Origin of the sequence: Micromonospora sp. SL4-19 (assembly GCF_047921475.1) — a bacterium.
Classification (GTDB): Bacteria; Actinomycetota; Actinomycetes; order Mycobacteriales; family Micromonosporaceae; genus Micromonospora.
In genome coordinates this window covers 1-55686 of record NZ_JBLROB010000024.1, presented here as the reverse complement: position 1 = coordinate 55686, position 55686 = coordinate 1, and the positions used below count along the sequence as shown (strand labels likewise).

54 protein-coding genes, 1 tRNA gene and 2 pseudogenes (1 of these 57 only partly in view) are annotated in these 55686 nt (G+C 72.1%); 37 read left to right on the top strand and 20 right to left on the bottom strand.

The genetic code is table 11. The annotated features are described in order from the left end of the window. Positions 1–745, bottom strand: the 5' portion of a protein-coding gene (locus ACNAVT_RS23760; RefSeq protein ID WP_416299362.1) for an RDD family protein. The gene continues 227 nt to the left of window position 1, outside the view; the window shows 745 of its 972 coding nt (coding positions 1–745); it begins with the start codon at positions 743–745; the stop codon falls past the left edge of the window. A gap of 241 nt (positions 746–986) precedes the next feature. Here ACNAVT_RS23760 and ACNAVT_RS23755 point away from each other — a divergent pair, with 241 nt between their 5' ends. Continuing rightward, complete coding sequence (locus tag ACNAVT_RS23755) at positions 987–2189, top strand: RNA-guided endonuclease InsQ/TnpB family protein (protein ID WP_416299401.1); 1203 nt, start codon at positions 987–989, stop codon at positions 2187–2189. A gap of 74 nt (positions 2190–2263) precedes the next feature. Here ACNAVT_RS23755 and hppD read toward each other — a convergent pair whose 3' ends face one another. Next, complete coding sequence (hppD, locus tag ACNAVT_RS23750; RefSeq protein WP_416299361.1) at positions 2264–3469, bottom strand: 4-hydroxyphenylpyruvate dioxygenase; 1206 nt, start codon at positions 3467–3469, stop codon at positions 2264–2266. Positions 3470–3609: 140 nt separating this feature from the next. On the opposite strand from hppD, the gene ACNAVT_RS23745 reads away from it, so the two are divergent. The 3 genes from ACNAVT_RS23745 to ACNAVT_RS23735 all read left to right on the top strand — a co-directional run bounded on the left by ACNAVT_RS23745 (position 3610) and on the right by ACNAVT_RS23735 (position 7375). Then, positions 3610–4107: an Lrp/AsnC family transcriptional regulator gene (locus ACNAVT_RS23745; protein ID WP_416299360.1), complete on the top strand. Its 498-nt coding sequence runs from the start codon at positions 3610–3612 to the stop codon at positions 4105–4107. Positions 4108–4257: 150 nt separating this feature from the next. Then, positions 4258–5640: a PQQ-binding-like beta-propeller repeat protein gene (locus tag ACNAVT_RS23740; protein WP_416299400.1), complete on the top strand. Its 1383-nt coding sequence runs from the start codon at positions 4258–4260 to the stop codon at positions 5638–5640. A 67-nt stretch (positions 5641–5707) separates the two neighbouring features. Further along, positions 5708–7375, top strand: coding sequence for a fumarate hydratase (locus ACNAVT_RS23735; RefSeq protein WP_416299359.1), 1668 nt, complete (start codon positions 5708–5710; stop codon positions 7373–7375). Positions 7376–7426: 51 nt separating this feature from the next. Here the strand turns inward: ACNAVT_RS23735 and ACNAVT_RS23730 are convergent, their stop codons facing one another. After that, the gene (locus ACNAVT_RS23730; RefSeq protein WP_416299358.1) at positions 7427–8950 is read right to left on the bottom strand and encodes a hypothetical protein; all 1524 of its coding nucleotides are present in this window, start codon (positions 8948–8950) and stop codon (positions 7427–7429) included. A 157-nt stretch (positions 8951–9107) separates the two neighbouring features. Here ACNAVT_RS23730 and ACNAVT_RS23725 point away from each other — a divergent pair, with 157 nt between their 5' ends. Together ACNAVT_RS23725 and ACNAVT_RS23720 are read left to right on the top strand one after the other, a co-directional pair. After that, positions 9108–10517: a class II fumarate hydratase gene (locus ACNAVT_RS23725; protein WP_416299357.1), complete on the top strand. Its 1410-nt coding sequence runs from the start codon at positions 9108–9110 to the stop codon at positions 10515–10517. 47 nt (positions 10518–10564) lie between these two features. After that, the gene (locus ACNAVT_RS23720; RefSeq protein WP_416299356.1) at positions 10565–11161 is read left to right on the top strand and encodes a GNAT family N-acetyltransferase; all 597 of its coding nucleotides are present in this window, start codon (positions 10565–10567) and stop codon (positions 11159–11161) included. Here the strand turns inward: ACNAVT_RS23720 and ACNAVT_RS23715 are convergent. Continuing rightward, entirely contained in the window at positions 11128–11673 is a 546-nt protein-coding gene (locus ACNAVT_RS23715; RefSeq protein WP_416299399.1) for a CGNR zinc finger domain-containing protein, read from the bottom strand. The two genes, ACNAVT_RS23720 and ACNAVT_RS23715, sit on opposite strands and share 34 nt — an antisense overlap. A gap of 86 nt (positions 11674–11759) precedes the next feature. Here ACNAVT_RS23715 and ACNAVT_RS23710 point away from each other — a divergent pair, with 86 nt between their 5' ends. Further along, a complete protein-coding gene (locus ACNAVT_RS23710; RefSeq protein ID WP_416299355.1) occupies positions 11760–12722 on the top strand; it encodes an EamA family transporter in 963 nt (320 codons plus the stop codon). A 39-nt stretch (positions 12723–12761) separates the two neighbouring features. Here the strand turns inward: ACNAVT_RS23710 and ACNAVT_RS23705 are convergent, their stop codons facing one another. Both ACNAVT_RS23705 and ACNAVT_RS23700 read right to left on the bottom strand, forming a co-directional pair. Then, a complete protein-coding gene (locus ACNAVT_RS23705) occupies positions 12762–13865 on the bottom strand; it encodes a hypothetical protein (protein ID WP_416299354.1) in 1104 nt (367 codons plus the stop codon). Between the two features lie 157 nt (positions 13866–14022). Then, entirely contained in the window at positions 14023–14670 is a 648-nt protein-coding gene (locus ACNAVT_RS23700) for an IclR family transcriptional regulator (RefSeq protein WP_416299353.1), read from the bottom strand. 63 nt (positions 14671–14733) lie between these two features. On the opposite strand from ACNAVT_RS23700, the gene cysS reads away from it, so the two are divergent. Both cysS and rlmB read left to right on the top strand, forming a co-directional pair. Continuing rightward, complete coding sequence (cysS, locus tag ACNAVT_RS23695; RefSeq protein WP_416299352.1) at positions 14734–16149, top strand: cysteine--tRNA ligase; 1416 nt, start codon at positions 14734–14736, stop codon at positions 16147–16149. After that, positions 16149–17267, top strand: a complete 1119-nt coding sequence (rlmB, locus tag ACNAVT_RS23690) for a 23S rRNA (guanosine(2251)-2'-O)-methyltransferase RlmB (protein WP_416299351.1) — start codon at positions 16149–16151, stop codon at positions 17265–17267. The genes cysS and rlmB overlap by 1 nt, the downstream gene beginning before the upstream one ends. 63 nt (positions 17268–17330) lie before the next feature. Here rlmB and ACNAVT_RS23685 read toward each other — a convergent pair whose 3' ends face one another. Continuing rightward, complete coding sequence (locus ACNAVT_RS23685) at positions 17331–18422, bottom strand: ABC transporter ATP-binding protein (protein WP_416299350.1); 1092 nt, start codon at positions 18420–18422, stop codon at positions 17331–17333. Between the two features lie 363 nt (positions 18423–18785). Between ACNAVT_RS23685 and ACNAVT_RS23680 the strand changes: the two genes are divergently transcribed. Continuing rightward, a tRNA-Thr gene (locus ACNAVT_RS23680) sits at positions 18786–18862 on the top strand. Between the two features lie 405 nt (positions 18863–19267). Here the strand turns inward: ACNAVT_RS23680 and ACNAVT_RS23675 are convergent. Beyond that, on the bottom strand, positions 19268–21169 hold the full coding sequence (locus ACNAVT_RS23675; RefSeq protein WP_416299349.1) for a hypothetical protein: 1902 nt from the start codon (positions 21167–21169) through the stop codon (positions 19268–19270). Between the two features lie 705 nt (positions 21170–21874). On the opposite strand from ACNAVT_RS23675, the gene ACNAVT_RS23670 reads away from it, so the two are divergent. Continuing rightward, positions 21875–22039 (top strand): hypothetical protein, encoded by a 165-nt coding sequence (locus tag ACNAVT_RS23670; RefSeq protein WP_416299348.1) that lies wholly within the window; start codon positions 21875–21877, stop codon positions 22037–22039. A 735-nt stretch (positions 22040–22774) separates the two neighbouring features. On the opposite strand, the gene ACNAVT_RS23665 is transcribed toward ACNAVT_RS23670, so the two are convergent. Continuing rightward, complete coding sequence (locus tag ACNAVT_RS23665) at positions 22775–23317, bottom strand: hypothetical protein (RefSeq protein ID WP_416299347.1); 543 nt, start codon at positions 23315–23317, stop codon at positions 22775–22777. 393 nt (positions 23318–23710) lie between these two features. On the opposite strand from ACNAVT_RS23665, the gene ACNAVT_RS23660 reads away from it, so the two are divergent. Beyond that, positions 23711–24094, top strand: a complete 384-nt coding sequence (locus ACNAVT_RS23660; RefSeq protein ID WP_416299346.1) for a VOC family protein — start codon at positions 23711–23713, stop codon at positions 24092–24094. A 68-nt stretch (positions 24095–24162) separates the two neighbouring features. Here ACNAVT_RS23660 and ACNAVT_RS23655 read toward each other — a convergent pair whose 3' ends face one another. Beyond that, positions 24163–24381, bottom strand: a complete 219-nt coding sequence (locus ACNAVT_RS23655) for a hypothetical protein (protein WP_416299345.1) — start codon at positions 24379–24381, stop codon at positions 24163–24165. A gap of 112 nt (positions 24382–24493) precedes the next feature. Between ACNAVT_RS23655 and ACNAVT_RS23650 the strand changes: the two genes are divergently transcribed. Further along, positions 24494–24961 carry a MarR family winged helix-turn-helix transcriptional regulator gene (locus tag ACNAVT_RS23650; protein WP_416299398.1) on the top strand — a complete coding sequence of 156 codons (468 nt, stop codon included), beginning with the start codon at positions 24494–24496 and terminating at the stop codon, positions 24959–24961. A 57-nt stretch (positions 24962–25018) separates the two neighbouring features. On the opposite strand, the gene ACNAVT_RS23645 is transcribed toward ACNAVT_RS23650, so the two are convergent. Further along, the gene (locus ACNAVT_RS23645; protein ID WP_416299344.1) at positions 25019–25483 is read right to left on the bottom strand and encodes a carboxymuconolactone decarboxylase family protein; all 465 of its coding nucleotides are present in this window, start codon (positions 25481–25483) and stop codon (positions 25019–25021) included. Positions 25484–25631: 148 nt separating this feature from the next. Here ACNAVT_RS23645 and ACNAVT_RS23640 point away from each other — a divergent pair, with 148 nt between their 5' ends. The 4 genes from ACNAVT_RS23640 (at position 25632) to ACNAVT_RS23625 (ending at position 28055) form a co-directional block, all read left to right on the top strand. Next, positions 25632–26501 (top strand): sigma-70 family RNA polymerase sigma factor, encoded by an 870-nt coding sequence (locus ACNAVT_RS23640; protein WP_416299343.1) that lies wholly within the window; start codon positions 25632–25634, stop codon positions 26499–26501. Then, on the top strand, positions 26498–26899 hold the full coding sequence (locus tag ACNAVT_RS23635) for a helix-turn-helix domain-containing protein (RefSeq protein ID WP_416299342.1): 402 nt from the start codon (positions 26498–26500) through the stop codon (positions 26897–26899). The genes ACNAVT_RS23640 and ACNAVT_RS23635 overlap by 4 nt, the downstream gene beginning before the upstream one ends. A 61-nt stretch (positions 26900–26960) precedes the next feature. Beyond that, the gene (locus tag ACNAVT_RS23630; RefSeq protein WP_416299341.1) at positions 26961–27380 is read left to right on the top strand and encodes a VOC family protein; all 420 of its coding nucleotides are present in this window, start codon (positions 26961–26963) and stop codon (positions 27378–27380) included. A gap of 12 nt (positions 27381–27392) precedes the next feature. Beyond that, positions 27393–28055 (top strand): DUF998 domain-containing protein, encoded by a 663-nt coding sequence (locus tag ACNAVT_RS23625; RefSeq protein ID WP_416299340.1) that lies wholly within the window; start codon positions 27393–27395, stop codon positions 28053–28055. A gap of 100 nt (positions 28056–28155) precedes the next feature. Here ACNAVT_RS23625 and ACNAVT_RS23620 read toward each other — a convergent pair whose 3' ends face one another. Then, positions 28156–28689 carry a hypothetical protein gene (locus tag ACNAVT_RS23620; protein ID WP_416299339.1) on the bottom strand — a complete coding sequence of 178 codons (534 nt, stop codon included), beginning with the start codon at positions 28687–28689 and terminating at the stop codon, positions 28156–28158. A gap of 170 nt (positions 28690–28859) precedes the next feature. Between ACNAVT_RS23620 and ACNAVT_RS23615 the strand changes: the two genes are divergently transcribed. Further along, complete coding sequence (locus ACNAVT_RS23615) at positions 28860–31265, top strand: M4 family metallopeptidase (protein WP_416299338.1); 2406 nt, start codon at positions 28860–28862, stop codon at positions 31263–31265. 98 nt (positions 31266–31363) lie between these two features. After that, positions 31364–32131, top strand: a complete 768-nt coding sequence (locus ACNAVT_RS23610; protein ID WP_416299337.1) for an enoyl-CoA hydratase/isomerase family protein — start codon at positions 31364–31366, stop codon at positions 32129–32131. A 122-nt stretch (positions 32132–32253) separates the two neighbouring features. Here ACNAVT_RS23610 and ACNAVT_RS23605 read toward each other — a convergent pair whose 3' ends face one another. The 3 genes from ACNAVT_RS23605 to ACNAVT_RS23595 form a co-directional block, all read right to left on the bottom strand. Continuing rightward, positions 32254–32697: an HNH endonuclease gene (locus ACNAVT_RS23605; protein ID WP_416299336.1), complete on the bottom strand. Its 444-nt coding sequence runs from the start codon at positions 32695–32697 to the stop codon at positions 32254–32256. 260 nt (positions 32698–32957) lie between these two features. Beyond that, entirely contained in the window at positions 32958–34481 is a 1524-nt protein-coding gene (locus tag ACNAVT_RS23600; protein ID WP_416299335.1) for an FAD-dependent oxidoreductase, read from the bottom strand. A 16-nt stretch (positions 34482–34497) separates the two neighbouring features. Beyond that, complete coding sequence (locus ACNAVT_RS23595) at positions 34498–34977, bottom strand: MSMEG_6728 family protein (protein WP_416299334.1); 480 nt, start codon at positions 34975–34977, stop codon at positions 34498–34500. Between the two features lie 87 nt (positions 34978–35064). Between ACNAVT_RS23595 and ACNAVT_RS23590 the strand changes: the two genes are divergently transcribed. After that, positions 35065–36843, top strand: coding sequence for an NAD-binding protein (locus ACNAVT_RS23590; RefSeq protein ID WP_416299333.1), 1779 nt, complete (start codon positions 35065–35067; stop codon positions 36841–36843). Positions 36844–36859: 16 nt separating this feature from the next. Here the strand turns inward: ACNAVT_RS23590 and ACNAVT_RS23585 are convergent, their stop codons facing one another. Continuing rightward, positions 36860–37597 carry a phosphatase PAP2 family protein gene (locus ACNAVT_RS23585; RefSeq protein ID WP_416299397.1) on the bottom strand — a complete coding sequence of 246 codons (738 nt, stop codon included), beginning with the start codon at positions 37595–37597 and terminating at the stop codon, positions 36860–36862. Between the two features lie 141 nt (positions 37598–37738). Here ACNAVT_RS23585 and ACNAVT_RS23580 point away from each other — a divergent pair, with 141 nt between their 5' ends. After that, positions 37739–38950: a DUF4032 domain-containing protein gene (locus ACNAVT_RS23580; protein WP_416299332.1), complete on the top strand. Its 1212-nt coding sequence runs from the start codon at positions 37739–37741 to the stop codon at positions 38948–38950. Between the two features lie 269 nt (positions 38951–39219). Here ACNAVT_RS23580 and nagA read toward each other — a convergent pair whose 3' ends face one another. The 3 genes from nagA to ACNAVT_RS23565 are packed head-to-tail and all read right to left on the bottom strand — an operon-like array spanning position 39220 to position 42194. Next, entirely contained in the window at positions 39220–40329 is a 1110-nt protein-coding gene (nagA, locus tag ACNAVT_RS23575) for an N-acetylglucosamine-6-phosphate deacetylase (RefSeq protein WP_416299331.1), read from the bottom strand. Positions 40330–40347: 18 nt separating this feature from the next. Further along, on the bottom strand, positions 40348–41268 hold the full coding sequence (locus ACNAVT_RS23570; protein ID WP_416299330.1) for an ROK family protein: 921 nt from the start codon (positions 41266–41268) through the stop codon (positions 40348–40350). Further along, a complete protein-coding gene (locus ACNAVT_RS23565) occupies positions 41265–42194 on the bottom strand; it encodes an SIS domain-containing protein (protein WP_416299329.1) in 930 nt (309 codons plus the stop codon). Before ACNAVT_RS23565 ends, ACNAVT_RS23570 begins: the two co-directional genes overlap by 4 nt. Positions 42195–42392: 198 nt before the next feature. Here ACNAVT_RS23565 and ACNAVT_RS23560 point away from each other — a divergent pair, with 198 nt between their 5' ends. From ACNAVT_RS23560 to ACNAVT_RS23485, 16 genes and pseudogenes are all read left to right on the top strand, one after another. Continuing rightward, a complete protein-coding gene (locus ACNAVT_RS23560; RefSeq protein WP_416299328.1) occupies positions 42393–43178 on the top strand; it encodes a DeoR/GlpR family DNA-binding transcription regulator in 786 nt (261 codons plus the stop codon). A gap of 99 nt (positions 43179–43277) precedes the next feature. Next, the gene (locus ACNAVT_RS23555; RefSeq protein ID WP_416299327.1) at positions 43278–44288 is read left to right on the top strand and encodes an ATP-binding cassette domain-containing protein; all 1011 of its coding nucleotides are present in this window, start codon (positions 43278–43280) and stop codon (positions 44286–44288) included. Then, positions 44285–45301: an ABC transporter permease subunit gene (locus ACNAVT_RS23550; RefSeq protein WP_416299326.1), complete on the top strand. Its 1017-nt coding sequence runs from the start codon at positions 44285–44287 to the stop codon at positions 45299–45301. Before ACNAVT_RS23555 ends, ACNAVT_RS23550 begins: the two co-directional genes overlap by 4 nt. Before the next feature lie 134 nt (positions 45302–45435). Continuing rightward, complete coding sequence (locus tag ACNAVT_RS23545) at positions 45436–45873, top strand: DUF3263 domain-containing protein (protein ID WP_416299325.1); 438 nt, start codon at positions 45436–45438, stop codon at positions 45871–45873. 179 nt (positions 45874–46052) lie between these two features. Further along, a complete protein-coding gene (locus tag ACNAVT_RS23540) occupies positions 46053–46955 on the top strand; it encodes a hypothetical protein (protein ID WP_416299324.1) in 903 nt (300 codons plus the stop codon). 151 nt (positions 46956–47106) lie between these two features. Next, positions 47107–47616: a GNAT family N-acetyltransferase gene (locus ACNAVT_RS23535; RefSeq protein WP_416299323.1), complete on the top strand. Its 510-nt coding sequence runs from the start codon at positions 47107–47109 to the stop codon at positions 47614–47616. Positions 47617–47911: 295 nt separating this feature from the next. Continuing rightward, positions 47912–48358: a hypothetical protein gene (locus ACNAVT_RS23530; protein WP_416299322.1), complete on the top strand. Its 447-nt coding sequence runs from the start codon at positions 47912–47914 to the stop codon at positions 48356–48358. Positions 48359–48360: 2 nt separating this feature from the next. Continuing rightward, on the top strand, positions 48361–49536 hold the full coding sequence (locus tag ACNAVT_RS23525) for an SRPBCC family protein (RefSeq protein ID WP_416299321.1): 1176 nt from the start codon (positions 48361–48363) through the stop codon (positions 49534–49536). After that, positions 49533–49751, top strand: a pseudogene (gene gvpJ / locus ACNAVT_RS23520) (gas vesicle protein GvpJ); the annotation flags it as partial. The gene ACNAVT_RS23525 and the pseudogene gvpJ (ACNAVT_RS23520), both read left to right, overlap by 4 nt. A 199-nt stretch (positions 49752–49950) precedes the next feature. Next, a complete protein-coding gene (locus ACNAVT_RS23515; protein WP_416299320.1) occupies positions 49951–50706 on the top strand; it encodes a GvpL/GvpF family gas vesicle protein in 756 nt (251 codons plus the stop codon). A 2-nt stretch (positions 50707–50708) separates the two neighbouring features. Beyond that, on the top strand, positions 50709–51044 hold the full coding sequence (locus ACNAVT_RS23510; RefSeq protein WP_416299319.1) for a gas vesicle protein GvpG: 336 nt from the start codon (positions 50709–50711) through the stop codon (positions 51042–51044). A 1-nt stretch (position 51045) separates the two neighbouring features. Beyond that, entirely contained in the window at positions 51046–51396 is a 351-nt protein-coding gene (locus tag ACNAVT_RS23505; protein WP_416299318.1) for a gas vesicle protein, read from the top strand. A gap of 1 nt (position 51397) precedes the next feature. Beyond that, positions 51398–51598: pseudogene (gvpJ, locus tag ACNAVT_RS23500) on the top strand (gas vesicle protein GvpJ); the annotation flags it as partial. A 160-nt stretch (positions 51599–51758) separates the two neighbouring features. Continuing rightward, complete coding sequence (locus ACNAVT_RS23495; protein WP_416299317.1) at positions 51759–52574, top strand: GvpL/GvpF family gas vesicle protein; 816 nt, start codon at positions 51759–51761, stop codon at positions 52572–52574. 37 nt (positions 52575–52611) lie between these two features. Continuing rightward, positions 52612–52836, top strand: coding sequence for a gas vesicle protein (locus ACNAVT_RS23490; RefSeq protein WP_416299316.1), 225 nt, complete (start codon positions 52612–52614; stop codon positions 52834–52836). Next, entirely contained in the window at positions 52833–53186 is a 354-nt protein-coding gene (locus tag ACNAVT_RS23485) for a gas vesicle protein K (protein WP_416299315.1), read from the top strand. Before ACNAVT_RS23490 ends, ACNAVT_RS23485 begins: the two co-directional genes overlap by 4 nt. A gap of 98 nt (positions 53187–53284) precedes the next feature. Here ACNAVT_RS23485 and ACNAVT_RS23480 read toward each other — a convergent pair whose 3' ends face one another. After that, complete coding sequence (locus tag ACNAVT_RS23480; RefSeq protein WP_416299314.1) at positions 53285–55582, bottom strand: AAA family ATPase; 2298 nt, start codon at positions 55580–55582, stop codon at positions 53285–53287. Positions 55583–55686 lie beyond the last annotated feature (104 nt).

Genomic DNA, 55686 nt, shown 5'->3' with positions numbered 1-55686 from the left:
TGGCCCGACCGAAGCCGAGCGGCTGGTCGGCCTCGACCGGCACCGCGCGGATGCCCACCACCCGCTTGCCGAAGGTCTGCCCCCTGGCGGCCATCGAGGGCACCTCGTACGCGAACCAGAGCGCGGTGGCGATCAGCACGATCGCGATCTGGAACGACGCGGTCTGCTCGCCCAGCGGGGGCAGCCCTTCGGTGGAGGTGTCCCCGGCCAGCGACCGGCGCACCGACTCGCGCAGGTACGGCGAGACCTCCTGGAAGTAGCGCCAGACGAACCAGCCGTTCACCACCACGTTGAGCAGGAACACCATGCCGATGTCGATCAGGCGGGCGACCAGCCGGGCGCTGTACGAGGCGAGCGGCAGCCCGTGCGGACGCGGCACGGGCTGCCGGACCGGCCAGGTCGGGTACGGCCAGCCCGGCGGCGGCCCCTGCGGGTGCCCCGACGTGGGTGGGTGCCCTGACGTGGGCGGGTATCCCGGCCACTGCCCGCCGACCGGCGGCCCGGGGTGGGGTCCGGCACCCGGTCCGCCTGGCTGTCCCGGGTACGGCTCGGGTGCCGGGTGGCCCGGCTGCGGCCCGGGTGCCGCGGCCACCGGCGCGGCGGCGGGCGCCGGCTCGGGCGGCGGGGGACCCTCGGGCGGGGTGGCGTCGACCGGGATCGGTTTTCCGATCCAGCCCTCGCCGTCCCAGTACCGTCGCGTGTCGGGGTCGGCGGGGTCGACGTACCAACCGGGTTGCACGCTCACGGTCGTGCCTCGTTGCGCTTGCTCACCGGCGCCGTCTCAGTTCGCGACTGCGGGGCTCGCAAACCCCGCTCACTCCTCACGCTCACGGTGCAACCTTAACGACGACGGTTGCTGCCACCTGCACCGTACTGTTACCGGGGGCTTCACAGGGATGCCTCGTCCAACAGCTACGGGGAGGAATGCGGGCACACTGTTCTGACGCCCCATGTCATAGCCCTGCCGTAACGTGCGGGTCGTGAGGATGGCATACAAGTGCCGCGCCTATCCGGACCCCGACCAGGCTGCGGTGTTGAACCGCACCTTCGGGTGTTTGCGCCTCGTATGGAACAAGACCTTGGCTGAGCGGCGCGCCCGCTGGCACAGCACCGGTGAGTCCACCTCCTACCGCGAAACCGACGCGGCGTTGACCGGGTGGAAGAAGACCGAGGAACTGGCATTTCTGTCCGAAGTCTCGTCGGTGCCGCTTCAGCAGACCCTGCGGCATCAGCATTCGGCGTTTGCGAACTTTTTCGCTGGTCGGGCCCACTACCCACGGTTCAAGTCCCGTACCGGTCGGCAGTCCGCCCACTACACTCGCGCCGCGTTTCGGATGCGCGGCGGGCAGTTGTGGCTGGCCAAGACCAGCGCCCCGCTGCCGTTCGTGTGGCCATGGGGCGACATCGACCCGGTCGGCTTGGACCCGACCATGGCGGTGGTGTCCCGGGAGCCGGATGGCCGCTGGTTTGTGACCTTCGCCGTGGACACCCACACCCCGGCCCCGCTGGAGCCAACCGGGCACGCCATCGGTGTTGATCTCGGTTTGACGGACTTCGCGACTACCAGCGACGGCCAGCGCATCGCCAATCCACGGCATCTGCAGCGCAAGGCCCGCAATCTTGCCCGATACCAGCGGCGGATGGCCCGCTGTGTCAAGGGGTCGACCAATCGGCGTAAGGCGAAGGCGAAGCTTGCCCGCGCCTACCGCAAGATCCGCAACGCCCGCCAAGATTTCCTTCACCGGGCCAGCATGCGTCTGGTCCGGTCGGCGGACACGATCGTGATCGAAGACCTTGCCGTGGCGAACATGGTCCGTAACCGTCGTCTGTCCAAGGCGATTTCCGACGCCGGCTGGGGTGAGTTCCGGCGCCAGTTGGAGTACAAGTGCCAGCGGTACGGGCGCACGTTCATCGTGATCGACCGCTGGTACCCCAGCTCGAAGACGTGCTCGTCCTGTGGGCACCTGCTTGTGCAGCTGAATCTCTCTACCCGTGCATGGAACTGCCCGGGCTGCCGCAGCCGACATGATCGGGACATCAACGCGGCGAAGAACATCTTGGCGGCAGGTCTTGCCGTGTCTGCCTGCGGAGGTGATGTCAGACATTCCGGGTCCACTCGGGTGCTGTCGCCGGTGAAACAGGAAGTGGTCCCAACCGCACGCTCGGGTGCGCCTCAGCCTCGCGGCTGAGCACACGCGAGCTTGCGGCTCAGCCGCGAGGCTGAGGGGAACCCCGGCTCTTCGACTTCGAGGCCGGGAGGATGTCAAAGGTTGCCGCGCTTCTCCTGCTCCCGCTCGATGGCCTCGAACAGGGCCTTGAAGTTGCCCTTGCCGAAGCCGAGGGAGCCGTGCCGCTCGATCAGCTCGAAGAAGACGGTCGGGCGGTCCTGCACCGGCTTGGTGAAGATCTGGAGCAGATAGCCGTCCTCGTCCCGGTCGACCAGGATCTTGCGGGCCTTCAGCTCCTCGATCGGCACCCGCACCTGGCCGATCCGGGCGCGCAGCTCCGGATCGTCGTAGTACGAGTCCGGGGTGTCCAGGAACTCGACGCCGGCGGCCCGCATCGCGTCGACGCTGGCCAGAATGTCGTTGGTGGCGACCGCGATGTGCTGGGCGCCCGCGCCCTGGTAGAACTCCAGGTACTCGTCGATCTGCGACTTCTTGCGGGCGACGGCCGGCTCGTTGAGCGGGAACTTCACCTTGCGGGTGCCGTTCGCGACGACCTTGCTCATCAGGGCGGAGTAGTCGGTGGCGATGTCGTCGCCGATGAACTCGGCCATGTTGCTGAAGCCCATGACCCGCTTGTAGAACTCGACCCACTCGTCCATCCGGCCGAGCTCCACGTTGCCGACCACGTGGTCGACGGCCTGGAAGAATCGCTTCGGCTGGATGCCGGCGGCGATCATCGGCTGCCGGTCCACGATCGGCCCGCGGGCCACGAAACCGGGCAGGAACGGGCCGGTGTAGCGGGACCGGTCGACCAGGGTGTGCCGGGTGTCGCCGTACGTGGCGATGGCCGCCAGCCGGACGGTGCCGTGCTCGTCGGTGACGTCGTGCGGTTCGACCAGGCCGGTCGCGCCCTGCCCGGTGGCGTGCGCGTACGCGGCGTCCACGTCCGGCACCTCCAGCGCGATGTCGGAGACACCGTCGCTGTGCTTCGTCACGTGCTCGGCGCCCTCGGCGTCCGGGCGGACCATGCCGGTCAGCACGAATCGGGCCGAGCCGCTGGTCAGCACGTACTGGGCGTGGTCCCGGTGGCCCTGCTCGGGACCCCGATACGCCACGCAGGTCATGCCGAACGCGGTGGAGTAGTAGTGCGCCGCCTGCTTGGCGTTGCCCACCAGGAAGTGCACGTGGTCGAGACCCTTGACCGGGAACGGGTCGCGGGTGATGTCGTGGTCGACGGCGCCGACGAGGGCGTCGACGTCGACCTCCTCGGTCGACTCGGGTCGGTCGATCGCCTGGGTCATGGTGGCCTCCCTTGCGTACCGGCCGGCCTCGTGGGCCGCCGTCGGTGTGTTGATGTGGCGAGGATCGCTGTGCCGCCGCCGGTTGGGCAACAGGTCGCCAAATTGCTGGTCAGGTTGTGCATTCGGTAAGGTGAAACCTCATGAACGCTGGTCAGGATGTACAGCTCGACGAGCTGGACGCGCGGTTGATCGAGTTGCTGGCCGAGGAGCCGCGGGTCGGGGTGCTGGAGTGCTCCCGGCGGCTCGGCGTGGCCCGGGGGACCGTCCAGGCGCGGCTCGACAAGCTGGTCGACCGGGGCGTGATCGGCGGCTTCGGCCCGGAGATCGCACCGGCCGCGATCGGCTTCGGGGTGACCAGCTTCGTGACCCTGGAGATCAGCCAGCGGCACGGCCACGACCCGGTCACCGCGCACCTGGCCGCCATTCCCGAGGTGCTGGAGGCGCACACCATCACCGGCTCCAGCGACCTGCTCTGCCGCATCGTGGCCCGGTCGAACACGGACCTCCAGCGGGTGATCGACCAGATCGTCGCCTCCGAGGGCATCCGCCGCGCCTCCACGATCATCGCCCTGGCCGAGCAGATCCCCTACCGCACTCTCCCCCTGGTCCGCTCCGCCGCCCGCCGGGCCTCGGCCTGACGGCTCTGGCGGGCCGAGGGCTCTTAACACGCCGGCCGGCGCAGAAAGCGGCGCGACACGCACGCGCGAGGGGTCGGCGGCGCGGTGATCGTCGCTACCGTGTGCGGTGTGAAGGGCCTTGGCGTACGCGGCTGGTTGCTGCTCGGGCTCATCACCGTGATCGTGCTCGCCGCCACCGGCGTGTGGAACCCGTTCCCGGCCATGTGGGACTGGGTCGACCGGAGCGAGCCGATCTCCGAGCCGGACGTGGTCTGGCAGCAGCGGATCGGCGGCACCCCCAAGAGCGTCACCATCGCCGGCGACACCGTCGTCGTCGAGCAGCGCACCCGGGTCGAGGCGCGCAGCCTGGCCACCGGCACCCAGCTCTGGGAGCGTAAGGCGGACTGGGCGGCGGTCGCCGGGGGTGACCGGGACGCGGTCGTGGCCGTGGGCAAGCTCCTGGTCAAGGGGTACGAGCTGCTCGACCCGACCACCGGCGTGGTACGCCGGCGCGACGACCAGGCGGTGGCGGTCTGGACATACCGGAACCTCCTGCTCGACGCGCGCTGCGTGCAGGCCACCGACTGCACGCTGAGCGCCTGGGAGCCGCGCGGCACCAAGCCGCTGTGGACCGCGTTCCTGCCCGGCGTGCACAGTGGGGTGCTCGCCGACAACCCGGAGCTGCTCGGCACCCGGCGGCTGGCCGCGTCCCGTATCGACAGCGGGGTGGCCGGGCCGGAGGCAGTCCCGCCGCTGCTCGGCTTCCCGGTCGACGGCCGGGTGCACGTGCTGGACACCGCCACCGGCCGCGTGCTGCGGGACCTTGAGCCCGGCCGGGAGGAGCGGCTGGCGGTGGTCGGCGGCCGGTTGCTCCGGATCACCGCCGCCTCCCGGGACGGCAACTGTTCCTTCGTCGTCTCGGCCGTCGACCCGGCCACCGGCCACGAGGTGTGGCGGCGGGCGGGGGTGAACCTGCGGACCGCGGACTACGCCGGCTGTGTGCAGCGGGAGGATCCGCAGGGCGCTCGGAGCGTGCTCGTCGGGGTCGCCCCGGACGGCCGCGAGGCGGTGATCGACGGGTACGACGGCCGGCTGCTCCTGGTCGGCGCCGACGGGGAGAAGCTGCTCGCCGTCGACGACCGGTACGCGCTGGTGCGCAGCGCCGACAAGCGCTCGATCCTCGGCCATGAGCTGTCGGTGGACCGTACCCGGTGGACCCGGCCCGCCGCTTCGAAGAGCGGCGCGGCGCTCACCCCGTACGCGGCGCTGATCGCCGAGGAGAAGCCGTCCCGGCTGATCGCGGTCGACCCACGCACAGGGCGGGAACTGGTGGCGCTGCGCACCTCGGCGAACGCCCTGGCGGTCGGCCCGAACGGAATGATCATCGGCGAGGGGCGGGAGATCGGGTACGTCCGCTGGGGCGCCGGCACCTCGGTCGGACACCCGTCCGAGGAGGGCAGCGCACCCAAGCCGAACCCGGGCGGCAGCTACGCGCCCCCGTCGGATCAGGGGACCTGCGGACCGAAGCGGGAACTCTGCGACGACGGCGGGTGAGAGCGGCATCCCAGGAGGGCCCCGGCGGGTGCCACCGATCGACACCGCTGCCCTAGGCTCTTCCGTCATGAGCAGTGCCGCCGCGTTCTCGTACGCCCCCTTGCTGCCGACCGGTCCCGACCAGACCGAATACCGCCTGATCACCGACGAGGGCGTCGACGTCGTCAACGGCCCGGGTGGGCGCCGGTTTCTCACCGTGGAGCCCTCCGCTCTGACCGCGCTGACCGCCGAGGCGATGCACGACATCGCTCACTTCCTACGCCCGGCGCACCTGGCCCAGCTCCGGTCGATCATCGACGACCCGGCGGCCTCGCCGAACGACCGGTTCGTCGCGCTCGACCTGCTGCGCAACGCCAACATCGCCGCCGGCGGGGTGCTGCCGATGTGCCAGGACACCGGCACCGCGATCGTGATGGGCAAGCGCGGCCGGCACGTGCTCACCGACGGCACCGACGCCGAGGCCATCTCGCGCGGCGTCTGGCAGGCGTACACCCGGCTGAACCTGCGCTACTCGCAGCTCGCCCCGCTGACCATGTGGGAGGAGCGGAACACCGGCAGCAACCTGCCGGCCCAGGTGGAGCTCTACGCCGAGGACCCGGAGGGGCACCCGGACGCGTACAAGTTCCTCTTCATGGCCAAGGGCGGCGGCTCGGCCAACAAGTCGTACCTCTACCAGGAGACCAAGGCGCTGCTGAACCCGACGCGGATGATGCAGTTCCTGGAGGAGAAGCTGCGGCTGATCGGCACCTCGGCCTGCCCGCCGTACCACCTGGCGATCGTCATCGGCGGTACCTCCGCCGAGTACGCCCTGAAGACCGCCAAGTACGCCTCCGCCAAATACCTCGACGCCCTGCCGACCTCCGGCTCGATGAGCGCGCACGGCTTCCGTGACCTGGAGCTGGAGGCCGAGGTGCTGGAGTTGACCCGCAACTTCGGCATCGGCGCGCAGTTCGGCGGCCGGTACTTCTGCCACGATGTGCGGGTGGTCCGGCTGCCCCGGCACGGCGCCTCCTGCCCGGTGGCGATCGCCGTCTCCTGCTCCGCCGACCGTCAGGCGGTCGCGAAGATCACCCCGTCGGGCGTGTGGCTGGAGCGCCTCGAGACCGACCCGGCGCGCTACCTGCCGGACGTCACCGATGCGCAGCTGGACGCGTCCGAGGTCGTCCGGGTCGACCTGAACCGGCCAATGGACGAGATCCGCGCCGAGCTGTCGAAGTACCCGGTCAAGACCCGGCTCTCGCTCACCGGCCCCCTCGTCGTGGCTCGGGACATCGCGCACGCCAAGATCGCCGAGCGGCTGGACGCGGGCGAGCCGATGCCGCAGTACCTCCGCGACCACGCCGTCTACTACGCCGGCCCCGCCAAGACCCCCGAGGGTTACGCCTCCGGCTCGTTCGGCCCGACCACGGCCGGCCGGATGGACGCTTACGTGGAGAAGTTCCAGGCGGCCGGCGGCTCGATGGTGATGCTGGCCAAGGGCAACCGGTCGGCCCAGGTGACCCGCGCCTGCCAGCAGTACGGCGGCTTCTACCTCGGCTCGATCGGCGGCCCGGCCGCTCGGCTGGCCCAGGACTGCATCAAGCACGTCGAGGTGCTCGAATATCCCGAGCTGGGCATGGAGGCGGTCTGGAAGATCGAGGTGGAGGACTTCCCCGCCTTCATCGTCGTCGACGACAAGGGCAACGACTTCTTCGCCGAGGTCACCAAGCCGGTGCTCACCGTCGGCCGGCGCTGATCTGTGGATGCCGAAGGGGCGCCGGGCTGACCGCCCAGCGCCCCTTCGTCGTCACTCCACCCAGAGAGCGATCCAGGCCTCGCCCGAAAGCAGCCCGTCGGCGGTCCGACTGCGGACGTACAGGAAGTAGACGTCGGGGACCTCCGGGGTGATGGTCACCCGCGCGGTGCCGTCCGCGTCGGCGCGGACGGTGATCTCCTCGCCGTCGTTGAGTCGGTAGGTGTACTCGACCACATTCGGCATGTTCGGGGTGAAGGTGAGCCGACGTGGCGTGCCGGCCGGCGCCTCCGGGTCGTCGTCACTGATCGTCGGCGCGTTGGGCCGGACGAAGAACATGTAGAACGTGCCCTCGGAGAAGTTCCCGGCCCGGTCGACGCTCTGCACGAAGAGTTGTCTCACTCCGTCGTTGTTGGGCGCGTGGCTCACGGTCGCCGACCGGCCCGATGCGTCCACGGGGACGAAGTGCGTGGCCGAACCGGTTTCGCTGTAGCTGAAGCCCGCCAGATCGTCGGCGTCGGCCGTGAAGGTGAAGCTGCCCGGGATGCCAGGCCCGCCGGTCCAGTCGCCCCGCTCCGGGTAGTCGGTGGAGGAGACGGTCGGGGCGGGCGGTGCCACCACGTCGACGGTGAACCGGCACTCCGGCGACCAGTCGGAGCTGTCGTACTGGTCGGACGCCCGCACGGAGAAGGCGTAGGTGTTCCCGTGGGTGAGCTTGCCCTCCGGGAGTTGGTACGGGTAGCGGGCCGGGCTTGGGAGACCGTCGAGGGTCGCCTCCGTGCGTTCAGCCGGCCGGTCGACCGGCCACCAGGCGAAGGTCGCCGCCACCCGGTCGTGGCTCCCGTTCTCGTTGACGTCTGGGTCGGAGGCGACGGCCCGGAGGGTCGGCCGGGTGGTGCGGATCGTCAGCGGGCTGTCGCACGCCATGCCCTCGACGGTGAGCTGGTCAGGAACGTTCGGCGGTGTGTTGTGGTCCAGCGAGATGCCGACGCTCTTGATCTGGCGGCTGTAGTGCTTGTTCGTCTCGTGGTCGCCGGCGATCCGGGCCATCAGCGTGAGCTGGTCCCGCCCGTCCGCCACCGCCTGGCGCACCGCCTCAGTGATCATCACCCCGATGAAGCTGCTCCCGCAGGGCAGGTTGGGGTAGCCGACATCCGCCACCTTCTCCCGTGCCGTCGGGGCGGTGTTCCAGGTCGGGGCGCCTGTGGGCGGGTCGGTCCGCCACAGCTCGATCTCGCGCGGCTTGTCGCAGTCGTCGACCTTCGTCTCCCCGGTGATGGCGCGGGCCGAGACGACCCGCTGCCCCCGGTAGGGCGTCAGGTCGAAGGTGAAGTACGCCCGGGCGGTGTGCTTGCCCCCGTCGGCCTCCCAGGTGCCCACCGGCACGGTGTCGTCGGAAGCGGAGAAGGACCTGGTCGGCTGCCGGGCATCGGTCCACGCGACACTGGTCGGGGTGACGTAGTCGAGCATGGCCGCCGCTGGTTGCCCGGTCACGGCCACCAGGCCGCCTGTGGCCAGCAGGAGAGCGCCGGCGGTCTTGGCCGCCCGGCGCGCCGAACCCCCGTGTCGAATCGGCATGAAACCTCCGAGTGACGTATGGAAAGGTTTCCTGATCTTAAGTTCATCGAGCAACGGGAAGCGCCGGGCTTTCGGGTCGTGCCAGCGCTCGGCCGAGGACCTGCTGGCCGCACTTGGGCTGGGCGATCATCTGCGCGGCGGCGTCCGGCGCGGCAGGATGGTACGCGTGACGACTCCAGAGGCGACCGGCTACCGGATCGAACGCGACTCCATGGGTGAGGTGGAGGTGCCCGCCGAGGCGTTGTGGCGGGCGCAGACCCAGCGCGCGGTGCAGAACTTCCCGATCTCCGGGCGGGGCATCGAGCCGGCCCAGATCAAGGCGCTGGCGCAGATCAAGGGGGCGGCCGCCCAGGTCAACGGGGAGCTGGGGGTGATCGAGGCGGACGTGGCCCAGGCGATCGCCACCGCCGCCGCGCACGTGGCCGACGGCGGGTACGACGATCAGTTCCCGGTCGACATCTTCCAGACCGGTTCCGGCACGTCGTCCAACATGAACACCAACGAGGTGATCGCCACCCTGGCCAGCCGGGAGCTGGGCCGCGACGTGCACCCGAACGACGACGTCAACGCCTCGCAGTCCAGCAACGACGTCTTCCCGACGTCGATTCACCTGGCCGCCACCCAGTTCGTGGTGGAGGATCTGATTCCCTCGCTGAAGCAACTGGCCGGAGCGCTCGAGGAGAAGGCGGTCGAGTTCGAGACCGTGGTCAAGGCCGGGCGTACCCACCTGATGGACGCCACCCCGGTCACCCTGGGCCAGGAGTTCGGCGGGTACGCCGCCCAGGTCCGCTACGGGGTCGAGCGGCTTGAGGGGGTGCTGCCGAGGCTGGCCGAGCTGCCGCTGGGCGGCACTGCCGTCGGCACCGGCATCAACACGCCGTTCGGCTTCGCGGCCAACGTGATTGAGAAGCTGTGCACCTCCACCGGGCTGCCGCTGACCGAGGCCCGCAACCACTTCGAGGCGCAGGGTGCCCGGGACGCGTTGGTGGAGACCTCCGGGCAGCTCCGGACCATCGCGGTCGGCCTGTACAAGATGGCCAACGACATCCGCTGGATGGGCTCCGGGCCGCGTGCCGGCCTGCGGGAGCTGCGGATCCCCGACCTCCAGCCCGGCTCGTCGATCATGCCCGGCAAGGTGAACCCGGTGGTCGCCGAGGCGATGCGGCAGGTCTGTGCGCAGGTGATCGGCAACGACGCCGCCGTGGCATTCGCCGGCTCGCAGGGCGACTTCGAGCTGAACGTGATGCTCCCGGTGATGGGCCGCAACCTACTGGAGTCGATCCGGCTGCTGGCCGCGTCGAGCCGGCTCTTCGCCGACCGCCTGGTGGTCGGCCTGGTCGCGGACGCCGAGGTCTGCCTGGCGTACGCGGAGGGCTCGCCGTCGATCGTCACCCCGCTCAACCGCCACCTCGGGTACGACGAGGCCGCCTCGATCGCCAAGGAGGCGCTGGCCAAGCAGGTTTCCATCCGCGAGGTGGTGCTCTCCCGGGGGCACGTCGAGTCGGGCAAGCTCAGCGAGGCTCAGCTCGACGAGGCCCTCGACCTGCTCCGGATGACCCACCCCTGACCGATAATTCCTCGCCCGGTGGCGCGGGGACCCGGCATGATCCGACCGTGCGTGACGACGACGGGGTGCTGCTGGAGACCGAGCGGCTGCGGCTGCGGCGGTTCACCACGAACGACGTGGACCACCTGGTCGAGCTGGACAGCGACCCGGAGGTCATGCGCTTCCTGACCGGCGGGCGCCCGACGCCGATGGCGATCGTCCGGGACGAGCAGCTGCCCCGGATCCTCGCCCAGTACGACCGTCACCCCGGCCTTGGCAAGTGGGCGGCCGTCGACCGGGCCGCCGGTGACTTCCTGGGCTGGTTCGCGCTCGACCCGTCCGACGACGGCACGGAGGCCGAGCTGGGCTACCGGCTGCGCCGGTCCGCGTGGGGAAGCGGTCTGGCCACCGAGGGATCGCGGGCGCTCGTCCGGCACGCCTTCGCGGCCGTGGGGGCGCGGCGGGTCTGGGCGGAGACGATGGCGGTCAACGCCCGGTCCCGGGCGGTCATGGCGAAGGCCGGGCTGCGGTACGTCCGCACCTTCCACCTGACGTTCGACGATCCGATTCCCGGCACGGAGCACGGCGAGGTCGAGTACGAGCTGCGCCGGGAGGACTGGCCCCGGGTGCGTCAGGAGTGGGACGCCGCCTTGCGGGCCCGGTAGGCGCTCACCGCGGCGCGGTTGCCGCAGCCGGCGTCGCAGAACCGGCGGGACCGGTTCTTCGACAGGTCGACCAGGACGTTGTCGCAGTCCGGGTGGTCGCAGATGCGCAGCCGCCTCAGCTCGCCCGTGCGGACCAGATCGGCCAGCGCCATGGCCGCCTCGACCGCCATCCGGGTGGCCAGCGGCGCGTCGCGTGGCACGGCGTGCACGTGGTACGGCTCGTCGTCGTGCCGGATGAGCTGAGGCAGCGCGTGCGACTCGCGGAGCAGCCCGTTGACGATCGCCACCACCTCGTCGGTGTCGGCGTACCAGATCCGGCGGAGCCGGGACCGCAGGGCGCGGACCTCCCGCAGCTCCGCGTCGGTGTGCTCGTGCCGGCCGGTCCAGCCGTGCGTGGTGATGAACCGGTCGAGGGCAGCCACGTCGGGCAGTAGTTCCTGGTCCGGGCCGTCGGTGTTGACCAGCCCCGCGGCGGCGACCAGGCCACACTCGGTGTCATGGGCGAAGAGCAACTTGACTCCTGTCACGATGCCGGCCTAGCGTCATCAGCATAACCGCATTTCATTCATGACCGGTCGTTCGGACCAAGGAGCTGTCGATGCGTGAACGGCCCGGCGTCGGCCTCGGCCTTGCCCTGATCTCCGCGCTCACCTTCGCCACCTCGGGCACCTTCGCCCGCCCGCTGATCACCGGCGAATGGTCCGCCGAGGCGGTCGTGCTGGCCCGGGTCGGCATCGCGGCGCTGGTGCTGACCGTGCCGGGCCTGCTGGCGCTGCGCGGGCGGTGGCCGGTGCTCCGGCGCAATGCCGGCACGGTCGTCGTGTTCGGACTGCTCGGGGTGGCGCTGGCCCAGGCGTGCTTCTTCAACGCGGTCCGCTACCTGCCGGTCGGCGTCGCGCTGCTGCTGGAATACCTCGGCATCGTGCTGGTGGTCGGCTGGATGTGGCTGGTCCACGGACAGCGGCCCAGACTGCTCACCGTGGCCGGGTCACTGACCGCGCTCGGGGGGCTGGTGTTCGTGCTGGACCTGACCGGCGCCGGCCGGCTCGACCCGGTCGGGGTGCTCTGGGGGCTCGGCGCCGGGGTCGGGCTGGCCGGCTACTACGTCATCGCCGGTCGGGTCGACGCCGCGCTGCCGTCCGTGGCGATGGCGAGCGGCGGCATGGCCGTCGGCGCGCTGGCGCTGGCCCTGCTCGGCGTGGTCGGGGCGCTCCCGCTGCGGGCCGGCACCGCCGACGTCAGCTTCGCCGGGCACCGGATGAGCTGGCTGGTGCCGATCGCCGGCCTGTCGCTGATCGCCGCCGTGGTCTCGTATTCGACCGGCGTCGCCGGGGCCCGGCTGCTCGGCGCGCGGCTGTCCTCGTTCGTCGGGCTGACCGAGGTGATGTTCGCGGTGCTGATCGCCTGGCTGGTGCTGGCCGAGCTGCCCACCGGGGTCCAGTTGCTCGGCGGTGCGCTGATCGTGGTCGGGGTCGCCCTGGTCCGGCTGGACGAGCTGCGTGCCGCGCCACAGGTGGTCCCGCCCGCGCCGGCCGAGCCGGCCCTGGCCGCCGAACGATAGAGGTGCTCCGGGCACCGCCATGTCGGTGACTGGCGTGCCTCACGGCTGCCACCCCCGCGAGACCAGCGCTGCCCGGGCCTCGCGGACCACTGCGGCGAAGTCCCGGTGCAGCCGGCGGCTGGTTACGTGCAGCACCAGCCAGCCCGCGCCGACGAACTGCGTGAGCCGCTCCCGGTCGCGGTGCGGCTGGCCGGGGTCGACATGTCGAAGGCCGTGATATTCGACGGCGACCCGGAACTCCGGCCAGGCCAGGCCCGGGTGCAGCACCAGCCCGGACCCCAGCCGGACCGGATGTTGCGCGACGGGTCGGGGCAGCCCGGCCAGCATCAGCCGGACCCGCAGGTGCGACTCCGGCGGGGACTGCGCCTGCGGATCCGCCAGGCCGAACACCCAGCGCGCTCGCCGGCCACCCGGTCGCTCGCCGTTGCGGTCCGCCACGTCGGCGAGCGCGGTCCGGCTCACCAGGCCCATGCCCAAGAGCGCGTCGATGACGCCGACCGCCTGCACCGGGTCGGCCCACACCGCGGTCTCCCAGGCGCAGGCCGCCGGGCCGGTACGCGCCAGCCCGGACGAACGACCTGGCTGGATCGGCTCTGCTTCGACCGGACCCGGTCGACGGGTCGCCGGCGGGGCCTCGCTTCGGATCGGCCGGGCGGCGGCCGGACGGGCCGACGTCGGAACGGGCCACGAGCCCTCGCCATGACCCCCCGCGTTGTCGGCCCGATCGGCGGCGGTGCCGATGGTGCTCCCCAGGGCGGTGCCGACGACGAGGAGGTATGCGTGGGTGGGGGCCAGGGCGGGGCCGGCGCGGTGGATACGGATTCCGGGCTGGGCGTCGGCCCGGGCCGACGGCGGCAGCAGGACATGCACGTCGTCCTCGAAACCGGCGGCGTGCTCCACACCATGCAGGTATGCGGCCGAGGGGCCGGCGACCAGCGCGCCTGGCGGCATCCGGAGCAGCGCGGCCCGACAGGCCAACGTGTGGTCGCGATCGAGGCGGGAGTCGGCGTAGACGTCGTGGCGCAGGCGGAGCCAGGACGCCCCCCGGAGCTGGTGCCGGGTCAGCAGCCCGCGCCGGATCACGTCCGAGCCACGGAAGACCCGCCAGGCCAACTCGGAGGGCCGGTGCGGATGCGGAGGCATGTCGACGAGCCTGGCGGCCGGTGGCCGTCCTGCGACACCCCTGTGGACAGCCGCCGCCCGCCGCGCGCACGCGCCCTGTGGACAACCAGCCACAGTGGCCACTCACGTGGTAGGGCCCGTCACGATCCTGGCTGGCGCCGCCCGCTCGGCGCGCCGGTCAGGACAGTGCGCTGGCGATCGCCGCCGCGGCGGCGCACACCTGGTCGCCGACGACGCCCACGTCGAGCGGGGTCAGTGACACCACCCCGACGCTCGCCTCCAGCCCGGCCACCCCGAGCACCGGCGCGGCCACCCCGTAGGCACCGGACTGCAGCTCACCGCTGGTGCTGACCGGGCCGGCCGCGCCCGCCCGGCCCGCGAGGATGGCCCGACCCGCGGCGCCCCGCTCCAGCGGATGCCGGGATCCGGTCCGGTACGCCACGTGGAACGACGTCCAGCTCGGCTCCACCACCGCGAGGGCGACTCCCTCGCCACCCTCGACCACGGTCAGGTGCGCCGTCGCACCGGCCTGCTCGGCCAGCCGGCGTAGCGCCGGCAGCGCCCCCTCGGCGAGCAGTGGCTGGGCGCGCCGGGCCAGGTGCAGGACGCCGACGCCGAGCCGCAGCCGGCCCTCGCCGTCGCGGCGCAGCATGCCGTGGTCCGTCAACGCGCCGACCAGCCGGTAGACCGCCGCCCGGCCGATGCCCAGCCGGTTCGCCGCCTCGGTGACGGTCAGCCCGCCGGGCGCGTCCGCGACCAGGTGCAGCAGGCGCAGGCCCCGGTCCAGGGTCTGCGCCGTCTCTCCCGCACGTGCCGCCGTCTCCACAGCACGCAGCGTACGACCCGGCTCCCGCCGACCTCGAAATGCGCGGGCGGCTACCCTTGTACGGTGACGCTGCGCCTGCATGACACCGCCACCCGAACGGTCCGGGACTTCGTTCCCCGGGAAGCCGGCAAGGTGGGCGTCTACCTGTGTGGTCTCACCCTCCAGGCTCCGCCGCACATCGGCCACCTTCGCTCCGGCGTCAACTACGACGTGTTGCGCCGTTGGCTGACCGCGTCCGGCTTCGAGGTCACCTTCATCCGCAACGTGACCGACATCGACGACAAGATCCTGGTCAGGGCGATGGAGCAGGATCGGCCGTTCTGGTCGATCGCGTACGCCAACGAGCAGATCCTGGCCGAGTCGTACCGGGCGCTGAACGTGCTTCCGCCGACGTACGAGCCGCGGGCCACCGGCCACATCCCGGAGATGCACGAGCTGATCGCCCGGCTGATCGAGACCGGGCACGCCTACCCGGCCACCGACGGCTCCGGTGACGTCTACTTCGACGTGGCCTCCTGGCCGGCGTACGGGTCGCTCTCCGGCCAGTCGCCGGAGGACATGCAGTCCGCCGGGGACGCCCCGGAGCGCGGCAAGCGTGACCCGCGGGACTTCGCTCTGTGGAAGGGCGCCAAGCCGGACGAGCCGGCGGACGCGTACTGGCCGTCGCCGTGGGGCCGGGGCCGGCCCGGCTGGCACATCGAGTGCTCGGCGATGTGCTGGCGTTACCTGGGCCCCGAGTTCGACATCCACGGCGGTGGGCTCGACCTGACCTTCCCGCACCACGAGAACGAGATCGCCCAGTCCCAGGCGGCCGACCTGCCGTTCGCCCGCTACTGGGTGCACCACGGGCTGCTCGGCATCGGCGGCACCAAGATGGGCAAGTCGCTGGGCAACGCCCTCGACCTCGACTATGTGGCCTCCCTCGGGGTGCGCCCGGTGGAGCTGCGCTACTACTACGTCGCCGCGCACTACCGGTCCCGCATCGACTACTCGGAGGACGCGCTGCGCGAGGCCGCGGTCGCGTACCGGCGGATCGAGGGCTTCGTGCAGCGGGCCGCCGAGCGGGTCGGCGGCGGGCAGCCCGGCGAGCTGCCGCCCGGCTTCGTCGCCGCGATGGACGACGACCTCAACACCTCGGCCGCCCTGGCGGCGCTGCACGAGGTGGTCAAGGACGGCAACACCGCGCTGACCGCCGGCGACGATGTGACCGTGCGCACGACGCTGGCCGCCACCCGGGCGATGCTGGATATCCTCGGCGTCGACCCCCTGGACCCGGCCTGGACCGGCGGCGGCCGCGCGAGCGACCTGCGCGGCGTGGTGGACTCCCTGATCGCGCTCGCCCTGGAGCAGCGCGCTCAGGCCCGCGGCCGCAAGGACTGGGCTGCCGCCGACGCCGTACGCGACCAGCTCAAGCAGGCCGGCGTGGTTGTCGAGGACACCCCCCAGGGCCCGCGTTGGACTATTGGAGAGCAGGACTGATGGCCGGCAACTCGCAGCGCCGTGGCCGGCGACTGACGCCGAAGGCGGGTGCCCCGAAGGGCTCCGGCGGCAAGAACCGGGACGCCCTCGCGGGCCGGGGCCGCACCCTGCCCGCCGACGAGCGACCGTGGCACAAGGCGTACTCGGGCACCGAGAAGCTCCCGCAGCGCACCGCCTGGAAGCAGGACAAGGAGCGCCGCGCGGCGGCCGAGGAGGGGCGCGCCCCCAAGATCGGCCAGCCGGGCACCAAGGACACCACCTGGGGCAAGGGCAGCCGGGCCGGCGTCCCGTTCAAGGGCGGCAAGGGCAAGGCGGCCCCCGGCCGCGGTGGCCCCCGGGTCGCCCCCGGTCGCAAGGCCAACCCGGCCAAGGACAGCCCGGAACTGCTGGTCGGGCGGAATCCGGTGCTGGAGTCGCTGCGCGCCCAGGTGCCGGCGACCGCCCTCTACACCGCGCAGGGCATCGACATCGACGACCGGGTCAAAGAGATCGTCCGGACCGCCGCCGACCGGGGCATCGCGATCCTGGAGGTCAGCCGGGCCGAGCTGGACCGGATGACCGGCGGTGTGCTGCACCAGGGCGTCGGCCTCCAGGTGCCGCCGTTCGCGTACGAGCCGTTCGAGGACATGGTGGCGGCCTCGCTGGAGCAGGCCGCCCCGCTGCTGGTCGCGCTGGACGGGGTCACCGACCCGCGTAACCTCGGCGCGGTGATCCGGTCCGCCGCCGCGTTCGGCGCGCAGGGTGTCTTCGTACCCGAACGGCGGGCCGCCGGGATCACCGCGACCGCCTGGCGGACCAGCGCCGGCGCGGCCGCGCGGGTGCCGGTCGCCCAGGTCACCAACCTGACCCGGTCGCTGAAGGCGTGCAAGGACGCGGGCTTCGTCGTGGTTGGCCTGGACGCCGACGGCGAGACCGACCTGTACGACCTGGAGGCCGCGGTCGGCCCGCTGATCGTGGTGGTCGGCTCGGAGGGTCGCGGGCTGTCCCGGCTGGTCGGTGAGACCTGCGACCTGACCGTGAGCATCCCGATGGTCTCCGACGTCGAGTCGCTCAACGCCAGCGTCGCGGCCGCGGTCACCCTCGCCGAGGTCGCCCGCCGCCGCGCCGTCCAGGCGTAGTTTCACCCGGAAGACACGAAAAGGGGCGGTCCGCCGTGGCGGACCGCCCCTTTTCTCCGTACGTCAGATCCGCTTGCCGGTGGTGGCGTGGAAGACGTGGCTGCGGCCCGCACGCGGCTTCACGAACACGGTGTCGCCCATGTTCGGCATGGAGCGGCGGTCGGTCCGGACGACGAAGCGCTCGTTGTGGCCCTCGAGCGCGGCGTGGCCGTAGATGTTGGCGTCGGAGCCCAGGTCCTCGACCAGCTCGACCACGACGGGCATGCCGCCCTCGGTCGGGCTGACCAGGTCGCAGTCCTCCGGCCGGAAGCCCACGGTGACCTTGCCGTCGCCGCCCTCGGCCTTGGCCGTGGCGACCTGCTCGCGGGTCAGCGGGACGTTCATCTCGGCGAACGCGGCACCCTGCTCGTTCAGCGGCACGGTCTTGATGTTCATGGCCGGGGAGCCCATGAAGCCGGCGACGAAGACGTTGGCCGGGGTGTCGTAGAGCGCCCGCGGGGTGTCCACCTGCTGCAGGACGCCGTCGAGCATGACCGCGACCCGGTGGCCCATCGTCATGGCCTCGACCTGGTCGTGGGTGACGTAGACCGTGGTGACGCCCAGCTTGGCCTGCAGCGACGCGATCTGCGTACGGGTCTGCACCCGGAGCTTGGCGTCGAGGTTCGACAGCGGCTCGTCCATGAGGAAGACCTGCGGCTCGCGGACGATCGCGCGGCCCATGGCGACCCGCTGGCGCTGACCACCGGAGAGCGCCTTCGGCTTGCGGTTGAGGAACTCCTCGAGCTGGAGCAGCCCGGCCGCCTCCTTGACCCGCCGGTCGATCTCCGCCTTCGAGGTCTTGCGCAGCTTCAGCGCGAACGCCATGTTCTCGTACACCGTCATGTGCGGGTAGAGGGCGTAGTTCTGGAAGACCATCGCGATGTCGCGAGCCTTCGGCGGCAGGTGGGTGACGTCCCGGTCGTCGATGTAGATGGCGCCGTCGTCGACGTCCTCCAGGCCGGCGAGCATCCGGAGGCTGGTGGACTTGCCGCAACCGGACGGGCCGACCAGGACGAGGAACTCGCCGTCCCCGATCTCGAGGTCGAGCTGGTTGACCGCGGGGCGCTCGGTGCCCGGGTAGATCCGGGAGGCCTTCGCGTAGGTGACCGTAGCCATGGTGGAGCGCTTCCTTTCACCGGCAGGAACGTGCCGGACGATCCGAGTGAAGGAGCGACCGGCACCCACGGTGCCGGCCAACGGGCGTACGCCGGGCAGCCGAGGCCGACCGGAGTGTCGTCCGTGTCACTGCACGGTAAACGGGTTTTCCGACCCTGCCAAGACAAGGCGCATCCGGTGGGACGGAGCGCATACCGCATAACGGTCATACGGGCACGGCGGGACAGCAATCCCCATCGTTCGCTGCCCGATCTGCGGCGAGGCGTTGGCGTCGACGTCGGGAAGTTGACGTTTTCCGTGCTCGGGGGCCCTGCGGAGCGGGATTTCCGGATCTCAGTCGCTATGCTGACCCCGGCACGACGCGCCCCTGTAGCTCAGCTGGCCAGAGCACTCGCCTTGTAAGCGAGATGTCGCCGGTTCGATCCCGGCCGGGGGCTCCATACCCGCACCAGGCAAGACCCGCCCGGCATGCCCGCAACTGGGCAGCCGGGCGGGAGGCTGACATCCATTTCTGACGTCAGTCGACCGGGCCGAACGCCTCACCGAGCCTGCGCAGGGCCTCCGTCTGCTCCGCCATCCTGGCATGGGCGGTAGATCATCATCGTGACATCGACGTGGGAGTGACCTGCGATGGCCTGAGGATCATGTGGGGGCGGGGCCAGGAGGTGGAGGGCACTGTGGCGGGGCACGGATTCCGTGCCCCGCCACAGTGTTGTGCGCGCTCAGCGCACCTTGATCACGCCAGGCCGCTCGCGGGCGCCTCCGACCGCGTTGCCCTGATCAACTCGACTCCTGAAGAGTCGGAATCCTCCAGCCCACTCATCAACTGCGATTGCTTCCGCAATTCAGGCGACGGTGAACTGGTAAAAGGTGCCGTAGTCGCCCCACGTATCGTCCGGGCGGATCACGAACACGTCGAGGTTCACAGGGCCACTCGTTTCCGGTGTCCATGTGACGCTGGCCCGACCATCAGGTCCAGCGGGTGCGTCGAAGAAGTCCTCGCCATTGAAGGAGTAACGGTAGTAGCCCACCTCACTCCAGCCCACGGGTGGTGAGAAGGTGAAGGTACCGGGCACGCCGACACCGCCATGCGGCTCGCCGTCGGACAGGTAGACGTCGGACGTGACACCGGGCCCGGGATCGAACGCGAAGTGCCAGTACCCATAGGGCGAGATCCAGCCGTTGGCGCTGTGGCTCCGCGCCCTGACGGAATGCCCGGAGGCGTTGCCAGCGGTGAAACTGATGGTAGCGGTACCGTCCTCGCCGGCTGCCACAAACTGTGGTTGGCCATTGTTCAGGAAATACTCGTACTTCGTGACACCCGGCATCCCGGGCGCGGGAGTGAACTTCAGCGTCAACGGCTTGCCCCACTCCGGTGTGCCGAGGGCCTTGATCGTCGGCTCGGTCGACGGCACCCGCATCTCGTACCCGACTGCGGCGGAGGTGTTCCCTGCGCGGTCGACCGATTGTACGTAGAGCGTGTTGGTATAGGGATTTGGCGGGATGATCGGCACAGTTACCGTGCCGCCCGGCACATCCGCCTTGAGCACCCTGTCACTGGTGAACGGGTCGTCGCAGTCGAACCGACCGCCTGGGGCGACCTCGCAACCCTGCACGCCACCCGACTGGTCAAACCATTGGTAGGTGAACCCGATGACGTCGGTGTCTCCACCGGCCGAGAAGGTGAACTCTCCCGGCACGCCGGGGGGCGTCGACTGCCCGGTATCGGCCTTCGGGTAGTTCGACGATGAGACCTGTGGCCGTGAAGGCCTTGTCTTGTCGACGACGAAGGTGCACACCTTCGACCAAGCGGAGGTCGCAAGCCCGTCACTCACGCGGGCCTGCCAGGAGTAGCTCTTACCGTCGACGAGAACGGCAGCCGGCACCCTGCCCGTGTTGAACATTTCTGCACTGCCGCCCGGCACGCTGATCTCCGTCCGCCTGGACGGATCGTCGACGGGCCACAACGCGAACTCGTACCCCAGTGCATCGAACTGCTTCAGGTCGGGATCGTGCCCGATGACCTGGAGCGTGTCAGCCAGGGCCGAAAGCGCCGGATAGGGCGCCGCGGTTGCGCACAACCGGCCACCGTTGTACATCTGGGCCTCGTCCAATAGCGGCGCCGAGTTGTACTGTACATTCAGGGATACGCTGTTGTACCAGTTCAGAGTCCGGCCGTAGCTGACCTCACCCTCGTGCTTCTTGGGAACCCGCAGCATGAACGTCACCCGCGTCTCGCCCTTGGCCGCCGCGTCCTTCAGCGCCACCGAGGCATCAAAGGTGATGTTGGCGGTGGGGCAGTATTCCGGAGTGGTGATCTCGTCGAGTTTCGTCAACTCTTCGGGGGCACCTCCCCAGGTCGGCGTCTTGCTTACCGGATTCACCCGCCATATTTCGATGGCCCTTTTGGTGCAGTCGGCCGCGCTCCGCTCCCGGATGCGCACAGTGCCACCGAAGACCTCCTTGCCGGCAAATTGCGACAAGTCAAAGGTTGCATAGACACGCGATTTGTGCCTCTCGCCCTTCGGGTCGATTCGAGCACCCAATGGCAGATCGACGCCCTCGGCCCAGTCGTACGCCGTGTGCGTGGTCGCCTGGTCCGTGTATCCGATCTGGATGGATGGGGCGGTCGCGTAGTGCGGTGCCGCGGCGGCGGACTCGGCAGCGGCAAACACTGTGAGACCGGTTAGGCCGAGCGTCGCGGCAAGGGCGATGGAAAGCCCGCGCGGACGCGTGGATGTGGACAAGTTTGGCACGCCTCCCCATTTTCTGACTCGTACCCGTGTTCGTGCTTGCTGTGCGGATCATATCCAGGCAGCTCAAACTCCTCTACTGGATACACCGCAGCCACTAAAATGGAACCTTCTATGACAAATAGCGGGGATCCGCCGAAGTTGAAGTCCGGGACTGCCGCAAGGGCGTTGGCCAGTCTCCTTCTCATCCCTCAACCTCCCAGGCTGGAGTGGAAACACGCGACCTGGCCGGCTGCCGGTGCCTGGTCTCGCATGATGGTTGACGAACCGGCCTCACCTGATGTTTGACATGATCACGCTGAGTCTGAGAGCGCCAGTGTTGCCCCCGAACTGGCAGCACGTCCGCTCATAGCCGATGTGCGGATACGGCGGGAGCTCGTCGACGCCGCGAAGAGACTGCTCTAGCATGAGGTTCTTCGCGGGACGACGTTGGAAGTGGTCATGCCTCGCCGGACTCCGGGCGAGATCAGGTCTCACGTGCCTCGGCGACGCCGATACGGTCGACCACCGTTGATCCGTGGGTTGTCTGCTTCGGCCAACCGCCAGATAGCTTCCTTCGAGCACGCCAACGGACTTCTCCCGGGAGAAGTGGCACATGCGTTCCGCCGATGGGCATCGAGCAGCCGGCGGCGGTCCGGTGCCAGTGCCGTTCGGAGCTATGACGCTCACCCTGAGGACTGGCGCGGTGGTGACTGCCACGTGCGTACGTTGCTGGAGCACGCCGCGCAGGCGCTTCGGCGCAAGGCGAGGCGCGAGTTAGCCGAAGCGCTTCGTCCTCTCGATGATCATTATCTGGCGCGCTCGGTCAACAACCCGTTCGCCCGGCAGGACCTCCCTTGGTGGCTGCGCCGTATCGAACTGTGACCACTGCACACCGAGCGCAGATACGCTGACCTGCCGCGATTCGCGCGATTGCCGCGATCATGTCAAGCGTCATCCGAGGCCGCCGTGTCAACCATCAACCGGCGCACGACACCTGGGGCCGGCTGCCGGCAAAGTTCAAAGTTTCTGTACCTGTTCTCAAGGCGGCCCTTGACGGGCCGCACGCGCCGCCGCCTGGGCGCGCCGGCCGCTGCCGCTGTCGCTGCGCGGCCGTCACGCCTGATGCCCGGCGGCGGGCGCGGAGAGCGGGGAGCCCGGGGCCGCCGCGGACGGGACAGCTGGGGGAGTGGTGGAGGTTCGTCGCCGGCAGCCGGCCGTGCCGCGCCTGAGCAGCGCGGCGCAGGGAGGGGCGCGCCGGGGTCCGCGCGGCAAGCCCCAGGCATGAGGGCGGTGGCCGCGCGAAGGCGCGCCGGTCGTCCAGGAGCCGGCTCCACAGCCGCTCAGGGTCAGGCAGTGTACGCAGTCACAGAGCTACTGGGCGGTCCTCGCTCACCAAGTCGCCTTCCACCCTCCCCCTCCGCGCCGCCGTGCCAACGCCGTCGCATCGACGACAATTGAGCCACAACCGTGCCATACCGTTCCCCAACACAATTGCTACGGCCTGATCAGTCACGACGACCACGGCAGCTCGTACGTCGCCATCGGCTACTGCCCCTGGTCCATAGGAGCCTCGGTCCCGGCCGTCCAGTTCATCGCCGCGGAGCGGGTTCTTGATCATTATTTGCGGCGGCGGCGGCGGTGCCGTGCTCGGTTGCCCATCTCAGGAGGGCCTTCGCGGGGTTTCTGTTTCGGGTTCGGCTGGCGGCCCAATGGCTCAATGGCCTCGACGGCAAGATGGAAGAGGTAGCCAGCGAGAATCGGCAGTCCGACCGCCAGCGCTACCGCGGGCAGCCATCCGATCTCACCGTCGGGCCACATCCACGTCGCTTCTGGGCGACTCACCCGACCGGTTACCGTCGGTCCAGGCGGCTGGTCTGAGCGCATGAAGAGTTGGACCCTGTCGATGTAAACGTCGCCTGTGCTGGACGTGAAGGGGCCTGTGCAGGTCCAGCCACGGCCCCATTTCGTGGCGCTCTCTTCGCAGGTCACGGCGGCGGATCCGGTCACGCCCCCGGCGACAGCCCTGACGCTGTCCCAGGCGTCAGGCAGGGTGAACCACCATCCCAGCGCGCTCGTGACGGCGAGGCAGACGAGGAATCCGGACACGAGGCGCGTGATCCAATCGGCCTCCCGTACGGCTCCCGGCAGATGGTTCAGCATCCGGCGTCGCGCTGGTCGACTCAGAGCACTCCGCATGGCGGCAGGGTAACCAGGGCATCTTCCCTCGGGAGACGGCAGGCAAGAGGCAGCGCGAGCCCGATGCGCGCCGGACCCGAACGTCAACCGACGACGCCGGCACCGACAGCAACGCTGGCGGCAACCGGGCCGAACGGCAGCGCACTGACCAGGGCTGGCATGGACGAGACTCCGAGCTTGCGGCCGTACCCGGAAGCGTGCGGACGCGCTGAACAGAGCTTGTAAGCGAGATGTCGCCGGTTCGATCCCGGCCCGGGCTCCATACCCGCACCAGCCAAAACCCGCCTGGCATGCCCGCAACTGGGCAACCGGGCGGGAGGCTGACATCCATGTCTTGGCCCCGCGTACGTTGGCGCCATGGCGACCTACTGGACTCTGGGGTGCGACGCCGAGGATCCCCAGCGGATTGCTGCCTTCTGGGCGCTTGCCCTTGGGTATGTCAAGGAGCCCGGTTTCGACGAGCCCGACAACGCGTCCATCGTCGACCCGGACGGCAGGGGACCCGCCATCGGCTTCCTGAAGGTGCCCGAGGGCAAGTCCGCCAAGAACCGGATGCACATCGATGTCCGGGTGGCTGGCCCGGGCCCCGGGGACATGGCCGAGCGCGCACGACTGATCCAGCAGAAGGTGCCCGAACTGGTCGCTGCCGGTGCGACAGTGCTTCGCGAGGAGTGGTACGGCGACACCTTGGGACACGTCGTCATGCAGGACCCCGAGGGCAACGAGTTCTGCGTGGCGTGACAGGTGATGGGGCGGGAGTTCGCGCTCCGCGAACTCCCGCGGTGGACCGGAGGCCCACCGCGGCTCGGTCAGTGCGAACGCCGGGCCTCGCGTTCGGCGCGCTTGCGCTCCCGCTGCTCGCGGCTCCACTGCTTACGCCGCTCGAGGTCCTGCTTCCACAGGTCGCGTTGCTGCTGGGAGCCCCCCTGGACGGCGTTCTCCACGGTCGCCGGACCGGCGAGGTTCCGGAACACCCATCCCAGGAGGCGCCCACCCTCACCAGGTGCCTTCTTCTCCTCGGCAGTCATCGTCCACTCTCCGTCCCGCGACGTTAGTTGGTGGTCAAATGGTTGGTGCACCAACTATTGGTACCGTAGCACCGTGGCGAACGACGGTGACGGGACGGGTGGCCTGAGCCAGATCGATGACCCGCTGGCTCTGGAGCAGCAGGTCTGCTTCGCCCTGTCCGTCGCGGCCCGCGGCGTGGTGGCCGTGTACCGTCCGCTGCTCGAACCGTTGGGACTGACCCACCCGCAGTACCTGGTGATGCTCGCCCTCTGGCAGCACGCGCCGCTGTCCGTACGGGAACTGAGCCGCCTGTTGCAACTCGATCCGGGCACCCTGTCGCCACTGCTCAAGCGCCTGGAGGCGATCGGCTACCTCCAGCGTGAGCGGAACCCGGCCGACGAGCGCAGCCTCGCGGTGACGCTCACCGCCAAGGGGCGGGCACTGCGCGAGCAGGCCGAGCGGATCCCTCCGGCCATCGTCGAGCGGCTCGGTATGCCCCTCGACGACCTCCGGAAGTTGCACGCCACGCTGACCGAGGTCATCGAGGCCGCCCAGCAGGCCTCGAAGGCGGCCTCGCAGCCGGGCGACAGCCGAACGTGACGCCGGGCCCGGCGCGGTCGTCGTCACCGGGGCGACCGCGACCGCGCCGAAGCGCCGTCAGCCCCAGTGCTGCGGGGCGGGCTGGCGGGTCGTCGCGTTCAGCCGGTTGAAGAAGTTGGTGGTGGCGATCCAGAGCACCAGCGCGGACAGTTCCTTCTCCCCGAAGTGCCGGGCCGCCTCGTCCCAGATCTCGTCCGGCACCGCGTCGCTCCGGTCGGCGAGCCGGGTGGCGGCCTCGGCCAGGGCGAGCGCGGACCGCTCGGCCTCGGTGAAGTACGGGGTCTCCCGCCAGACGGCCACCGCGAACAGCCGCTCCTCGGTCTCGCCGTTCTTCCGGGCGTTGCGCGCCCCGGAGTCGACGCAGGCGCTGCACCCGTTGATCTGGCTGGCCCGCAGGTGGACCAGCTCCAACGTGCTGTCGGGGACGCCGGCCGAGTGGGCGGCCTTGTAGAGCAGGTTGATCGCCTTCATCGTGTCGGGGAGCAGCGCGGCCGGGTTCTGGATACGGGCATCGAGCGTCATTTTGATCCATCCTGTCCTGTTAGGCTGGCCGGCGTTCGTCGCGCCGCCATCGCTGTCGTTCGTCCGTCATCGGGATGTCGGGGGAGGGACGGACGACGTGACAGATGTGACGGCGGTCACCCGAAGGTCGCGGGGGGATGACGGGATCGTGAGCGGCACCGAGGTGTTGGTCCACCGTTTCGAGGAGCAGCGGCCCCGGTTGCGCGCGGTCGCCCACCGGATGCTCGGTTCCGCGGCCGAGGCCGACGACGCCGTGCAGGACACCTGGTTGCGGCTCAGCCGCGCCGACTTCGATGACATCGACAACCTGCCGGGCTGGCTGACCACCACGGTCGGGCGCGTCTGCCTGGACCGGCTGCGGTCCGGCAGCGCGCGGCACGAGGAGTCCACCGACACGGCCGGGGAGGAGTCCGCGGCCGAGCCGGCCGGCGGCCGCGATCCGGAGCAGGAGGCGTTGCTCGCCGAGTCGGTCGGTCAGGCGCTGGAGGTCGTGCTGACCACCCTCGGCCCCACCGAGCGCCTGGTGTTCGTGCTGCACGACATGTTCGCCGTCTCCTTCGACGAGATCGCGCCGGTGGTCGATCGCAGCGCCCCGGCCGTACGGCAGATCGCCAGCCGGGCTCGGCGCCGGGTGCAGAGCCGCTCGGCCGACCCGGTAGCCGACCCCACCCGCCAGCGCCGGGTCGTCGAGGCGTTCCTCGCCGCCTCCCGGGAGGGGCGCTTCGACGACCTGGTCAGCCTGCTCGACCCGTACGTGGTGCTGCGCGGCGACGCCGCCGCCGTCCGGATGGGCGGGACCGGCGAGATGCGCGGGTCGTCCGCCGTGGCCGACTTCTTCAACGGCCGGGCCCAGGGTGCGGTGCCGGCGTACGTCGACGGGGTGGCGGGCGCCCTGGTCGTCGTGGACGGGCGCATCCGCCTCGTGCTCAGCTTCACCGTCACGGACCGGATCATCGGCATCGAGGTGGTGGCCGATCCCGAGCAGCTCCGTGCCCTGGAGGTGGTGGTGGACGGGTGAGCCGGGCGGCCGAGGAGTCCAACCGGGCGATGCTGCGCGCCCGGGACGCCATGGACCGGGCGTACGCCGAGCCACTGGACATCCCCACGCTGGCCCGGATCGCGCACGTCTCCGAGGCGCACTTCATCCGCACCTTCCGCGCCACCTTCGGCGAGACGCCGCACCGCTACCTGCAACGCCGGCGCGTCGAGCGGGCCATGTACCTGCTGGTGCGGACCGACCAGCCGGTCACCGAGATCTGCTACGCGGTCGGCTTCGGCAGCCTGGGCACGTTCAGCCGTACCTTCCGGGACATCGTCGGCGAGTCGCCGTCGGCGTACCGGACCCGCAAGACGGCGCCGGCGGCCGTGCCGAGCTGCTTCATCAAGGCGTGGATGCGCCCGAGCGCCACCATCTGACCAGCCAATCCATCAGTTTTGGATAAGCGGCGGGTCGGCGGTCTGGCCTAGCGTCTTCGGCATGACGATGAACGCGATTTCCCGCTCCCAGATCTACGTCCTCGACCAGGACGAGGCCCTCGACTTCTACGTCGGCAAGCTCGGCATGGAGGTCAACACGGACGCGGACCTCGGCTTCATGCGCTGGCTCACGGTCAACCTGCCCGGCGACCCGGAGCGCGAGGTCCTGCTGGAGAAGCCCGGGCCCCCGGCCCTCGACCCGGCCACCGCCGAGCAGGTCCGCGAGTTGCTCACCAAGGGGGCGCTCGGCGGCCACCTCTTCATGACCACGGACGACGCCCACAAGACGTACGAGGACCTGGTGGCGAAGGGCGTGGACGTCTACGACGAGCCGACCGAGCAGTCGTACGGCATCGACTTCGGCATCCGGGACCCGTTCGGCAACAAGATCCGGATCGGCCAGATGTTCCCGCGGGCCTGAGGGAGCGGTCCGGTGACCGAGACGATCGAACGGTCTGCGGCCCGGGTGACCGGGGAGCGGGCCCTGCTCATGGGCGGCGTCCTGGCGGGCCCGCTCTGGGTGGCGGTCGCGCTGGTCCAGGCGCTGACCCGGGCGGGCTTCGACCCACGCCGGCACCCGGTGAGCGTGCTCAGCACCGGCGACCTGGGCTGGGTGCAGATCGCCAGTTTCGTGGTCGCCGGCCTGCTCTGCGTCGGGGCGGCCCTGGCCCTACGGCGGATCCCCCACCCCGGCCTCGGTCCGGTCAGTGGCCCCTGGTTGATCGGCCAGTACGGCGTCGGGCTGGTGCTGGCCGGGATCTTCGTGGCCGATCCGCTGGACGGCTTCCCGGCCGGTACGCCCCGCGGCCCGGGCGCGGTGAGCTGGCACGGAGTCGCCCACTTCGGGGCCGGGGCGGTCGCCTTCACGGCGCTGATCGCGGCCTGCCTGGTCGCCGCGCGCCGCTTCGCCCGGCGCGGTGAGCGCGGCTGGGCGACGTACAGCGGAGTGACCGGGGGCTTCTTCGCGGCTGCCTGGCTGGCCCTGATGGCCGGTGGGCACCCGGTGGCGATGGTGGCCTTCGCGGTGGCCGTGGTGGCCGGCTGGGGCTGGGTGTCGACCACGCTGCGGCGGGCGCTGCGCGAGGCGGTCGCCTGAGCGCGGACCCCCGCCTGATTCACGGAAAGGGGTCATCCCGGTGCGGATGACCACTCTTTCCGTGAATTTGGGCGATTCCCGGGTGGCGCGGGCGGGGTTGTCAGTCGATGAGGCCGGTGAGCAGTTCGACCACGGCGGCGGTGGCGGCGGGGGGCGTGACCTCCGGCGGGCAGTCCACGTAGCCGGTGGTCACCGCGCCCACGGTGAGCCGGTACGTGAAGGCGTCCGCGCACATGGTCGTCATGGTGGCGGACGCCTCGGCGAGCAGGCGCCGGTCGGCGGTGAGCTGCCGCAGCCGGTTCAGGTCCGCAGGGCTGAGCTGGCCGGTACGGGAGGCGCCGGCCCGGTCGACCTTGGTCCAGTGTCCGTCGGGCGCCACGGTCAGGGTGTCCTCCAGCCCGACGATCCCACCGGACTTGGTCAGCACCACGTCGACGCCGGGGCGGCCCGGCGAACCGGTGTCGGTGGCCGCGGTGGTCGGGGCGGCGGGAGTGGCCGGGGCGGTGGTGGCGCCGGCCTGGGCGGCGGTGGCCTGGCCGGTCTCCGTGGCGGTGGTCCCGTCGGTCTGCGCGCAACCGGCGAGTGGGGTGAGAAGCACGGCGAGGACGACCGCCGCGACGGGGGTTGATCTCATGCCGATGGGACGCACGGCGGGGTCACGCGGTTCCAGCCACCTGCACCGCCTCGTCCGAACGGTCAATGTCCCCGGCAGGAAACGCGCGCCCTCTTCCGCTTTCCTCGTTGTATCGCTATATCTACATCCGTGACTACCCCCGTCACAACTTTCCCCCGTCGGGAGGGCTCGTGAAAAGACCTCTTGCCGCCGTCAGCGCAGCTCTGCTCATCAGCGGCGTGCTGACCTGCGTCACCACCACGGCGTACGCGGCACCCCCCAGCGCCCCTGCCTCGCAATCCGCCGCCGATCGTGCGGACGGCCTGCTCCGTGCCCACCCCGGTGCCGTTCAGGGCGCCAGCGGGGAGGCGTACCAGGCCGTCCGCACCAAGGTGGACCCCTCCGGGGCCACCCACACCCGGTACACCCGGACCTATCACGGCCTGCGCGTCTACGGCGGTGATTTCGTCATCCACGCCGCCCCGAACGGCGCCATGACCGCCGCGTCGGTCGGCCTGGTCGCGCCGCTCACCCTGGGCACCACCGCCAAGATCAGCTCGGCCGCGGCCAAGGACAGCGCGCGCAGGGCGTTCTCCGGCACGCTCACCGAGGTGGGCGCTCCGGAGCTCTTCGTGGATGCCAGCTCCGGCAAGGGCCGCCTGGCCTGGGAGACCGTCGCCTCCGGCTGGAAGGCCGACAAGCAGACCCCGTCCAAGCTGCACGTCATCACCGACGCGACCACGGGCAGGACGATCGGCTCGTACGACGAGATCGAGTCGGTCGCCGGCACCGGCAACAGCATCTACTCCGGCACGGTCAGCGTCGACACCACGCTCTCCGGCAGCACCTACCAGATGGTCGACCCGTCGCACGGCAACGGGCGCACCTGCGACATGAACAACACCACCACCGGCACCTGCACCACCTTCACCGACGCCGACAACACCTGGGGCACCGGGGCGAACTCCAGCCGGCAGTCCGCCGGCGTCGACGCCCACTTCGGCGCGGCGAAGACGTTCGACTACTTCAAGAACGTGCACGGCCGCAACGGCATCTTCGGCAACGGCGCCGGCGTGCCGAGCCGGGTGCACTACGGCAGCAACTACGTCAACGCCTACTGGGACGGCTCCCAGATGACCTACGGCGACGGCTCCGGCAACTCCCGCCCGCTGGTCGCCTTGGACGTGGCCGGCCACGAGATGAGCCACGGCGTCACCGAGAACGTGGTGACGGGCGGTCTGACCTACTCCGGTGAGTCGGGCGGTCTCAACGAGGCCACCAGCGACATCTTCGGCACGATGGTCGAGTTCTACGCCAACGCGCCGAGCGACCCGGGCGACTACCAGATCGGCGAGAAGATCAACATCAACGGCAACGGAACCCCGCTGCGTTACATGTACAACCCGTCGCTGGACGGCTCCTCGCACTCCTGCTGGTCCACCTCGACCAAGAACGTCGACGTGCACTACTCGTCCGGCCCGGCCAACCACTTCTTCTTCAACCTCGCCGAGGGCACCGGCTCGACCGCGTACGGCACCTCGCCGGTCTGCGGCTCCGCCCCGGCGGTGACCGGCATCGGCCGGGCCAAGGCGGAGAAGATCTGGTACCGGGCGCTCGACGTGTACTTCACCTCGAACACCTCGTACGTCAACACCAGCAACCCCGCGAACACCGCCCGGGCCTACACCCTCAGGGCGGCGACCGACCTGTACGGCAGCTGTTCCACCGAGTACAAGACCGTCCAGGCCGCGTGGACCGCGGTGAACGTGGCCGGCAACGACGCGCCCTGCGGCTCGACCGGCAACGACTTCTCCGTCTCGCTCTCGCCGACCTCCGGCTCGGTGACCGCGGGTAACGCCGTCTCCACCACCGCGTCGACCGCGACCACCAGCGGGACCGCGCAGACCGTGACGTTCTCCGCGTCCGGCCTGCCGAGCGGCGCCACCGCGTCGTTCAGCCCGTCCTCGGTGACCTCGGGCGGCTCGTCCACCCTCACCATCAGCACCACGTCGGGCACCGCGCCCGGCACCTACTCGGTCACGGTCACCGGCACCGGCACCTCGGCGACCCACACCGCGACCTACACGCTGACCGTGAACGGCAGCGGCGGCGGCTGCACCGGCGCCGGCCAGAAGCTGGGCAACCCCGGCTTCGAGTCCGGCAACACCGTCTGGACGGCCTCGTCCGGCGTCATCGGCCAGTACGGCTCCAGCGGCCAACCGACCCACGGCGGCACCTGGAACGCCTGGATGGACGGCTACGGCACCACCCACACCGACACGCTCTCCCAGTCGGTGAGCCTGCCGGCCGGCTGCACCTCGTACAACTTCAGCTTCTGGCTGCACATCGACAGTGCCGAGACGACCACCATCTCCGCGTACGACACGCTCAAGGTGCAGGTGCTCAACTCCTCCGGGACGGTGCTGGCGACCCTGGCCACCTACTCGAACCTGAACAAGGCCGCCGGGTACAGCCAGAAGTCGTTCTCGCTGGCCGCGTACGCCGGCCAGACCGTCACCCTGAAGTTCACCGCCGCCGAGGACATCCTGTACCAGACGTCCTTCGTGGTTGACGACACCGCGGTCAACGTCTCCTGACCTGACCGAACCGTCGGCGGGCCCGGCGGCCACCCCACGCGGGTGGTCGTCGGGCCCGCGCCGCTATGGTCGGCCGACCGGCGGCGAAGGGGAGAGACATGTCGGACGCGGAGCTGACCGTCACGGTGACCGGGGCGGTGGCGACCGTGGTGATCCGGAACCCGGCCCGCCGCAATGCGATGACCCCGACCATGTGGCGGCAGCTCCCGGTGCTGCTCGACGGCCTGGAGGCGGACCCGGCGGTGCACGCGCTGGTGCTCACCGGCACCGGCGGCACGTTCTGCGCCGGCGCCGACCTCGGCGACCTGGACGAGCTGCTGGAGGCCGGTGACGGCAGCATCGCGGTCGCCGCCGAGGAGCGGCTGGCGGCCTTCGCGAAGCCCACCGTTGCCGCGATCGAGGGTGCCTGCGTCGGCGGGGGGTGCCAGCTCGCCGTCGCCTGTGACCTGCGGTTCGCCGCGGCGGACGCCCGGTTCGGCGTGCCCCCGGCGCGGTTGGGGCTGGTCTATCCCGCGCCGACCACCCGGCGGCTGGCCCGCCTGGTCGGTCCGTCCGCCGCCAAGCACCTGCTGTTCACCAGCGAGCTGGTCGACGCCGAGCGGGCGCTGCGGATCGGCCTGGTCGACGAGGTGCTGCCGGCCGACGCGCTGGCCGCCCGGGTGGCGGCGGTCATCACCACCGTCGCCACGCGCTCCCGACTCACCGTCGCGGCGGCCAAGGAGATCATCGACGGGCGCGCCGACGACGCGCGGATCGCCTGGTGGCACGGGCAGGTCCGGGCCAGCGGCGAGGCCCGCGAGGGGGTGGCGGCGGTCAACGAGCGCCGGCCGCCGCGCTTCGGCTGGACGCCGCCCGGCCGTCCCTGACCGCCACCCTGACGAGGCGGGGGTGCGGACCGTACCCGCACCCCCGCTCCGTTCCGGGACCGGCGGACGCCGCGCCGGAGGCGTACCTCCGACGCGGCCCCCTGTGCCCGCCGGCCGGCCCGTCACCGCGCGGCGAGCGAGGCCCAACTCGGCGACACAGGCTCGCGCCGCAGCGGCATGCCCGCCTCGGCCGGTGTCAGGTCGCCCTTGCGCTGGTTGCACTCGTAGCAGGCGGCGGTGGTGTTCTTCCAGGTGTTCCGGCCGCCGCGCGAGCGGGGCAGGATGTGGTCGATGGTGCTGGCCGGGGCGTCGCAGTAGGCGCAGCGCCAGCGGTCGCGGCGCAGCACCCCGTGCCGGGACCAAGCCGGACCGGCGCTGAACCGCCAGCGGGTGACGACGTACCGGACGAGGCGGACCACCCGCGGGACCGGGAAGATCCCGATCACCTGGTCCGGCTCGGCCTCATGGATCTCGGCGACCCGCCGGCAGAGCATCCGGATCGCGTGCTGGACGGTGACCCGGTGCAGCGGGCCGAGGTCGGCGTTGACGACGAGGACGGCATCCACCGGGCTCTCCCTTCACGATCGGTGGTGGGCAGCAAAAAGCCGCCCGGTCGGTGGCGACGGGGCGGCTGCGGCGCGTACGGGCGTACGCGTCAGTCGGGCCACCCGGCACGGGGACCTTCGGCTCGGCAACCGGCGCTGAGCAGCCACGACGGCATGGTGACGCGGTGCGGCAGCGACATCGACGGCTCCCGGAGCGGTGGTTGACCTTGCGCGATCACGGTAGATGCGCACCGGAGAGGCGGGCAACGCATTTCGATTTCCTAGCGGCCCAGTAGGCCGCGGGGCCGGACCGAGAGGACCGGTTCGGCCGCCGCGCCCGCCGTTCGCAGGATGTGGTTCGCGGCGATGATCCCGGTCGCCGCCGCCCGTTCCATCAGCGCGCTCGGGAAGTCCGTCCGGATCCCGTCGCCGGCCAGGTAGAGGCCGCTGGCGTCGGTGCACACCCCCGGACGCCCGGCGTGGCTGCCCGGAGCGAACGCCGCCGCCTTCGCCTCCACCCGGGCGCGCAGTTCGCGGACCCGCAGATGGGCTGCCTCCGGCCAGAGCGCGGTCAGCTCGACCCGCATCCGCTCACCCAGCTCCTCCGCCGGCACATCCGGCTCGCAGGCGTACGCGTGCAGCTCGACCACCGAGCCGCCGGTGCGCCGCGCCCAGCGGCGCGGCTCGTCCTCCAGCCGGTGGTAGAGGGTGACCGAGTCCAGAGTCGCCTGCCGGGAGACCCCGCTGAACGCCGCCCGGTCCGGGTGGACGTCGCCGTCCATCCAGTAGCGCGCCACCGCGTACGGCGGGCCGGGCCGGCCGAACGCGGGCATCCGCGCCACCAGCCAGGGGGCGGCCGCGACCAGGCCGGGCGAGGCGGTGACCAGCCGGGCGAGCGCGGGCGGGTCGACGGCGAGCACCACGTGCCCGGCCTCGTGGCCCGCACCGTCGGCGGTGGTCACCCGCCAGCCGTCCGGGATCCGGTCCAGCCGGGCCGCAGTCGTGCCGGTATGCACCCGGCCACCGTGCCGGCACAGGTGCCGGGCCAACGGCTCCCAGATCGCCGTCGCGTAGTCCTGATCCGGGCAGTCGAAGGCCAGCCCCTCCGGGTTGCCGAGCAGATAGAAGTGGAACTGGGCGATCAACTCGGCGGCCGACATCTCCGCCTCGTGGTTGAAGAACGAGTGGGCGAAGACCTCGAAGAGCATCGCCCGTGCCCGGTCCGGCAGCCGGAGCGAGGTGAGCAGGTCGTCGGCGGTCCGCCCGTCGAACTCGGCGTAGGTCCGCACCGGGTGGTAGGCGAGCAGCGGCAGCGCGGCGTCCCGGTCCATCGCGCGCAGGTCGGCCAGGCGAACGCTCGGGCTGCGCAGCAGCAGGGCGAGCAGGTTGGCCGGCGGCGCGGGCGGCAGCCGGCCGAACTCCTCGGCGGGCCACCGGGCGGACAGCACCGGATAGCCGGGGACCGGCTTGAGGAAGCCCAGGGCGGGGTCGACCCGCCGCAGGATCGCCCGCCAGTTGTAGTACTGCCGGAAGAAGGCGTGGAAGCCGCGCTCGTTGCGCTGCGTGCCGTCCGGCAGCTCCTCCGGCCAGGCGCCGAGCCGGCCGCCCAGGGTGGGCGCCGCCTCCAGCACGGTCACGTCCACCCCGCGTTCGGCCAGCACCACCGCCGCCGACACGCCGGCGATGCCGCCGCCGACCACCACCGCCCGCACCAGGCGCGGCACGCGCGGGGCGCCACCACCGCCCGGATCCACCACGTGCTGTCGTACGCCGATGAGCCGACCGGCCACTCGTGACAGCGCCACCACGTGGATGCTCCCCTCAGACCAGGCAGCGGCGGGGGCGGTCCGAGGCGGGCCAGACGTACGCCAGGTCGAGCGGGACGTCACGGAACTGCGGCCCGTAGTGCGCCGGGTCCTTGCGCAGCAGCGACGACCGGTGGCTGCGATGCAGATCCTCCCGGCCCAGCCAGGGCGGCAGCTCGCCGGCCCCGGCCAGCTCCGCCTGAGTCCGCACGGTGGCAATGCCGCAGGCGGACGCGAGATCGACGGTCATCGTGGCTGCACAGGTGTCCGCGCGGCCCGGCTCGCACCACACGGCGCACATGTCCAGCCCGTACCGGGTCAGCGCCTCCTCGTACCCGGCCCACATCTTCACCGCCGGGTGGTTCCGCCAGCCGTAGTCCGGCCGGGTCAACCCGCGCAGCACCTGGATGGTCTCCACCCGCTGCTTGCCAAGTCGCCTCTGGTCCAACGCCCGGGCGCTCGTCAGGAAGTCCGGGTACGGGAGGAACGTCTGCACGGCGGTGCTCTACCCGTACCCGCGTCCACCATGCGTTCACGATCATCGGGGCTGCGCGCACTGCGAGCGGATGACTACCATCCGGACATGGCCGAGCCCCTGCGTGACCGCGCGCGTCGCGCCACCGGCTGGCGGCTCCGGATGAACGGCGACCGTCCCCACTACGTGGTCTGCGGCTCCGACCCGCTGGCGTACTGGGTGGTCCGGGCGCTGCTCGCCACCGAGTCGCCCACCGGGCGGATCCGGGTCACCCTGATCGTGCCCGGGCGACCCCGGGGCGACGGGCCGGACGGCCGCGACCTCGACGGGGTCCAGGTGGTCCTCACAGACCGGCTCGACGAGGCCGCCTTCCGCCGGGCCGGGCTGGCCGGCGCGGACGGGCTGGCCCTGCTGCACCAGGACGACGTGGGCAACATGCACGCCGCGCTCTGCGCCCAGGCAGTCGAGCCCCGGCTGCGCCTGGTGGTACGCATGTTCAACACCAGCCTGGCCAACGGCCTACGGCAGCTCTTCCCCGACTCGGCGATGCTCTCCGACGCCTCGATCGCCGCCCCGGCGTTCGTCGCCGCCGCGCTCGGCGAGCTGGCCCCCACCCACTTCCGGCACGACGGGCGCACCCTCTACGCGGCCCGCCGCGCCGACGTACCTCCACGGGACGTGCTCTGCGGCCTGGCCGTCACCACCGACCCGGACCTGGTCCGGGTGCTGCCCGCCGACGAGGAGACGGCCGACGTGGTGCTGGCCGAGGCGACCGGCCAACTGGCCGGCACCGAGCTGGCCGCCCGCCGGCTGGTCCGGGCCCGGCGGCGCCGGCAGCCCGTGGTGGTGCTGCTCCGCGCGATCCGCACTTTCGCCACCCGCAAGATCGGCGTGGCGGTGCTGGTGCTGCTCGCGATGATCGCCGTCCTCGGCTGGCTGAACTCCGGCGCCGCGCACGTGGGCTGGTCCGACGCCCTCTACCTCACCCTGGTCACCTCGTTGAGCGGGCAGGACCCCGACCTCGACAAGGGGGCCGCCGCCCAGATCATGCAGGTGGTGCTCACCCTGGCCGGGCTGGCGCTGATCCCGCTGATCACGGCGGCCGTGGTCGACGGCATCGTCAACGCCCGGCTCGCCCTGCACCACGGCCGGATCCAACCCGACCGCTCCGGCCACGTGGTGGTGGTCGGGCTGGGCAACATCGGCACCCGGGTGATGGCCCAGCTGCACGACTTCGGGGTCGAGGTGGTCGCGATCGACCGAAACCCCGACGCCCGCGGTACTCCGCTCGCGCACCGGCTCGGCGTACCGCTGATCGTCGGGGACGCCGGCCTCGAGGAGACGCTGCGGGCCGCCTCCCTCGACACCTGCCAGGCACTGGTGGTGGTTTCCACGGACGACGGCGCCAACCTGCGTGCCGCGCTGAACGCCCGCAGCCTCGACCCCGACCTGCGGGTGGTGCTGCGGCTGTTCGACGGCGACTTCGCCGAGCGGATCCAGCAGGCGTTCGGCATCGGTATCTCCCGCAGCGTGTCGTACCTGGCCGCGCCCGCGTTCGCGGCGGCGCTGCTGGACCGCGCGGTGATCGCCACCATCCCGGTCGGCCGGCACGCGCTGCTGGTCACCGAGGTGCCGGTGGTGGCCGGCTCGCCGCTGGACGGCCGTCCGCTCGCCGCGGTGGCTCGGCCCGGCGAGGTACGCCTGCTCGCGCACACCCGAGCCGGGCAGACCGACTGGTCCGTCGACAGGCGGATGGTGATCCAGGCGGGGGACCGGCTGACCGTGGTGGCCCGGCGGGCCGGCCTGACCGCCCTGCTCCGGGAGACCACGCCCGCACCCCCGCCCGAGCCCACCGGGATGCCGATGCCGAGGCAGCCGGAGGAGTGAGCGGGGCCAGGCGCGGTTAGGGGGCCGAGATGAACGGACGGTCCCACCTGCGTAGCGCGGCGGGCAACGGCACGTCGTCCCAGGGCGCCCGGTGCAGCAGGCGGTCCAGCAGCAGGCCGAGCAGCAGCCCGGCGACCGAGTCGGTCAGCCAGTGCCAGCCGAGGTACGTCGTGGTGCAGAGCACGATCACCGGCGGTATCACCCGGACCACGGAGATCAACCGGGGTGGCACCGCCCGACCGAACGTGCGCAGCAGCGGGGCCAGGAGCAGGGCGAGCACGCCGTACCAGACGATCGCGTTGGCCACGTGCCCCGACGGGTACGACTGGGCGAAGGCCACCGGCAGTTCGTGCTGGAACAGCGGCAACGTCTGGTCGGGCGGCAGGAACGGTTCCCTGACGCTGGCGCTGGGCGCCGGCCGCGCGGTCCACACCTTCAACGGCCCGATGGTCAGGTACGTCAGCACGAACCCGGCCACTGGTGGCAGCACCGGGCGGACCGAGCGGAGCCGGACCGCCACCAGCACGCCCAGCCCGGCCGCGAGGAGGGTCAGCGGGGTGCCCTGACCCAGGTAGTTGAGGATCATCGCGATCCATCGGGCGGCGGTCGGACGGTGGTCCGCGGCCCAGTCGGCGACCGCCCGGTCCACCCCGAAGAGGTGACCGGTGGCGAGCGCCGCGGTCAGGCCCACCAGGGCGGCGAGCAGCAGCCCGTCGAACCACCAGCCGGCCGGCCGGACGGGCCGGAGCCGCAGCCTCTCGCGTACCTCCGTGGTCTCCCGCACGCGACCACGCTACCGGCCGCCGGCAGCGCCGGGCCGGCGCGGGCATCGGCGGCTGTGTGTCGGCCCACGATGGGAAGCGCTCCGGCGGGTGCAGCCGTCAGACTGGTCCCCGTGCGGATCACCTCGGCCCTCGTCGACCCGGCGCTGCTGGACCTCCCCTGGTCGACCCCGCTGGAGGAGTGGCCGGCCCAGCATCTGGTCGCGTTGCCGCAGGGCATCTCGCGGCACATCGTGCGCTTCGTCCGCCTGGGCGACTACGTCTACGCGGTGAAGGAGACCGGCGAGCGGGTCGCCGAACGGGAGTACGACCTGCTCCGGGCCCTGGAGCGGATCGACTTCCCCTCGGTCGAGGCGATCGCGATCGTGGCCGACCGGCAGACCGACGACGGTGAGCCGCTGGACCCGGTGTTGATCACCCGGCACCTCCAGTTCTCGCTGCCGTACCGGGCGCTCTTCTCCCGGACGCTGCGGCCGGAGACCATGAACCGGCTGCTCGACGCGCTGGCGGTGCTGCTGGTCCGGATGCATCTGACCGGCTTCTTCTGGGGCGACTGCTCGCTGTCCAACACCCTGTTCCGCCGGGACGCCGGCGCCTTCGCCGCGTACCTGGTGGACGCCGAGACCGGGGCACTGCACCGCTCGCTCTCCAACGGCCAGCGCGGCGAGGACCTGGAGATCGCCCGGGTCAACATCTTCGGCGAGGCGCTGGACCTGCAGGCCGCCGGGCTGCTGCACGAGGCGATCGACCCGGAGGTGGTCTGCGAGGAGGTCGTGCAGCGGTACGAGCGGCTCTGGCACGAGATCACCTACGAGCAGCAGGTCGAGCGGGAGGCCCGGCACGACATCGAGGGGCGGATCCGCCGCCTCAACGAGCTGGGCTACGACGTCGCCGAGGTGGCCATGTCCACCGCCGACAACGGGCGCTACCTGGTTCGGCCCAAGGTGGTCGACGCCGGTTACCACACCCGTCGGCTGATTCGCCTCACCGGCTTGGACGCCGAGGAGAACCAGGCCCGCAGGCTCCTCAACGACCTGGACGCGTACCGGGTGGAGAGCGACCTGACCGACGAGCAGCAGGCGGCGCACCGCTGGCTCACCGAGGTGTTCGAGCCGGTGGTCCGGGCGGTCCCGGCGCACCTGCGCAGCAAGCTGGAACCGCAGGAGCTCTTCGCGCAGATCATCGAGCACAAGTGGCTGCTCTCCGAGCAGGCCGGCCGGGACGTCGGGATGCGCCACGCCGTGCAGTCGTACCTGTCGGACGTGCTGGTGCACCGCCCGGACGAGCAGGCCGTGCTCGGCGTCGAGGTCCCCGCCGCCGGCTGACGGCCGCCCTGCCGCGGCCTCCTGGCGGCGGCCGGCGCGGCGCCGTCAGCAGTGCGGGCGCCTGCGGTGCCAGGTGGTTGCTCATTGCCTACGAACTTGATGTCGTAAGTGATTCAGGCTGTGCGGCCCCGAACGGCCCGCTGGGCGCGGGTCTGCCGCGACGGCCATTTCCAGGTTGATTCATTCACGTCATCAAGTTCGTAGGCTCCGGCGGAGCACATCTGGCCGCAGCGGGCAGGGCCGGCGGCCACACAGGGCCGAGGCCGGCGTCAGTCCACCCAGGCGCCGGCGCGCATCACCCGGACCACGTTGAGGTCGTCGTCGAGGACGACCATGTCGGCCCGGAGCCCGGCCTGAAGCGCCCCGACCTGGGCGCCGAGGCCGATCGCCCGGGCCGGGGTGGTGGCGACCATGCGGCAGGCGTCCGGCAGCGCGACCCCCGCCGCGACGGCGTGCCGCAGGGCGGCATCCATGGTCAGGGTGCTGCCGGCGATAGCGCCGTCCCGGCTCAGCCGGGCCACCCCGTCGGCCACCGTGACAGCCTGGCCACCCAGCTCGTACTCGCCGTCGGGCATGCCGGCGGCGGCCATCGCGTCGGTGATCAGGGCGGCCCGCTCCGGGCCGGCCACCGAGGCGGCGAAGCTCAGCATGCCGTCGTGCAGGTGCACCCCGTCGGCCACCAGCTCGCAGACCACGTTCGGCGCGTCGAGCAGGGCCACCACCGGACCGGGTTCCCGATGGTGCACCGGGCGCATCCCGTTGAACAGGTGGGTGCCGACGCTCGCGCCGGCCGCCACGGCGGCCCGGGTCTGCGCCCAGGTGGCGTCCGTGTGCCCGACCGCCGCCACCACGCCGTGCGACACGAGCAGCTTGATCGCCTCCAGCGCGCCGTCCCGCTCGGGGGCCAGGGTGACCATCCGGATCGCGCCGCCGCCCAGCTCGATCAGCTCGGCCAGTTCGTCGGTGGACGGATCGCGGAGGAACTCCGGATTCTGTGCGCCGCAGCGGTCCGCCGACAGGTACGGCCCTTCGAAGTGGATGCCGGCCAGCACACCGGATTCGACCAGCGGCCGGTACGCGGCGGTGGCCCTTCGCATCAGCTCGTGCGGGGAGCTGACCAGGCTGGCCAGCAGGGTGGTGGTGCCGTGGCGCAGGTGGAACGCGGCCGCCTCGCGGGCCGACCCGGGGTCACCGGTGGTGAACGTGTGCCCACCGCCGCCGTGGGTGTGCATGTCCACGAAACCCGGCACGATCCAGTGCCCGTCGCGCACCGACGGGTACTCGGCGACGCCACTGATCCGGTCAGCCCTGATTTCCACACAGCCCTGCCGGATCACGCCGGCCGGGGTCACCACCTTGCCGCTCACCCGCAGGGTCATCAGCTCTCCTCCACAGCGTCAGGGTCGGGCGTCCAGGGCGAGCAGGGCGGCGCCCAGGCAGCCGGCCTCGTCGCCGAGGGCCGCCGCCACCAGGCGCGGCTCCCGGTGGAAGGTCAGCCGTTCCCGCAGCGCCGCGCGCAGCGGGTCGAGCAGCCGCGGGCCGGCCTGGGCCAGCCCGCCGCCGACCACGATCATCGCGACGTCGTAGAGCGCCTGGGCGGTGGCCAGCCCGTCGGCGAGCGCCTCGACGGCCTCCCGCCAGACCCGGCCGGCCAACGGCTCGCCGGCCGCCGCCCGGTCCGCGACCTCGGCGGCCGTGGCCGGGGCACCGGACAGCTCGGCGTACCGGCGGCCGATCGCGGCGGCCGAGGCCACCGCCTCCAGGCAGCCGGGGCGGCCGCAGCCGCAGCGCGGGCCGTCGGGGCGTACCAGGATGTGGCCGATCTCGCCGGCGGCGCCGTGCGCGCCGGCGGCGGCCGACCCGCCGACCACGTGGGCGGCGGCGATGCCGGTGCCGATCGCGACGAAGAGCACGTGGCCGGCGTCGCGGCCGGCGCCCAGCCGGGCCTCCGCCAGGCCGCCCACCCGCACGTCGTGGCCGAGCGCCGTGGGCAGGCCGAGCCGCGTCCGCGCCAGCTCCCGCAGCGGTACGCCCCGGAAGCCCACGTTCGCCGACCAGACCGCCACTCCGCGGGCCTCGTCGACCACGCCCGGTACGGCGATCCCGCAGGCCACCGGGGTGAGCCCTTCGGCGCGCGCCTTGCCGGCCAGCGCCTCGGCGACGTCGAGGACGGTGCCGACCACCGCGTCCGGGCCGCGCGTCGCCTCCGTGGCGTGCCGTTCGGCGTGCACGGTGGTGCCGTCCGGGCGGACCAGGGCGCACTTCATCCCGGTGCCGCCCACGTCCAGTGCGACGACGACCTCGCCGCCTGGCGTCACGCGAGCACCACGGAGCGGGTCAGGTGCCGGGGGGCGTCCGGGTCGAGGCCGCGGCTGGTGGCCAGCGCGACGGCGAAGCGCTGGGCGAGGATCAGGTCGGCCATCGGGTCCACCGGGGTGCGGCCGGCCGCCCAGCTGGTCAGCACCGTGCGGCAACCGTGGGTACGGCTGTGCACGAAGGCGGCGCCGGTGGCGGCCACGTCCTCGGGCAGGCCGTCCGGGATCCCGCCGAACGCCCAGACCAGCCGGCCCGGGGCGGCGACCGAGATGGGGCCGTGCCGGTAGTCCATCGCCGGGTACGCCTCGGCCCAGAAGGTGGCCGCCTCCCGGCACTTCAGCGCGGCCTCCTGGGCGAGCCCGACCGTCCAGCCGCGACCGAGGAAGGTGACCTGCTCGATGCCGGCCGGGTCGATCGGCAGCGGAGCGCGGACGGCCACCTCGGCGTCGGCGGCCAGCCGGCCCAGGTCGTCGCCGAGGTGAGCGCGGAGCAGGGCGAGCGCGGTGGTGGCGAAGCGGGTCTGCACGACGGAGCGTTCGTCGGCGAAGGGCATGGTCACTGCGGCGTCGGCCAGCTCGACGGCCGGGGAGACGGGGTCGCCGACCAGGACCGTCGCCGGGAGCTGGCCGCGCAGCCCGCCGAGCAGGTCCAGCATCTCGGTGGTGGTGCCGGAGCGGGTGATCGCGATGACCCGGTCGTAGCGGCGGCCGGCGGGGAACTCGCTGGCCTGGAAGGCGTCGGTCTCGCCCTGGCCGGCGCGCTCGCGCAGCCCGGCGTACGCCATGGCCATGAACCACGACGTGCCGCAACCGACGACGGCGACCCGCTCGCCGGGGAGCGGCAGGCGGTCGGCGACGGTCGGGGCGAGCTGCGCCGCCTTCCGCCAGCAGTCGGGCTGGCTCGCGATCTCCGCGTGCACGTACGCCATGACAACTCCTCGAAGGGGAGACCGTGCGCAATACGGCTCGTTATGACCGTCTTTCGCGCGTCATTCTGCGTGAGTCCGGGCGGTCGTGGCAACCGGCCCCCAGATCGCGCAGGTCAGGGTTTTGCGCCTTCCTAGTTTCGCGCACTACTGTGCACGCAATCAATCATCGTTCGTGCAGAGTCAGTGGAGGTTCCCGCGGTGGACCGGTACGCCCGATGGAACGCGCTGCTCGAGATGTTGACCGACAGCGGTCGGGTCAGTGTCGAGGACGCAGCCGAGCGGCTGGACGTCTCCCAGGCCACCATCCGGCGGGACTTCGACCAGCTCGCCCAGCAGCAGATGATCACGCGTACCCGGGGCGGGGCGGTCGCCAACGGCGTCTCGTACGACCTGCCGCTGCGCTACAAGACTGCCAAGCACTCTGCCGAGAAGCAGCGGATCGGCACCGCCGCCGCCGCGCTGGTCTCCCCGGGCACGGTGGTCGGCCTGAACGGCGGCACCACCAGCACCGAGGTGGCCCGGGCGCTGGCCGTCCGGCCGGACCTCAACACCAGCGCCGAGGGTGCCCAGCTCACCGTGGTCACCAACGCCCTGAACATCGCCAACGAGCTGCTGGTGCGCTCGCGGATGAAGGTGGTGGTGGCCGGCGGCGTGGTCCGGCCCAAGTCGTTCGAGCTGGTCGGCCCGCTGGGCGGGGCGCTGCTGCGCGAGGTGACCCTGGACGTCGCGCTGCTCGGTGTGGACGCGATCGACCCGCAGCTCGGCGCCGCCGCCCACCACGAGGGCGAGGCGGCGATGAACAGCCTGATGGTGGCCCGGGCCAAGCGGGTGGTGGTGATCGCGGACTCGTCCAAGTTGGGCGGTCACGCCTTCGCCCGGATCTGCCCCGTGGACCGGGTGGAGACCCTGGTGACCGACTCCGGCGCGTCGCCCGCGGTGGTGCAGGCGTTCCGGGACGCCGGCGTGCACGTCATCTGCGCCTGACGGCGAATCCTCGACACGCCCCGATGCATACCCCGTATTGCCTTCGGCTGCATACCGCGTATGGTGTCGCTGTCACCTTACTCATCGGGGGAGGTCAGCTTGACGGCTGTCCTGGAGATCGAGGGTCTCCGCAAGACGTACCAGAGTCGCAAGCGCGGGACACGCCACGCGCTCGACGGGTTTGACATGCGGGTCGAGGCCGGGCAGGTGCACGGTTTCCTCGGCCCGAACGGCTCGGGCAAGACCACCACGCTGCGCACGCTGCTCGGCCTCATCCGTCCCAATGGCGGCCGGATGGCCATCCTCGGCCACGAGCTGCCGCAGGCGTTGCCGACGGTTGCCGGCCAGGTCGGGGCCATCGTGGAGAGCCCACAGTTCTTCCCGCACTTCTCCGCGCGCGACACGCTCGGGCTGCTCGCCCAAGCCGGCGAGCTGCCTCGGCAGCGGGTGGACGAGGTGCTGGAGCTGGTCGGGCTCCGCGACCGCGCCGGGGAGCGGGTGAAGACCTACTCGCTCGGCATGAAGCAGCGGCTCGCGGTCGCCTCCGCGCTGCTGAAGAACCCGCAGCTGCTGATCCTGGACGAGCCCGCGAACGGCCTCGACCCGGGCGGCATCCGGGAGATGCGCACCCTGATGCGGGACCTCGCCGCCGCCGGCATGACCGTGGTGCTCTCCAGTCACATCCTCGGCGAGATCCAGCTCATCTGCGACTCGGTCACCATCATCTCGCTCGGCCGGCGGGTCGCGTTCGGCCCGGTCGAGCAGGTGCTCGCCGCGCACTCGCAGGGTGCCGTGCGGGTCCGGCTGGAGGCGGTCACCGACCTGCCACAGGCCGCCGAGGCGCTGACCCGGGCCGGGATCCGGGTCACCACCACGGAACCGGACCACCTGATGCTCGGCGGCGTCGACAAGCCGGCGACCGTCAGCCGCCTCCTCGCCGAGCAGGGCCTGTACGTCAGCGAGCTGGCGCCGGTTGCGGTCGACCTGGAGAGCGTCTTCCTCGAACTGACCGCCACCGCGCCCGTTCCCGGCCAGCACCGGCAGGTCGACCAGTCCACGAAGGTCGGTGAGCCGGGCAGCGGCAACACCGGAGGAGGTTGGGGCGCGTGAGCCTGTACGTCACCGAACTGCGCCGGCTGGCCAAGCGCCGGCTCACCCGGCTCCTGCTGGTCCTGCTGGTGCTCGGCCTGGCCGGCATCGCCACGGCGTTCAGCCTCTCCAGCCACAAACTGTCCAAGGAGGTCGTGGCGGCGGCCCAGGCGACGTCCGACGCCCAGTACCGCCAGGCGGTGGAGGACTGGAAGCGGACCGTAACCGAGTGTGACGCCGCCAAGGCCCGCGGGGATCAGAACCTCGAGGAACGGTACGGGCCGGACTGCGGCCGGGAGTGGATGCCGCAGCCGGAGATGTTCGACCCGAAGTGGAACCTGCCGTACCAGTTCGACTTTCGGAACGAATTCTCCACGTTCATCATGGTGTTCGCCGGCGCGGTGGCGCTCTTCGCGTTCATCGTCGGGGCCTCCTTCGTCGGTGCCGAGTGGAGCACCGGCGGGATGATGAACCTGCTGCTGTGGCGGCCGAAACGGCTCGCCGTGCTGGGCACCAAGCTGGCCGCGATGCTCACCACGGTGCTCGGGGTGAGCGTCGTGCTCGGCGCCCTCTGGACGCTGGCCTTCTGGCTGACCGGCACCTACCGGGGGACCACCGCCAAGGTGACCGCCGGGGTCTGGCAGTCGGTCGGACTGGACGGCCTGCGGGCGGTCGGGCTCATCCTGGTGGTCGGCGCGGTCGCCTTCGCGCTCGCCTCGCTCGGCCGGCACACCGCGATGGCGCTCGGCGCGGCCGTGGCGGTCTTCGCGATCAGCGAGATCGGCATCCGCATCGCGGTCCGCGTGCTCGCGGTCCCGTTCGGCGACCGGTACGTCCTCTCCACGTACGCCCAGGCGTGGTTCAACAAGAAGCTGACCCTCTTCGACTACCGGACGTGCGAGTTCGCCCAGGGTGCGTGCAATCCGGGCGAGATGGTGGTCACCTGGCAGAACTCGGCGTGGGTGCTCGGCCTGGGCGCCACGGCGGTGCTGGTCGCCGCGTTCTGGACGATGCGCCGGCGGGACATCTCCTGACCGCCCTCCGCGCCGCCGGCCGACGGCCGGCGGCGCGGACACCGCGTCCGATGCGGCCGGGGCGGGCCCTGGTTACGCTGGGGTCCCCCCGGCCGGCGGTCGCCGCGCCGGTCGTCCGCCTCCCGAGGAGCGCCATGCCCGCCGACGCCTCCGCGGCCGCCACCGACCGGCCCGAGCCGTCCGGGCACGCCGACGTCGCGCGCCGGGAGACCGGCGTCACCGTTCCCCCGCCTCGCTCCGCTCCCGCCGTGGAGGCCGACCCCGACCCCGCCGCCGCTCCGGCCGACGAGGCCGGGCCGGCCACGGTCGGCCCGTCGGTGGACGGCGGGTCCGCACCGGCGGACGGGCTGACCGAACGGGACCGGCGCATTCTCGCCTTCGAGCGGCAGTGGTGGAAGCACGCCGGGGCCAAGGAACAGGCCATCCGGGACACCTTCGGGCTCTCCGCCACCCGGTACTACCAGCTGCTCAACGCGCTGCTCGACCACCCGGCCGCGCTGGCCGCCGAGCCGGTGCTGATCGGGCGGCTGCGCCGGTTGCGCTCTTCGCGGGCCCGTACCCGGCGGCGCTGACCGGCCCACGTCGCGGAGGTGCACAGCCTGCCGACGGGCCGCGCAGGGGGTGCCCACTCGCTGTTCTCCCGGCGAGGTGCGCGACGTACCGGGGGGCTGCGGGATGCACCGCCGGCCGCGTCCTCGGCATGGCGTCCGCCGGTCCGGGTAGGCGGGCGGGCGACGGAGGGAGTCGACGGATGGGGGCACCAGATCGCCGGTACGCGACCGGGAGCCAGCCGGCACGGCCGATCGGGACGGCGCCGATGATGCGGGTACGTTCCGCCTCCGACCCGGCCCCCGGCCGGCTGGTGAACGAGGACGTGGTCTTCCAGCTCGGTCCGCTGGTCGGAGTCCTCGACGGGGCCACCGTGCCGGAGGGCTTCGACACCGGCTGCGTGCACGGGCCGGCCTGGTACGTCCGGCACCTGGCCGCTCGGATCGGCCTGGCCGTCGCGGCCCGGCCGGCGGCGACGCTGATGAGCAGTCTGGCGGCGGCGATCCTGGCGGTCCGCGCCGACCATGGCGGGGACTGCGACCTCGACCACCCGGGCACCCCGTCGTCCACCGTCTGCCTGCTCCGGGAGGGCGGCGACCAGGTGGACTACCTGGTGCTCTGCGACAGCCCGCTGGTGCTGGACGCCGGCGGCCAGGTCAGCGTGGTCTCCGACGACCGGCTGGACGCGGCGATGGCGGACCTGCGCCGCACCGCCGCCACACTGCCCGGCGACGACGCCGATCCGGCGACCCGGTTCCGTCGGTCGGTGACCGTGCAGCGGGCGCGGCTGAACCGGACCCACGGCTACTGGGCCGCCGCCGCCGACCCGGACGCGGCGTACCACGCGGTGACCGGGACGCTGCCGCTGCGCGGACCGCGGGCGCTACGGCGGGCGGTGCTGCTCAGCGACGGCGCGTCCTGCGCGGTCGAACAGTTCGGCCTCTTCGACTGGGCCGGCCTGCTGGACGTGACGGCGGCGGAGGGGCCGGAGGGGTTGATCGGCCGGGTCCGGGCCGCCGAGCGGGACCACCCGGACCGGCTGCGCCGGCACAAGCGGACCGATGACGCCTCGGCGGTGTTCTGCGAGTTCCGACCGGCCGGGTAAGGAGCGGCCGACGGAAGAAGGTCCGGTCGGGTGACAACGGAGCGTGAGGTGGAACACCGAGGGGGTACGACCGGCCGATCCACTCCACCGGACCGGCAGTCCGCACCCAAAGGGGTGGACTTGGGCCGGTACGGCCGGCAGACTGCGGCACGTGACGGGTACGGTACGACTGGAGCCGGTGGACGAGCAGAACCTGGAGCCGTTGCTCTCCGTAGCGGCTGCCGAGGCGGAGCCGGAGGATGTCATGCCCCCGGTGCAGGCCCCGGCCGGCTGGTCGCTGGCCCGTCGGGACGCCTTCCGCGAGTTCCACCGGGCCAGCTTCGGCGGCCTGCACGGGCCCACCCGCACCCTGATGTACGCGATCGTGGCCGGCGGCGAGGTGGTCGGCATGGTGCGGATGACCCGGTGCGAGGAGCCGGGCACCGTGGAGACCGGGATGTGGCTGGGGCGCTCGGCGCGCGGCCGGGGGCTCGGTGCGGCGGCCCTGCGTGAGCTGTTGAACGCCGCTGCGGCGGCCGGCATGCACACCGTCGTCGCCGAGACGACTCCCGACAACCAGGGCGCGATTTCCGTCCTGACCAAATGCGGCGCGAAATTGCGCGAGCGAAACGGGAAGCTGCACGCAGAAATGTGCTTGGATTCTGTCCTGCCCGCCCGCTGAGCCCGTTATCTTCCTTCCGTAATCTTTCACCTTCTCCCTGCTCGCACCGGCCTGTCTGACCGGTTTGCGGCGGTCTCGCCCTGACTGGGGCGCGCATCCGATTGCCGCTGTGGCGCGCCTTGCGGAAATGCGCGGGAATGTTTTGTGACTGGGGGCTGGGGTACTGCCCGCCGGGTCCGCAAATACGGGACACCCGTCGGTCGCAGGCCCATTTTCGCTGATCCCCGGTAGCTGTTTTCCGGCCTGCCCCGAGCAGGAGGGTGTCCTCGTTCCGCCGGGGAGCGAAGGAGAACTGATGAAGAGTGGAGCACGGGTAGCGCTGGCGGTGGGCTTCGGCTACCTCCTCGGCCGTCGCAGGAAGTTGCGTACCGCGCTGACCTTGGCCGCCGCGGTGGCCGTCGGCCGGGCCAGCCAGCAGCCTGGCGGCCTGCTGAAGTACGGCACGGACCTGTTGAACACCTCCCCCCAGCTCAGCAACCTGACCAGGCTCGGTGGCCCGCTCGCCACCGCCGGCAGAGCCGCGGCGACGGCCGCCGCCGGCAGCGGTATCGACGCGCTCAGCGGCAAGCTGCGCGGCAGCACCGACGCGCTGCGCCGCAGGTCCGGCACCGGCCAGCGGGGCGAGGAACCGCCGGCGCCGGAGCGCTCGGCCCCCGACGAGGAGCAGGAACTGGACGAGCAGCCCGCGGCACGGGACGACGAGGACCGGGCCGAGCCCGCCGGCCGGCGACGGAGGCGGTGACCATGGCGACCAGCAACCTCGCCGACAAGGCGCGTGACCAGATCGGCGGCGAGCTGCGCAACCTGGCCGCCGCAATTGGGGAGCGGGCCGTGCAGGTGGTCACCGAGCGGCTCACCGGCGCGACCGGCCGACTCAGCGAGTACGCCAAGCAGGGCGGCGGCCCCGGTCTGATCGCCGCCGCCACCGGCGTGCACAAACTCGCCGAGGGCCACTCCCCGATGGCGGCCATTTTCCATGCCGGCCTGGCCGGCGGTAAGGAGAAGTTGATGTCGGCGTTCGGCGCTGGCGGCGGCAAGGGCGGCGGCAGGAAGGTGAAGGTCACCAACATCGTCGAGACCATCGAGGTCGGCGTACCGGTCCGGGTCGCGTACAACCAGTGGACCCAGTTCGGCGACTTCCCGAGCTTCATGAAGAAGGTCGAGCAGGCCGAGGCCGGCTCCGACGAGAAGATGACCTGGAAGGCCCAGGTCTTCTGGTCGCACCGGACCTGGGAGTCGACCATCGTCCGGCAGGTCCCGGACCGCCTGATCCACTGGCGCTCGAAGGGTGAGAAGGGCGCGGTCGACGGCACGGTCAGCTTCCACCAGCTCGGCCCCGAACTGACGAAGATCCTGGTGGTGCTGGAGTACCACCCGCAGGGCCTCTTCGAGCACACCGGCAACCTCTGGCGCGCCCAGGGGCGCCGGGTGCGGCTGGAGCTGAAGCACTTCGTCCGGCACGTGATGACCCGTACGGTGCTCGACCCCCAGTCGGTCGAGGGATGGCGCGGCGAGATCGAGGACTCGCGGGTGGTGAAGGACCACGAGACCGGGCTCCGCGAGGAGCAGGAGGCCGGCGAACGGCAGTCCGAGGAACTCGAGGAGGAGCAGGCGGAGCGCCGGCCCGCCGAGCGCGGCCACCGCCGTCCGCCGCAGCGTCGCCGTTCCCCCGAGGAGGAGGAGTACGACGTCTACGACGAGGGCGACGACTACGACGAGGACGAGTACGCCGAGGAGCCGGAGGAGGAGGAGCCCCGCCGCCGGCGGCCCGGACGGGCTCGCCGCCCGCAGTCGCGGGAGGAGCGCGAGCCCCGCGAGGAGCGCCCGGACCGGCCGGGCCCTCGCCCGGCCGCCCGCCGTGCTCCGGAGTCACCGCGACGGCCGGTGGTCCGCCGCCGGCGGGAGGAGGGGGACCAATGACCATCGCCACGACAACGAGCCAGCCCGGCAGCGCCCTGGAACGCACCGGCAGCGGTGGCGGCACCCTCGCCGACGTCGTCGAGACGGTGCTGGACAAGGGCGTGGTGATCGACGCCCAGGTGTCGATCGCGGTGGTCGGCATCCAACTCCTGGAGATCAACGCCCGGATCGTGATCGCCAGCGTCGAGACGTACCTGCGGTTCGCCGAGGCGGTCGACCGGCTCAGCATCACCCCGAAGGGCCAGAAGGGCCTGCCCGATCTGGTGGGGGACACGGCCGGGGCGGCGACCAAGGGCAAGGCGATCTCCGGACTGACCAGGGCGGCCAAGGAGATCAGCGGCGTGGTGGTGGACTCGCTCGGCGACCGCGGCTCCGAGTGGGACCGGCCCCGCCGCCGGGAGAGGGAGAGCTGAGATGGCCCAGGAGACGGGACTGTTCATCTACGGCATCGTGCCCTCCGATGTGGAGCCGACCCCCGAGGCGGAGGGGGTGGGCTCCCCGCCGGGTGAGGTCACCGCGATCCGACACGGCGAGCTCGCCGCGCTGGTCAGTGCGGTCGGGCTGGAGGAGCCGCTGGGCCGGCCGGCCGACCTCATGGCGTACGAGACGCTGCTCGACGGGACGGTGGTGGTCGCGCCGGTGCTGCCGGTCCGGTTCGGCACGGTGGTGACCGGCGAGGACGCGGTCGACGAGCTGCTGGACGCGCACCACGACCGGTTCGCCGCCGCGCTGGCGGAGTTGGAGGACCACCTCCAGTACACGGTGCACGGGCGCTTCGACGAGCAGGAGTTCATCGGCGGCTTCCTGGCCGGAAACGCCTCCGCCGCCGCGCTCGCCGATCAGGTGCGCGGGCGGCCGGAGGCGGAGAGCCGGGAGCCCCGGATCCGGCTGGGCGAGATGATCAGCCAAGCCGTGGAACTGCACCGGGAGGCGGAGAACCGGGAACTGATCGACGCCGTGGGGCGGTACGCCGTGGCGGACGTCGCCCGCCCGCCCAGCCACGAGCTGGACGCGGTGAACGTCGCCTTCCTGGTCGGGACCGACGACGAGGAGGAGTTCGTCCGGGCGGTGGAGGAGTTCGCCGAGCAACGGCGGGGCCTGATCCGGATGCGCCTGCGCGGCCCGGTCGCCCCGTACGACTTCGTCAGCGCGCACCAGTTGGTGGAGTGAACGTGGACATCCTCTGGGGGCTGCTCACCCTGCCGTACGTTCCGGTGCGTGGGCTCACCGCGGTGGTCACGGTGATCGCCCGCGAGGCGGAGTCGCAGCAGTACAACCCGGTAAACATCCGGCGCGAGCTGGAGGAGCTGGACCGTGCGGCAGCGGCCGGCGAGATCAGCCCGCAGCAGCGGGACGAGGCCCAGCAGCGGGTGCTGGACCGGCTGACCGGGTCCACCGGCTCCACCAGCGCTGCCCCGTCCCGCAGCACCGCCACCCGCCGGCGGCAGCCGCCGGTCCGGCGGCGGTCCGGCGGCCGACGGGGCGAGCACCGCGGGCGAGGGAGTTGACATGGCACCAGGGCGAATCCGTGGCGACGGCGACCGCGAACGCCGGCGCGAACCGGACGACCGCGACGCCGGCCGGTACGTCGACGAGGAGGACTACGAGGAGATCTCGGCCGCCGAGGCGGCCCGGGAGGGGCTGCGCCAGATCGTCGGGCTGACCGGCAAGGACCCGCTCGGGGTCACCTCGATCGAGCCCACCGACGACGGCTGGCGGATCGGGGTGGAGGTGGTCGAGGACCACCGCATTCCGGCCTCGACCGACCTGCTCGGTCTCTACGAGGTCGAGCTGGACCTGACCGGCAGCCTGCTCGCCTACCGGCGGACGCGCCGCTACCAGCGCGGCAAGGGGGACTGAGATGACCGTTGGGCGGACTCCGTCCGTGGTGCAGAACTCCGGCCAGGTGCTGCCGGCCGGGCACGAGCCGGCGAACCTCGGGGACATCCTCGAACGGGTTCTCGACCGGGGCATCGTCATCGCCGGTGACATCCGGGTCAGCCTGCTCGACATCGAGCTGCTGACGCTCAAGCTGCGGCTGGTCATCGCCTCCGTGGACACCGCGCGGCAGATCGGCATCGACTGGTGGGAGCACGACCCGTGGCTCAGCTCCCGGGCCCGCCCGCCGGTCGAGCCGGGCCCGCGGGACCCGGAGGAGGTCGAGGCGTCCCGCCGGCCGCGGGTCGCCCGCCGGTCGGCGCGGGCCGCGAGAGAGGAGCGGGATGAGTACGAGGACTGACCCCACGCCGGCCGCCGCCGGGCTGGACACCGGCGTCTGGCTGCACGGCGTGGTGGCCGAGGCTGACCCGGCCACACTGGCCGGGATCACCGGGATCGCCGGTACTCCGGTGCGGGCGGTTCCGGCGGCCGGCCTGGTCGCCGTGGTGAGCGACGCCCCGTTGGCCGAGTACGGCGAGGCGGCGCTGCGCCGCAACCTGGAGGACCTGGCCTGGCTGGAACGGGCGGCCCGGAGCCATCACGCCGTGGTCGACGCGTTGTCCCGGGCCGGCGCGGTGGTGCCGGCCCGGTTGGCCACCGTGTATCGCGACGACGACCGGACGGCCCGGGCGATGGTCGAGCGGCGCGACGAGCTGACCGGCACGCTGGCCCGGCTCACCGGCCGCGAGGAGTGGGGCGTCAAGGGGTACGTCGTACCCGGGGCGGCGCCGCGCGCCGAGGAACCCGCGGGTGCGGGCGGGGCCGGTGCGGCGTACCTGCGACGGCGCAAGGCCCAGCTCACCGCCCGGGAGGAGGGGCAGCGGATCGCCGCCGACGCGGCGGCCGCCGTGCACACCGCACTCGCCGGGTACGCGGTCGCCGCCCGCCGGCACGCCCCGCAGGACCGGCGGCTCTCCGGCTCGCCCACGGCCATGGCGCTCAACGGCGCGTACCTGATCGACCGGGACCGGCTGGACGGCTTCTCCGCGCTGGTCGGTGCGCTGGCGGACCGGCACCCGGAGATCCGGCTGGAGCTGACCGGCCCCTGGCCGCCCTACTCATTCGTGGCGGAGCCGCAGCCCTCGCGGGAGGCGGCGTGACGGCGGCGGCTCGCCCGGTCCGATGCTGGAGGTCGGCATGGGCGTGAACACCGTGGTCCCGAGCAGCGCGGACGACCCGCTGACCTACCGGCCGGTGGCCCTGGTCGACCTGCTTGACCGGGTGCTCGCCACCGGCGTGGTGATCACCGGGGACATCACACTCGCCATCGCCGACGTCGACCTGGTCCGGATCTCGCTGCGCGCGCTGATCGCCTCGGTCGGCGCGCTCGCCCCACCGGAGCTCAGCGAGGTCGAGCCGTGACCGGGCGCGACGAGGCGGCGGAGCTGGCGGCGGCGCTGGGGGAATCGCAGTGGCAGGCGCCCCGGGTCCGGCCGCTGGATCGCCGGCTCGCGGTGGACCAGGACTCCGTCGAGCGGGGGCTGGCCAGCCTCGTGCTCACCGTCATCGAGCTGCTGCGGCAGCTGATGGAACGGCAGGCGCTGCGCCGGGTCGACCTGGGCGACCTCACCGACGAGCAGGTCGAACGGATCGGCACCACGCTGATGGCCCTGGAGGAGCAGATGTCCCAGCTCCGCGAGTACTTCGGCCTCGCCCCCGAGGATCTCAACCTCGACCTCGGCCCGCTCGGCCCCCTGCTGCCGACCGACTGACTACGCGCACCGATTGACCACGTGCACCGGACGCGACACGCCGAGCGGCAGGGCGATGGCGGCCGGCTCGGGTACCGCCGCGCCGAGCGGCCGGGCGCTCAGCCTGCCTGCCGCTTCGCGTAGGCCTCGAGCGCGGCGAGCTGCGCGGGGTCGAGGGAGGGCCGGACCCGGGTGCGGGCCGCTGCGACGTGGGCGGCGGTGACCGTGGCGGCGGTCAGCGACTCGCGCATCGCCGCCAGGGCCGCCTCGCGGACCAGGGCCGCGCAGTCCGCCGCCGAGAAGCCGTCCAGCTCCACGCCGAGGGTGGCCAGGTCCACGTCGGCGGCCAGCGGGACGTTGCGGGACGCCGCGCCGAGGATCTCCGCCCGGGCCGGACCGTCCGGCGGCGGCACGTACACCAGGCGTTCCAGCGGGCCGGGGCGCAGCAGCGCCGGGTCGACCCGGTCCGGCCGGTTGGTCGCACCGACCACCACCACGTTGCGCAGCGCCTCCACCCCGTCCAGTTCGGTGAGCAGGGCGGCGACCACCCGGTCGGTCGTGCCCCCGTCGGTGGCCTGGCCGCGGACCGGGGCGAGCGCGTCCACCTCGTCCAGGAAGACCAGCGTGGGGGCCGCCTCGCGGGCCCGGCGGAACAGCTCCCGGACCGCGCGTTCGCTCTCGCCCACCCACTTCGACAGCAGCTCCGCGCCCTTCACCGACAGCACGTTCGCCCGCCCCGACCCGGCCAGCGCGGTGACCAGATATGTCTTGCCGCACCCGGGCGGCCCGTAGAGCAGCACCCCGCGCGGTGGTGTCACGCCCAGCCGGGCGAAGGTGTCCGGGTAGGTCAGCGGCCAGAGCACCGACTCGGTCAGCGTCTCCTTGACCTCGTGCAGGCCCCCGACGTCGTCGAGGGCCACCGAGGCCAGCTCCAGGGTGGACGCGGCCATCGTGGTGGGCCGGACCACCTCCAGCGCGGCGGTGAAGTCGGCCATCGCCATCGTCGGCGCCTCGGCCACCTTCTGCCGTAGCGCCGCCCGCACGCCGGCCTCGCGGACCAGCGCGGCCAGGTCGGCGGCGACGAACCCCGGCGTACGGGCGGCCACCTCGTCCAGCCGGACGTCCTCGGCGAGCGGCACCTGCCGGGTGAGCACGGTCAGCTGTTCCCGGCGCAGCGGCTGGTCGGGCAGCGGGACGGTGATCCGCAGCGAGAGCAGGTCCGGGGCGCGCAGGGTGGGGTCCACCGCCTCGGGGCGGCCGGTGGTGCAGACCACGGCCACCCCGGCCCGGACCGTCTCTGCGACGACCTGCCGGAACATCGTGGACACCGGGCCCGGCTCGTCGGCGGGAGCCAGTGCCTCCACGTCGGTGACCAGCAGGACGGCGGGTCCGTCGGCGCGTACCGCCTCGGCCGTCTCGCGTAGCCGACGGACCGCCGCGTCGTTGCTCAGCGCGGCCACCTCCGGCGCCCACAGCGGGCGGACCCGGGCGCGTACCCGGGCGGCGACCGCGCGGACCAGCGCGGACTTGCCCGAGCCGGCCGGTCCGGTGAGCAGGACGCCCAGCGAGACGGTGGTGTTGAGCCGGCCCAGCACCTCCCGGTGGTGGAAGCCCAGGTCGAGCAGCTCGGTCAGCTGCTCGGCCTGGGCCCGCAGCCCGGGCAGCTCGTCGACGTCCGGTGCCGCCGGCGGCTCGACGATCTCGGGCGCGGGCAGGTCGGCCGAGGCCCGCTCGGCCCCGGCCTCCGCCGGTCGGTCGACCCGGGCCTGGCCGTCATCCCTGGTCGCGGCCGGGGCCGGCCGGCCGTTCGGGTCCTGGCCGATCGGACCGGAACCCCGGGTCGCCCGGCCGTGCTCCCAGCCGACCACGGTGTCCATGGTGACCAGCGCGCCGGCCTCCGGCTCGGCCGCGACCACCGTGAGCAGGGTGCTGGTCCAGGCGTACCCGACGGTGTTGGCGAGGCTGCGCCGCGCGGCCTCGACCAGGCCGCGGACCGCGGCGTCGGGCAGCACGTCCTGGGGCAGGAGTGAGACGTCGTCCCCGGCGGTGACCACCTTGCCGAGCAGGGCGAGGCGGAGCATCTCCGGGGAGACCGCGGCGACGATCCCGACCGGGCCGGCCAGGGTCACCGACCGGGCCGGAATCACCGGCAGCCGGCGCACCGTCACCTGGCCGCCGTCCCGAAGGCCCAGGTTGCCCAGGAGCAGGTCGTCGGCGTAGAGCAGGGCGGTGCTCGCGGTCGGCTCGGCCGGAGCGACGATGCCGGCGGTCACCCGCCGGCCGGCGAGCCGGACCGGGTCGCCGGGGCGCAGCGCCAGCGCGGCCAGCACCTCCGGGTGCAGGCGGACGACGCCGCGCCGGGCGTCCAGCGCGGCCGGCCGCAGGCTCGCGGTCAGGGTCAGGTCGGGTTCCGCCACCCGCCCGACAGTAGCCGCCGGCACCACCTCACGCCCGCGGCGTCGCCGCCCCGGGTCAGCGCGGTACGGCGTTCCTCAGCTCGGCGATCAGCCGCGGGCTCAAC

Bases quoted from the DNA above. Each gene is read 5' to 3' on its own strand.
- ACNAVT_RS23705 (WP_416299354.1), bottom strand. From the start codon at position 13,865: ATGCCTCCGCATCCGCACCGGCCCTCCGAGTTGGCCTGGCGGGTCTTC.
- ACNAVT_RS23725 (WP_416299357.1), top strand. From the start codon at position 9,108: ATGGTACGCGTGACGACTCCAGAGGCGACCGGCTACCGGATCGAACGC.
- ACNAVT_RS23685 (WP_416299350.1), bottom strand. From the start codon at position 18,422: ATGGCTACGGTCACCTACGCGAAGGCCTCCCGGATCTACCCGGGCACC.
- ACNAVT_RS23655 (WP_416299345.1), bottom strand. From the start codon at position 24,381: ATGACTGCCGAGGAGAAGAAGGCACCTGGTGAGGGTGGGCGCCTCCTG.
- ACNAVT_RS23755 (WP_416299401.1), top strand. From the start codon at position 987: ATGGCATACAAGTGCCGCGCCTATCCGGACCCCGACCAGGCTGCGGTG.
- ACNAVT_RS23530 (WP_416299322.1), top strand. From the start codon at position 47,912: ATGAAGAGTGGAGCACGGGTAGCGCTGGCGGTGGGCTTCGGCTACCTC.
- nagA (WP_416299331.1), bottom strand. From the start codon at position 40,329: ATGACCCTGCGGGTGAGCGGCAAGGTGGTGACCCCGGCCGGCGTGATC.
- ACNAVT_RS23490 (WP_416299316.1), top strand. From the start codon at position 52,612: ATGGGCGTGAACACCGTGGTCCCGAGCAGCGCGGACGACCCGCTGACC.
- ACNAVT_RS23710 (WP_416299355.1), top strand. From the start codon at position 11,760: ATGCGTGAACGGCCCGGCGTCGGCCTCGGCCTTGCCCTGATCTCCGCG.
- ACNAVT_RS23630 (WP_416299341.1), top strand. From the start codon at position 26,961: ATGACGATGAACGCGATTTCCCGCTCCCAGATCTACGTCCTCGACCAG.
- ACNAVT_RS23540 (WP_416299324.1), top strand. From the start codon at position 46,053: ATGGGGGCACCAGATCGCCGGTACGCGACCGGGAGCCAGCCGGCACGG.
- ACNAVT_RS23515 (WP_416299320.1), top strand. From the start codon at position 49,951: ATGGCCCAGGAGACGGGACTGTTCATCTACGGCATCGTGCCCTCCGAT.
- rlmB (WP_416299351.1), top strand. From the start codon at position 16,149: ATGGCCGGCAACTCGCAGCGCCGTGGCCGGCGACTGACGCCGAAGGCG.
- ACNAVT_RS23525 (WP_416299321.1), top strand. From the start codon at position 48,361: ATGGCGACCAGCAACCTCGCCGACAAGGCGCGTGACCAGATCGGCGGC.
- ACNAVT_RS23565 (WP_416299329.1), bottom strand. From the start codon at position 42,194: ATGGCGTACGTGCACGCGGAGATCGCGAGCCAGCCCGACTGCTGGCGG.
- ACNAVT_RS23735 (WP_416299359.1), top strand. From the start codon at position 5,708: ATGAGCAGTGCCGCCGCGTTCTCGTACGCCCCCTTGCTGCCGACCGGT.
- ACNAVT_RS23645 (WP_416299344.1), bottom strand. From the start codon at position 25,483: ATGACGCTCGATGCCCGTATCCAGAACCCGGCCGCGCTGCTCCCCGAC.
- hppD (WP_416299361.1), bottom strand. From the start codon at position 3,469: ATGACCCAGGCGATCGACCGACCCGAGTCGACCGAGGAGGTCGACGTC.
- ACNAVT_RS23730 (WP_416299358.1), bottom strand. From the start codon at position 8,950: ATGCCGATTCGACACGGGGGTTCGGCGCGCCGGGCGGCCAAGACCGCC.
- ACNAVT_RS23495 (WP_416299317.1), top strand. From the start codon at position 51,759: ATGAGTACGAGGACTGACCCCACGCCGGCCGCCGCCGGGCTGGACACC.
- ACNAVT_RS23620 (WP_416299339.1), bottom strand. From the start codon at position 28,689: ATGAGATCAACCCCCGTCGCGGCGGTCGTCCTCGCCGTGCTTCTCACC.
- ACNAVT_RS23505 (WP_416299318.1), top strand. From the start codon at position 51,046: ATGGCACCAGGGCGAATCCGTGGCGACGGCGACCGCGAACGCCGGCGC.
- ACNAVT_RS23590 (WP_416299333.1), top strand. From the start codon at position 35,065: ATGGCCGAGCCCCTGCGTGACCGCGCGCGTCGCGCCACCGGCTGGCGG.
- ACNAVT_RS23745 (WP_416299360.1), top strand. From the start codon at position 3,610: ATGAACGCTGGTCAGGATGTACAGCTCGACGAGCTGGACGCGCGGTTG.
- ACNAVT_RS23660 (WP_416299346.1), top strand. From the start codon at position 23,711: ATGGCGACCTACTGGACTCTGGGGTGCGACGCCGAGGATCCCCAGCGG.
- ACNAVT_RS23665 (WP_416299347.1), bottom strand. From the start codon at position 23,317: ATGCTGAACCATCTGCCGGGAGCCGTACGGGAGGCCGATTGGATCACG.
- ACNAVT_RS23610 (WP_416299337.1), top strand. From the start codon at position 31,364: ATGTCGGACGCGGAGCTGACCGTCACGGTGACCGGGGCGGTGGCGACC.
- ACNAVT_RS23545 (WP_416299325.1), top strand. From the start codon at position 45,436: ATGCCCGCCGACGCCTCCGCGGCCGCCACCGACCGGCCCGAGCCGTCC.